General features: G+C 47.7%; 58 protein-coding genes and 1 rRNA gene (1 of these 59 running past the window's edge). 6 read left to right on the plus strand and 53 right to left on the minus strand.

What is annotated here, in order from left to right; all coding sequences use genetic code 11:
• A 16S ribosomal RNA gene (locus FB479_RS04760) occupies positions 1 to 306 on the minus strand; the annotation flags it as partial.
• 202 nt (positions 307 to 508) lie between these two features.
• On the opposite strand from FB479_RS04760, the gene FB479_RS04765 reads away from it, so the two are divergent.
• Positions 509 to 1,189: an endonuclease/exonuclease/phosphatase family protein gene (locus FB479_RS04765; protein ID WP_106654023.1), complete on the plus strand. Its 681-nt coding sequence runs from the start codon at positions 509 to 511 to the stop codon at positions 1,187 to 1,189.
• Here the strand turns inward: FB479_RS04765 and FB479_RS04770 are convergent.
• From FB479_RS04770 to FB479_RS04790, 5 genes are all read right to left on the minus strand, one after another.
• On the minus strand, positions 1,143 to 2,627 hold the full coding sequence (locus tag FB479_RS04770) for an alkaline phosphatase family protein (protein WP_164724492.1): 1,485 nt from the start codon (positions 2,625 to 2,627) through the stop codon (positions 1,143 to 1,145). The two genes, FB479_RS04765 and FB479_RS04770, sit on opposite strands and share 47 nt — an antisense overlap.
• Before the next feature lie 124 nt (positions 2,628 to 2,751).
• Positions 2,752 to 4,248 carry a S41 family peptidase gene (locus tag FB479_RS04775; RefSeq protein WP_142062967.1) on the minus strand — a complete coding sequence of 499 codons (1,497 nt, stop codon included), beginning with the start codon at positions 4,246 to 4,248 and terminating at the stop codon, positions 2,752 to 2,754.
• The gene (locus FB479_RS04780; RefSeq protein WP_142062970.1) at positions 4,245 to 6,245 is read right to left on the minus strand and encodes an S-layer homology domain-containing protein; all 2,001 of its coding nucleotides are present in this window, start codon (positions 6,243 to 6,245) and stop codon (positions 4,245 to 4,247) included. The genes FB479_RS04775 and FB479_RS04780 overlap by 4 nt, the downstream gene beginning before the upstream one ends.
• Before the next feature lie 56 nt (positions 6,246 to 6,301).
• Entirely contained in the window at positions 6,302 to 7,417 is a 1,116-nt protein-coding gene (locus FB479_RS04785; protein ID WP_142062972.1) for a Nif3-like dinuclear metal center hexameric protein, read from the minus strand.
• A complete protein-coding gene (locus FB479_RS04790) occupies positions 7,393 to 8,127 on the minus strand; it encodes a tRNA (adenine(22)-N(1))-methyltransferase (RefSeq protein WP_142062975.1) in 735 nt (244 codons plus the stop codon). Before FB479_RS04790 ends, FB479_RS04785 begins: the two co-directional genes overlap by 25 nt.
• Before the next feature lie 383 nt (positions 8,128 to 8,510).
• Between FB479_RS04790 and FB479_RS04795 the strand changes: the two genes are divergently transcribed.
• Entirely contained in the window at positions 8,511 to 9,797 is a 1,287-nt protein-coding gene (locus FB479_RS04795; protein WP_106654017.1) for a S8 family peptidase, read from the plus strand.
• An 82-nt stretch (positions 9,798 to 9,879) separates the two neighbouring features.
• On the opposite strand, the gene FB479_RS04800 is transcribed toward FB479_RS04795, so the two are convergent.
• The 25 genes from FB479_RS04800 to FB479_RS04915 all read right to left on the minus strand — a co-directional run bounded on the left by FB479_RS04800 (position 9,880) and on the right by FB479_RS04915 (position 31,169).
• The gene (locus FB479_RS04800; RefSeq protein ID WP_142062978.1) at positions 9,880 to 11,019 is read right to left on the minus strand and encodes an acyl-CoA dehydrogenase family protein; all 1,140 of its coding nucleotides are present in this window, start codon (positions 11,017 to 11,019) and stop codon (positions 9,880 to 9,882) included.
• Between the two features lie 139 nt (positions 11,020 to 11,158).
• Complete coding sequence (locus FB479_RS30390; protein ID WP_164724493.1) at positions 11,159 to 11,323, minus strand: hypothetical protein; 165 nt, start codon at positions 11,321 to 11,323, stop codon at positions 11,159 to 11,161.
• 75 nt (positions 11,324 to 11,398) lie between these two features.
• Positions 11,399 to 12,313: a hypothetical protein gene (locus FB479_RS04805; RefSeq protein WP_142062981.1), complete on the minus strand. Its 915-nt coding sequence runs from the start codon at positions 12,311 to 12,313 to the stop codon at positions 11,399 to 11,401.
• 93 nt (positions 12,314 to 12,406) lie between these two features.
• Entirely contained in the window at positions 12,407 to 13,537 is a 1,131-nt protein-coding gene (rpoD, locus tag FB479_RS04810; RefSeq protein ID WP_047072497.1) for an RNA polymerase sigma factor RpoD, read from the minus strand.
• Positions 13,538 to 13,571: 34 nt separating this feature from the next.
• The gene (dnaG, locus tag FB479_RS04815) at positions 13,572 to 15,446 is read right to left on the minus strand and encodes a DNA primase (protein WP_106654014.1); all 1,875 of its coding nucleotides are present in this window, start codon (positions 15,444 to 15,446) and stop codon (positions 13,572 to 13,574) included.
• 203 nt (positions 15,447 to 15,649) lie between these two features.
• Positions 15,650 to 16,486: a pyruvate, water dikinase regulatory protein gene (locus FB479_RS04820; protein ID WP_106654013.1), complete on the minus strand. Its 837-nt coding sequence runs from the start codon at positions 16,484 to 16,486 to the stop codon at positions 15,650 to 15,652.
• 11 nt (positions 16,487 to 16,497) lie between these two features.
• On the minus strand, positions 16,498 to 17,142 hold the full coding sequence (gene ccpN / locus FB479_RS04825) for a transcriptional regulator CcpN (protein WP_012685777.1): 645 nt from the start codon (positions 17,140 to 17,142) through the stop codon (positions 16,498 to 16,500).
• A gap of 122 nt (positions 17,143 to 17,264) precedes the next feature.
• Positions 17,265 to 19,334, minus strand: coding sequence for a glycine--tRNA ligase subunit beta (gene glyS, locus FB479_RS04830; protein WP_142062984.1), 2,070 nt, complete (start codon positions 19,332 to 19,334; stop codon positions 17,265 to 17,267).
• The gene (gene glyQ / locus FB479_RS04835) at positions 19,327 to 20,253 is read right to left on the minus strand and encodes a glycine--tRNA ligase subunit alpha (RefSeq protein WP_012685775.1); all 927 of its coding nucleotides are present in this window, start codon (positions 20,251 to 20,253) and stop codon (positions 19,327 to 19,329) included. The genes glyS and glyQ overlap by 8 nt, the downstream gene beginning before the upstream one ends.
• A gap of 318 nt (positions 20,254 to 20,571) precedes the next feature.
• Complete coding sequence (gene recO / locus FB479_RS04840; RefSeq protein ID WP_106654011.1) at positions 20,572 to 21,345, minus strand: DNA repair protein RecO; 774 nt, start codon at positions 21,343 to 21,345, stop codon at positions 20,572 to 20,574.
• On the minus strand, positions 21,336 to 21,491 hold the full coding sequence (locus tag FB479_RS04845) for a YqzL family protein (protein ID WP_012685773.1): 156 nt from the start codon (positions 21,489 to 21,491) through the stop codon (positions 21,336 to 21,338). Before FB479_RS04845 ends, recO begins: the two co-directional genes overlap by 10 nt.
• Before the next feature lie 104 nt (positions 21,492 to 21,595).
• Positions 21,596 to 22,513 (minus strand): GTPase Era, encoded by a 918-nt coding sequence (gene era / locus FB479_RS04850; RefSeq protein ID WP_047072508.1) that lies wholly within the window; start codon positions 22,511 to 22,513, stop codon positions 21,596 to 21,598.
• Positions 22,506 to 22,904, minus strand: coding sequence for a cytidine deaminase (locus FB479_RS04855; protein WP_047072510.1), 399 nt, complete (start codon positions 22,902 to 22,904; stop codon positions 22,506 to 22,508). Before FB479_RS04855 ends, era begins: the two co-directional genes overlap by 8 nt.
• Before the next feature lie 156 nt (positions 22,905 to 23,060).
• Positions 23,061 to 23,432: a diacylglycerol kinase family protein gene (locus FB479_RS04860; RefSeq protein ID WP_106654009.1), complete on the minus strand. Its 372-nt coding sequence runs from the start codon at positions 23,430 to 23,432 to the stop codon at positions 23,061 to 23,063.
• Between the two features lie 9 nt (positions 23,433 to 23,441).
• Complete coding sequence (ybeY, locus tag FB479_RS04865; RefSeq protein WP_106654008.1) at positions 23,442 to 23,921, minus strand: rRNA maturation RNase YbeY; 480 nt, start codon at positions 23,919 to 23,921, stop codon at positions 23,442 to 23,444.
• 33 nt (positions 23,922 to 23,954) lie between these two features.
• Positions 23,955 to 24,926, minus strand: a complete 972-nt coding sequence (locus FB479_RS04870) for a PhoH family protein (RefSeq protein ID WP_142062985.1) — start codon at positions 24,924 to 24,926, stop codon at positions 23,955 to 23,957.
• A 56-nt stretch (positions 24,927 to 24,982) separates the two neighbouring features.
• Entirely contained in the window at positions 24,983 to 26,167 is a 1,185-nt protein-coding gene (gene yqfD, locus FB479_RS04875; RefSeq protein WP_106654006.1) for a sporulation protein YqfD, read from the minus strand.
• Positions 26,168 to 26,194: 27 nt separating this feature from the next.
• On the minus strand, positions 26,195 to 26,491 hold the full coding sequence (yqfC, locus tag FB479_RS04880; protein WP_106654005.1) for a sporulation protein YqfC: 297 nt from the start codon (positions 26,489 to 26,491) through the stop codon (positions 26,195 to 26,197).
• A gap of 206 nt (positions 26,492 to 26,697) precedes the next feature.
• Positions 26,698 to 26,895: a hypothetical protein gene (locus tag FB479_RS04885; protein ID WP_106654004.1), complete on the minus strand. Its 198-nt coding sequence runs from the start codon at positions 26,893 to 26,895 to the stop codon at positions 26,698 to 26,700.
• Between the two features lie 166 nt (positions 26,896 to 27,061).
• Complete coding sequence (locus FB479_RS04890; RefSeq protein WP_142062988.1) at positions 27,062 to 27,562, minus strand: hypothetical protein; 501 nt, start codon at positions 27,560 to 27,562, stop codon at positions 27,062 to 27,064.
• Between the two features lie 11 nt (positions 27,563 to 27,573).
• Complete coding sequence (gene floA / locus FB479_RS04895) at positions 27,574 to 28,578, minus strand: flotillin-like protein FloA (protein WP_007727625.1); 1,005 nt, start codon at positions 28,576 to 28,578, stop codon at positions 27,574 to 27,576.
• 7 nt (positions 28,579 to 28,585) lie between these two features.
• Entirely contained in the window at positions 28,586 to 29,929 is a 1,344-nt protein-coding gene (locus tag FB479_RS04900; RefSeq protein ID WP_106654002.1) for an NfeD family protein, read from the minus strand.
• Positions 29,930 to 30,094: 165 nt separating this feature from the next.
• Positions 30,095 to 30,541, minus strand: a complete 447-nt coding sequence (locus FB479_RS04905) for a GatB/YqeY domain-containing protein (RefSeq protein ID WP_007727628.1) — start codon at positions 30,539 to 30,541, stop codon at positions 30,095 to 30,097.
• Between the two features lie 17 nt (positions 30,542 to 30,558).
• Positions 30,559 to 30,732 (minus strand): 30S ribosomal protein S21, encoded by a 174-nt coding sequence (gene rpsU, locus FB479_RS04910; RefSeq protein ID WP_007727630.1) that lies wholly within the window; start codon positions 30,730 to 30,732, stop codon positions 30,559 to 30,561.
• Between the two features lie 113 nt (positions 30,733 to 30,845).
• Complete coding sequence (locus FB479_RS04915) at positions 30,846 to 31,169, minus strand: histidine triad nucleotide-binding protein (RefSeq protein WP_048032286.1); 324 nt, start codon at positions 31,167 to 31,169, stop codon at positions 30,846 to 30,848.
• Between the two features lie 237 nt (positions 31,170 to 31,406).
• On the opposite strand from FB479_RS04915, the gene FB479_RS04920 reads away from it, so the two are divergent.
• Positions 31,407 to 32,789: a UDP-N-acetylmuramoyl-tripeptide--D-alanyl-D-alanine ligase gene (locus tag FB479_RS04920; protein ID WP_142062991.1), complete on the plus strand. Its 1,383-nt coding sequence runs from the start codon at positions 31,407 to 31,409 to the stop codon at positions 32,787 to 32,789.
• 49 nt (positions 32,790 to 32,838) lie between these two features.
• Here the strand turns inward: FB479_RS04920 and FB479_RS04925 are convergent, their stop codons facing one another.
• The 9 genes from FB479_RS04925 to FB479_RS04965 form a co-directional block, all read right to left on the minus strand.
• Complete coding sequence (locus FB479_RS04925) at positions 32,839 to 33,417, minus strand: histidine phosphatase family protein (protein WP_142062994.1); 579 nt, start codon at positions 33,415 to 33,417, stop codon at positions 32,839 to 32,841.
• Positions 33,418 to 33,459: 42 nt separating this feature from the next.
• Positions 33,460 to 34,590 carry a TolB family protein gene (locus tag FB479_RS04930; protein WP_142062997.1) on the minus strand — a complete coding sequence of 377 codons (1,131 nt, stop codon included), beginning with the start codon at positions 34,588 to 34,590 and terminating at the stop codon, positions 33,460 to 33,462.
• A gap of 113 nt (positions 34,591 to 34,703) precedes the next feature.
• A complete protein-coding gene (locus FB479_RS04935) occupies positions 34,704 to 35,540 on the minus strand; it encodes a sugar phosphate isomerase/epimerase family protein (RefSeq protein ID WP_142063000.1) in 837 nt (278 codons plus the stop codon).
• 7 nt (positions 35,541 to 35,547) lie between these two features.
• Positions 35,548 to 36,531 (minus strand): DUF6005 family protein, encoded by a 984-nt coding sequence (locus FB479_RS04940; protein WP_142063003.1) that lies wholly within the window; start codon positions 36,529 to 36,531, stop codon positions 35,548 to 35,550.
• A gap of 32 nt (positions 36,532 to 36,563) precedes the next feature.
• Positions 36,564 to 36,830: a petrobactin biosynthesis protein AsbD gene (gene asbD, locus FB479_RS04945; RefSeq protein WP_142063005.1), complete on the minus strand. Its 267-nt coding sequence runs from the start codon at positions 36,828 to 36,830 to the stop codon at positions 36,564 to 36,566.
• On the minus strand, positions 36,827 to 38,071 hold the full coding sequence (locus FB479_RS04950) for an AMP-binding protein (RefSeq protein ID WP_142063008.1): 1,245 nt from the start codon (positions 38,069 to 38,071) through the stop codon (positions 36,827 to 36,829). Before FB479_RS04950 ends, asbD begins: the two co-directional genes overlap by 4 nt.
• A gap of 4 nt (positions 38,072 to 38,075) precedes the next feature.
• Positions 38,076 to 39,941: an IucA/IucC family protein gene (locus tag FB479_RS04955; protein ID WP_142063011.1), complete on the minus strand. Its 1,866-nt coding sequence runs from the start codon at positions 39,939 to 39,941 to the stop codon at positions 38,076 to 38,078.
• A 40-nt stretch (positions 39,942 to 39,981) separates the two neighbouring features.
• Complete coding sequence (locus FB479_RS04960; RefSeq protein ID WP_142063014.1) at positions 39,982 to 41,787, minus strand: IucA/IucC family protein; 1,806 nt, start codon at positions 41,785 to 41,787, stop codon at positions 39,982 to 39,984.
• Between the two features lie 219 nt (positions 41,788 to 42,006).
• Positions 42,007 to 43,134 (minus strand): D-alanine--D-alanine ligase, encoded by a 1,128-nt coding sequence (locus tag FB479_RS04965; protein WP_185746346.1) that lies wholly within the window; start codon positions 43,132 to 43,134, stop codon positions 42,007 to 42,009.
• Positions 43,135 to 43,366: 232 nt separating this feature from the next.
• On the opposite strand from FB479_RS04965, the gene FB479_RS04970 reads away from it, so the two are divergent.
• Complete coding sequence (locus FB479_RS04970; RefSeq protein WP_142063020.1) at positions 43,367 to 43,858, plus strand: hypothetical protein; 492 nt, start codon at positions 43,367 to 43,369, stop codon at positions 43,856 to 43,858.
• A 100-nt stretch (positions 43,859 to 43,958) separates the two neighbouring features.
• Complete coding sequence (locus FB479_RS04975; RefSeq protein WP_007727654.1) at positions 43,959 to 44,147, plus strand: DUF4177 domain-containing protein; 189 nt, start codon at positions 43,959 to 43,961, stop codon at positions 44,145 to 44,147.
• 63 nt (positions 44,148 to 44,210) lie between these two features.
• Here FB479_RS04975 and FB479_RS04980 read toward each other — a convergent pair whose 3' ends face one another.
• Entirely contained in the window at positions 44,211 to 45,506 is a 1,296-nt protein-coding gene (locus FB479_RS04980) for a class I SAM-dependent rRNA methyltransferase (RefSeq protein WP_142063022.1), read from the minus strand.
• Between the two features lie 89 nt (positions 45,507 to 45,595).
• Between FB479_RS04980 and FB479_RS04985 the strand changes: the two genes are divergently transcribed.
• The gene (locus tag FB479_RS04985) at positions 45,596 to 46,579 is read left to right on the plus strand and encodes a Na/Pi cotransporter family protein (protein ID WP_142063025.1); all 984 of its coding nucleotides are present in this window, start codon (positions 45,596 to 45,598) and stop codon (positions 46,577 to 46,579) included.
• Here the strand turns inward: FB479_RS04985 and FB479_RS04990 are convergent.
• The 12 genes from FB479_RS04990 to hemW form a co-directional block, all read right to left on the minus strand.
• A complete protein-coding gene (locus FB479_RS04990; protein ID WP_106653988.1) occupies positions 46,545 to 47,210 on the minus strand; it encodes an LrgB family protein in 666 nt (221 codons plus the stop codon). The genes FB479_RS04985 and FB479_RS04990 overlap by 35 nt on opposite strands.
• Positions 47,203 to 47,598: a CidA/LrgA family protein gene (locus FB479_RS04995; protein ID WP_106653987.1), complete on the minus strand. Its 396-nt coding sequence runs from the start codon at positions 47,596 to 47,598 to the stop codon at positions 47,203 to 47,205. The genes FB479_RS04990 and FB479_RS04995 overlap by 8 nt, the downstream gene beginning before the upstream one ends.
• 100 nt (positions 47,599 to 47,698) lie before the next feature.
• On the minus strand, positions 47,699 to 48,364 hold the full coding sequence (gene deoC / locus FB479_RS05000; RefSeq protein ID WP_056491071.1) for a deoxyribose-phosphate aldolase: 666 nt from the start codon (positions 48,362 to 48,364) through the stop codon (positions 47,699 to 47,701).
• A 4-nt stretch (positions 48,365 to 48,368) separates the two neighbouring features.
• Positions 48,369 to 48,797, minus strand: coding sequence for an NUDIX hydrolase (locus FB479_RS05005; RefSeq protein ID WP_106653986.1), 429 nt, complete (start codon positions 48,795 to 48,797; stop codon positions 48,369 to 48,371).
• On the minus strand, positions 48,794 to 50,152 hold the full coding sequence (mtaB, locus tag FB479_RS05010) for a tRNA (N(6)-L-threonylcarbamoyladenosine(37)-C(2))-methylthiotransferase MtaB (protein ID WP_106653985.1): 1,359 nt from the start codon (positions 50,150 to 50,152) through the stop codon (positions 48,794 to 48,796). The genes FB479_RS05005 and mtaB overlap by 4 nt, the downstream gene beginning before the upstream one ends.
• 101 nt (positions 50,153 to 50,253) lie before the next feature.
• Positions 50,254 to 51,012 (minus strand): 16S rRNA (uracil(1498)-N(3))-methyltransferase, encoded by a 759-nt coding sequence (locus tag FB479_RS05015; RefSeq protein WP_106653984.1) that lies wholly within the window; start codon positions 51,010 to 51,012, stop codon positions 50,254 to 50,256.
• An 18-nt stretch (positions 51,013 to 51,030) separates the two neighbouring features.
• The gene (prmA, locus tag FB479_RS05020) at positions 51,031 to 51,972 is read right to left on the minus strand and encodes a 50S ribosomal protein L11 methyltransferase (RefSeq protein WP_106653983.1); all 942 of its coding nucleotides are present in this window, start codon (positions 51,970 to 51,972) and stop codon (positions 51,031 to 51,033) included.
• Positions 51,973 to 52,071: 99 nt separating this feature from the next.
• The gene (gene dnaJ, locus FB479_RS05025; protein ID WP_106653982.1) at positions 52,072 to 53,199 is read right to left on the minus strand and encodes a molecular chaperone DnaJ; all 1,128 of its coding nucleotides are present in this window, start codon (positions 53,197 to 53,199) and stop codon (positions 52,072 to 52,074) included.
• Between the two features lie 150 nt (positions 53,200 to 53,349).
• The gene (dnaK, locus tag FB479_RS05030; RefSeq protein ID WP_142063029.1) at positions 53,350 to 55,179 is read right to left on the minus strand and encodes a molecular chaperone DnaK; all 1,830 of its coding nucleotides are present in this window, start codon (positions 55,177 to 55,179) and stop codon (positions 53,350 to 53,352) included.
• A gap of 51 nt (positions 55,180 to 55,230) precedes the next feature.
• Positions 55,231 to 55,773: a nucleotide exchange factor GrpE gene (gene grpE, locus FB479_RS05035; protein ID WP_370511676.1), complete on the minus strand. Its 543-nt coding sequence runs from the start codon at positions 55,771 to 55,773 to the stop codon at positions 55,231 to 55,233.
• 58 nt (positions 55,774 to 55,831) lie between these two features.
• Positions 55,832 to 56,857: a heat-inducible transcriptional repressor HrcA gene (hrcA, locus tag FB479_RS05040; RefSeq protein WP_106653980.1), complete on the minus strand. Its 1,026-nt coding sequence runs from the start codon at positions 56,855 to 56,857 to the stop codon at positions 55,832 to 55,834.
• Positions 56,858 to 57,010: 153 nt separating this feature from the next.
• Positions 57,011 to 57,671: the 3' portion of a radical SAM family heme chaperone HemW gene (gene hemW / locus FB479_RS05045; RefSeq protein ID WP_142063032.1), read on the minus strand. It continues 482 nt past the right edge of the window; 661 of the gene's 1,143 nt are visible here — the last part of the coding sequence; the start codon falls outside the window, past its right edge; it ends in the stop codon at positions 57,011 to 57,013.

The following is a 57,671-nucleotide window of genomic DNA, read 5'->3' on the forward strand; positions in this document are numbered from 1 at the left end:
GGCCGGTCACCCTCTCAGGTCGGCTACGCATCGTCGCCTTGGTAGGCCGTTACCCCACCAACTAGCTAATGCGCCGCAGGCCCATCTCCCAGTGACAGCCGAAGCCGCCTTTTCTTTTCGGATCATGCGATCCAAAAACCTATCCGGTATTAGCATAAGTTTCCCTATGTTATCCCAGTCTGAGAGGCAGGTTGCCTACGTGTTACTCACCCGTCCGCCGCTAGCCTCCGAAGAGACTCGCTCGACTTGCATGTATTAGGCACGCCGCCAGCGTTCGTCCTGAGCCAGGATCAAACTCTCCAATAAAGTTTGAAGATGAATCTGACTTCAAGTAAAACACAAGCTTATTTCACAGATTAATTCTATTCCGGTTTTCAAGGAGCATTTTATTCCATTCGCCCCTCAAGTAGAGGCGACGTTTTCTAATATAGCATAGACTAAAACCTAATGCAATAGGGAAAACTAAATAAGTTTAAAAAAGACGTCAAAACAAAGGAAGTGAACGAGAATGCGTGTAGTCAGCTACAACATTCATAGCGGCCGTGACCTCTGGTGGCGAAAACGCCTGAACGAAATGACTCTGACTTTAAAGGACTTGCAACCAGACATCATCGGTCTTCAGGAAGTCCATCAAAACGGGAAGTATGGGTATCAAGCGAGCTACATCGCTGATCAATTACAGTATCACTTGGCCTTCTCCCCTTCAATCGCGATAGGAGACGGATATTACGGCAATGCACTACTATCGAAGTACGCGCTTGAAAATGTCGACACCATCGTTTTGCCAGCCAGAAAAGAGCAGCGAACCTTTCTACATGCATCCTTCCAAGGATACGGCCGTACGATTACGCTTTGCGTTACACACTGCAGCTTAAATCAAGTAAGCAGACTGGCTCAGCTACAGCTCATGTCGACATTGATACAGCAACACGCAAAAGACCCATTACTCCTAATGGGGGATTTCAACGCGAGTAATGTGTCTTTTACTCCACACCTTATGGACTGCGCTCTTGTCGCAGGTCAGAAAAAAAGACCAACGCTTCCTGCCTTCCGCCGACGTATAGACTATATTTTTGCTTCTCATCACTGGAATATTGAGCACTACGAGCTGCTACCTGTCAATTGGTCCGATCATGTCCCGGTCATTGCAGATTTGAGGCTGACGGAATCCCCAGCTCACGGAGAATAAAGTTTTTGACATCTACCAGTCTTGCTGGGAGTGGAAACATCTTCGAAGCACCTGCAATCACTAACGGAATCAGCGAATCTTGCTTATGCAGTGATCCGTGACTTCCTCCACCTAAATGCGTGGGAGCACATTCCGATAAAAATTCATAGCCCTTGGCAGCCGTAACGACTACCACCTCAGCTGTTTGCGAGAACAACGCCCCATATAGTCGAGAAAAAGCATCCGGGTACGTATCAAAAGAAAGACACTCTCCATCATATTGCACATCCAGCACGGAAACATCACCTTCAACGGACCATGTAGAACCGTACGCATCTTGATACTCCCCGTTTCGCCAAAAACACATTTCCTGTTGTGTTCCGCCCCGACGCACCTTTACCTTCTCGCCCTCTTTCCAAGCAATCAAATCAATTCTTTCTTCCACACTAACCGCTTCTATAATAGAAAGTTGATCCGTTCCATTCACTGGATACAGAAAGGTCATACGCTCATTATTGCAAATGACCACTTCCACTTCTGGTGTTACGTTGGTACCAAGCGCATGGATCGAAAAATTCGCAAGGAGATGATCCAGCGAAATATTGTGGTCTTCACTTTCTCCGATGACGGTTTGTCCATGATCGCTAATCAAAATGCATATGTTTCTCTCCAGCATTTGCTCCCATGATGCGAAGCTATCCAACAAACGAGCCAACTGCTTGTCCACATCTGCCAAGTGCTGTACGGCATCCTCCGGGTGATTGTGGAGCTTATGATCATTCTCCGGAAGATAGACCAACGTAAAATGTGGCTGCTGGCCGCTGCGTATCACTTCAATCATAACATCGATTGCATACGTATCATTAATTCCGTATCCTTCCAGAGCAGATTGGGAGAAATCCCACGGGATAGTACGAAATAACGCCGGGCGTACCAGCGTCCCCATACTCATGATCGTTGGACCACTCACCTTTTCTCGCAGGGAAAAAGATGTGATTGCATCAAGCAAACGCGGCATTTTCACCTTATGCTGCTTATGTCCGCGATGAGCAATGACATTGATGGAACCGGATACGAGATTGTTTTCTTCCAGTACCTCATGAATGGTTTTGACATCCTTGCTCAGATGACGTTCATTCAAATCAAAAAGGACGTTTCCACCACAGCTCGAAATGCCTATTTTTTGGATAGAGGCGGCCCCATTAATATAATTCACCATCTTTTTCTGCTCTGCATCATACCAAACTAACCCCGGTACTTTGTGTTGGTCGGGGTAAACTCCCGTTATGAGGGAGCAATCTATCGAAGCCGTCATCGTAGGAAAAACGGTGACACAATCTGGTATATACTGGCTATGCTCCATGAAAAACCGAAGCGCCGGAGCTTTATTGGCAGCAATGCATCGCTCCAGAACATCAGGCATCATGGAGTCGATCAGGAAAAGTATGACCTTTTTCATCCGGCTGCCACCTTTCTCGTCGTAGTAGTTATAGTCGCACCTGATAGTGTTCGATTTTCCAGTACCGAGTATACGCCAGAAAAAGAAAAAGCCCCTGCTCGCTAAAAGCGACAGGGGACCATACTCACGAAGTAAATGTGAGGGTGTTGACATCATTTTTCGTTTGCAGTTTTAGTGCAGGGTACTTCTTCAAATACGGATCAAGTAACACATAATCTTTTTCGCCAATGGAGGTATCACCCAGCAAATGCGAAAGGACAGCAGCTCGGACTTGCAGCCCTTGAGGCGTTTGTTTAAAGAGAGGATCCACTGTCGGGAAAGGAATTCCATTGATGACTGTGTCGCCTTCTGCGTCACTTAGTTCCCACGTATTGACCTTCAAGGAATCGAGAGCTTCTACCACTTGTGCTCCATAATCCTCCACAACCATATCCGGTTGAAGCCCTACGTGATTCACCACGGTATGCTTAGGTGTAAAATATTCATTCAGTGTAAGCTTGAGTGCGTCACCGTCTGACAACGGAATAACTTGTTGGGCACTCCCTTTTCCAAAAGTTTTGGTTCCAACAAGTTTGGCGATGCCATGATCACGCAAGGCACCTGACAACAGTTCAGATGCCGAAGCTGTTCCGCCGTTTACCAAAATTCGCACAGGAATGCCGATATCTTGTCCATTTCTTACCCACGTCTCTACCTCTACCCCATTGCGATTCGTGGTGTACATGAGCAAGCCTTCTTCCATAAAGAGGCTCGCGATGTCACGCGCTGTGGACAAGTATCCCCCACCATTATCCCGCAGGTCTAACACCAATCCGGACAACGGTTTTTGCACACGGGAAAGTTCTGCGAGCTTATCCCTTACCTGGATGGCTCCTTCCGATCCGAATGTCTCCAGACTGATATAGCCAATCGCGCCTTTCGTAAACATCTGTCCTTCCGCTTCCGGCAAGGTCATGGAAGCACGCTTCAGCTTCACCTGATGCTCCCGTTTGTCGGATGGACGATACACAGTAAGAACGGCTTCGGTCCCTTCGTTGCCCTTCAAATAAGCATACGCTTCTTCAAAAGTCTTTCCGACCAACGAGGTCTCATTGACTTTGATCAATTGATCGCCTCGTTGCAAGGAAGATGCTGCTGCTGGAGAATTCGGAACGATTTCACGGATGATAATATGATCATTTTGCAGTCGCAGACGAAAGCCGAATCCAACGAATTGATTTTCAACGTCAGATTGGAACAGACGCAATTCATCTTGGGTAAAAAATACGCTGTGCGGGTCATTGAGCGTGGAGAGCATTCCATCAATCGCCCATGTGTTCATCGTCGGCGTATCAAACCCGCCTTTCTTCTGCCATTCTGCAAGCCTCAATTCCAACTCGTCCCAGGTGTCATCTTCTTCTGAAACTTCGAACTGAAGCTGTTTTTTCGATTTGGCCTGCTCACTGACCACCTCTAGAGCCCCTTTTACCAATTGTTTGGCTGCCGGCTTGCTCAAGTGGCTCTCCATGACGTGCAGGAACACTTCTTCTGTTTCCTCGTAAGGATACTCTGCCGCTTGCACGGGAAGAACAGTTGTGAGTAGCAGGGCAGTTGCTACTGCCCATTGACTAATTCGCTTCATGGTGCCACCCCTTTTCGAACATCATCAGGTATCGAGAATGCAACATTGCTTGTAAAGTCGTAATTGTCGGTACCCGAATAGGCTACATACCCGTCGCCCTCATAAATTTCTTCATAACGCCATGTATGTTTAACAATTTGGTCGCTGGCCCGATCAATATAATACTTGTTCATGAACAACGGAACGTCTTTCACTTTTCCTTGTCCGAGCGTAGCTTTCTTTGAGTTCTCTACCAGCATAGAGCCCGGAATCCACTCCGTAATGACATCGTACTTCCCGTACGATTGCTTGTAGTAGCGAGCATGAAGTTCCTTGGCACGATCGGCTACCTTGACAGCACCAACCCACTCGTGCAAAAAGTCAATTTTGTCCGTTCTATTCTTGTCCCATGTCTGCCGATCCGTATCGTACGAGTACTGCGTGTTTGTTTTCCCATCTGTATAGGAGAGCAGCATGTCTGATATTAGTTTTTGCGGAGATTGATAAAAGCCGGATATTCTGCTTATTTGCTTTTCCTTGTTAATATCCTGCGTGTAGGAGAACGTCAATCCACTCAACACCGCTTCACCCTTCACTTGGTAGGTGTCGGCATTGTCCAACTGGCGCAAAGAGTATCCCAAATCAGAAATAATAGCTGGCTGATCTTTTAAAGATGCAAACTCTTGACGCAACATTTTGTGCAGCTGATTCATTCTGCTGTCTGACGCTTTCGGTTTCATCGCAGCAAGAACCTCTTCTGCTTCCTGCATACGTCCTTCCTGCAAATAATAATAGGAAGTATTCAACAATGCCTCCGGGCTCCTGTCAGCAAATCGCTGGTATCGTGCCAGCGCCAGGTCTACCTGACCACTCCGGATCTCCAGTGCCCCCAAATACACGGCGAGCGATTCCCATTCTTTGGAATCTTGTTTCACTTTTTGTTCATAAGCACTGAGTCGGTCGAGCACTTTTTTGTATTGGCTTTGATCCTTGTTCCCTAGCTGCAAGGAAATATCATACACATTGGCACTCAATAGCCCGAGTGTGTCCGGGAGAATGATTTTGTCTTCGAAGTAAGCGTCGATAGCAAGAAAAGCTTCGTCCAGATTGGTTTCAATCGGTGTTTCAGGATTCCAGCTCAATAAATAGTGAACACCGACTTGATTGGGGAAAGAGGAATCCGCCAGTTTGCGCAACTGTTCAAATGTCTCTTCACTATCATTTCTACTGCGAATAGCGGCAGCCGCATCTACATAAATCTGTTCTTCTGTTGTTTTGAGATCTGTATAGGTTGCGAATAACGGCAATACCTCATCGATATCCGGGACCATCGGGAACTTTTTCCCGTCGTAATCCAACAGAGGCATGATTCCATCCTGAAGGAAATAATTTACCATGCGATCAGCTGCGACTGCAGCATCTCCCCGTTTCACCCGATCCGTTTTTTCTCCCTCTAGCCATCCCCAGGAACGCACTTCTTCCCAAGCATTTTTACTATCTGGAGACATCGTGAACATTTGCAATATCTTGGCAGCTTCTTCGTTGGTGATCGGCTGGTTCGGCTTCATCATCTCACCAGGAAAAATGTACTGAATCGCATTTGGACCGTACAGTCTATCCAAGATCGTGGAGATGCGGAGCGTTGGTTTGTACATCCACGTCAGGCGATCAACATCTTTATAGGGCAAATACGGTTCCTGAAAACCTTCTGCTCGTGCCCACTCCGAATGCTCGGATAAGAAAGTAAGCGGATAGATATGATACTGCCCACCGTAATAAAGCCGATCGATCATGACGAGAAATTCTGCACGCGTCATGTCACGATTTGGGTAAAACTTCGGAACATTTGGACCAGCCTCAAACAAACCGAGCTGCACACCTTGAATAATTGCGCTTCTCGCCCAATGCTTGCTGATGTCATTGTATGGCAATAAGCCCCCAGCCGCTGATACGACGCCGGGGGTGAGTAAGCTTAACGTCAATAATCCACAAGAAATCGTCCGGATTAGTTTTTGCACATAAAATCCTCCTACACTTCATCTGGCAGGCAACATAAGGATGGTCCTGCTACGTCTTAAACAAACTGGAACGGATCTGTGTGCACGCGCGAAGGAATAACCTCTGTTTCGTAGCCATTTGCCTTCAATTGTTCAAGCAAAATGGTCGCCAGCTTTTCCTTCATGATTTTTTCGATATTGTGACCAGCATCTACGATCGACAAGCCTTCTGCCTGAGCATCGTGTGCAGTGTGATAGCCAATGTCTCCTGTCAAATACACATCTGCGCCTTTAAAAATGGCTTTGGAAACAAAAGAGCTGCCGTCTCCACCTACTACTGCTACTTTTTTGACTGTGGCATCCAAGTCACCAACTACGCGAAGACCATGGAGGGAAAAACGCTCTTTTACGAGCAAAGCAAACTCACGCAGCGTAAGTGGTGCGGGCAGAGTACCGATTCGCCCAATTCCGTATGCAGTACCGGACTGCTCCAAAGGAATAATGTCATAGGCGACTTCTTCGTACGGATGGGCAGCAAGCATTGCTTTGATCACAGCCGATTGTTTGGACGCGGGAACAATCATCTCGATGCGAACTTCCTCTGCTTTTTCCAGTTGGCCTGTCGAACCGATATAGGGATTCGTCCCTTCCCCTGGCAAAAAGGTTCCGGTGCCCTCCGTCTGAAAAGAACAGTGGCTATAGTTGCCTACGTGCCCTGCACCCGCTTCAGCAAGTGCGGAAAACACGGCTTCCTTATGGGTAGCGGGTACGAATACGACGAGCTTCTTCCAAGCCTCTCGGGAAAGAACATCCAGTACATCTACGTCAGTGAGTCCAACCGCTTCAGCGAGCCAGTCGTTCATTCCGCCATATGCAACATCCAGATTGGTATGAGCTGTGTATACCGCAATATCGTGCTTGATCAGCTTTTCGAAAACGCGTCCTGCGGCGAGATCCGTCCGGAGGTGCTTGAGTGGTCGATAAATGACGGCATGGTGAGCCACAATCAGGTCAACACCCTCTGCAATGGCTTCATCCACCACAGATTCCAGCACGTCTAATGCGACCATCACTTTTTTCACCTTTTTTTGCAAGGTGCCTACATGAAGGCCAATTTTGTCGCCTTCCATCGCCAACGATTTTGGTGCCAGACGTTCTACATATTGAATTACTGTTTGTCCGTGCGCAAGCATGCGATCACCTCATCGATCCATTTTACTTCTGCTTCGATTTCTTTAATTCGTTCTGCTGCTTCCGGCTTGTCCGAACGTTTTAATTGAACGATGACCTTTTGCCATTTTTCTTGCTCATGCAGCCACTTCTCTTGTAAAGCCTCTGATTTTTCTCCCCAAAGAAACGGACCAATGCGCAGGAGCTCTTCCTGTGTACGATCTTTGCCCTCATAAGGCAAGGTAGGATTGCCTCGTTCTGCGACAAGAATCTCATAGATCACGCCGTCCTCTTGCAAGATGGACTCCGCAATTAACTGCCAACCATTTTCTATCATCCACAGGCGAACCGCTTCTTCCCCTACGTTTGGTTGCAGAATCAGGCGTTGCACGCCTTCCAGTTTGTCTTTTCCTGCTTCCAAAATGGAAACGATCAATTGTCCACCCATCCCAGCAATGCAGATTACATCTGCTTCGCCAGGATGTAATACCGCGAGCCCGTTTCCTTTACGCACCGAAGCGCGATCTTTTACCTGCAATGTATGTATTTGTTTTTGTGCCGCTTGAAAAGGCCCTTCGTTCAATTCGCCTGCGATCACGAAAGACGCAATTCCTTTTACAAGCAAATAAGAAGCCAACAACGCATGATCCGACCCGATGTCGGCGACGCGGGCTCCTTCTGGACAATAGCGGGCAATCGTTTGTAGCCGCTTGGATATTGATACTGATGTCATCTGTATATTCACCTTCCGTTGCCTCTATTCTACCCTATTTGGCAGCAATTGCGAAATGCTAATTCCCTAACAGATGATCAGCAAAGAACGACAAAATCTTCGCTGTTACCCACAACAAGGACAATGCAGCCAATAGGAACTCTTGGGTGGTAGTCGGGAGGCTTGCAGGTGGCCGTTACGTTGGATGTGATGTTCGGAATAACAAGCAAAGTTTTTAAATATGACGATATTTTGTGGTATTTTATGTAATTTTACTTAATTTTTACCAAATTGTGAACTTTATTTTAATAAATAAATATTTACAAATTTTTTACAGATATGTATATTAACGCCATGCACATCATGAACTACATAAACTAAATATCTTTAAGGAGGAGAACAGTATGAAAAAAAGAACCGGCAAGTGGTGGGGAATGGCATTACTCTCTTCGGCGCTAGTAATGAGTGTCTTCACAGGTGTGGGGGCAGCCAGTAATGATTCAACCAGTGAATTCAGTGAATTGGGTACTGCACGGGTATTAATTCAGTCAGATTCGGATGTGAGAACTGGTAATTTTGCTGAACCACTGGAAGTACGCCATGATTTTGGTGAAGAGGGCTTTACCCTTGATGTAAATAGTGATCAACTTAACCAACTGAAAAGCGATCCCAATGTAAAAATTACAGTGTTGAAAAAATTAAAGATCGCTGAGTATATAGAAGAAGACCAGGCAAGCGATCCAGAGTTCTCTCCTTCGGCAGTCGTTCCGTGGGGAATTAAAGCAATCTATAAGAACCAATCCCTCTCCGCTACGACTGGAGGTGCTGATGTTCGTGTTGCAGTCCTGGATACTGGCGTGTACACGCAGCACCCAGACCTAACCGCTAACGCAGAGCAGTGCAACGATTTCACGCAAGCTTCTCCTGTTGTTACCGGTGCTTGCAATGATGCGCATGGTCATGGAACACACGTCGCTGGAACTGTTCTCGCTGACGGCGGGGGTGGCGCAGGTATTTATGGTGTAGCACCAGATGCAAAGCTATGGGCATATAAAGTATTGGATGACTCAGGCTCCGGCTATGAGGATGACATTGCCTATGCCATTCGTTACGCTGCTGACCAGTCCGCTCAATTAGGCGTGAAAGCAATCGTTTCTATGTCCCTTGGCTCAAGCGGTAAGAGTACCCTTATGGAAAGTGCCATCACTTATGCAAACCAAAAAGGTGTATTAGTCGTCGCTGCGGCTGGTAACTCTGGACCGACAGTGAATAGCATTGGCTACCCTGGAGCATTAGTGAATACAGTAGCCGTAGCAGCGTTGGAGAATGTTCAACAAAACGGAACCTACCGTGTGGCTGACTTCTCTTCTCGTGGCAGGAGCGGTCAAGCGGGAGACTACGTAATTCAAGAGCGCGATGTGGAAGTATCAGCACCAGGACGCGCTATTCAGTCTACATGGAACAACGGAGGCTATAATTCCATCAGCGGAACCTCCATGGCAACACCGCACGTTTCAGGTTTGGCTGCAAAAATCTGGGCATCCAATCCATCTTGGAGCTATCAAGATGTTCGCGTAGAATTGCAAAAACGTGCGAGAGGAAATGACATCAAAGGTGGCTCAAACGCTGCTGTAGGTGACGATATCGCTAGTGGCTTTGGATTCCCAACTGTTCAACCTGGCGATCAATAAAAAAAAATAAGAAACAAAAAAAGAGCCATGGCTGTCAGTTTTCGCTGGCAGTCATGCTCTTTCGTTATCAAACATGGAAAGGCTAGCACCCGATTTCTCTTGCGATGACATTACGTAAAATCTCTGAAGTCCCCTCGCCGATCTCTAACAGCCGGGCATCGCGGAAAAATCGTTCCACCTGATACTCCCGCATATAACCATAGCCACCATGAATCTGAATAGCCTGGTGAGTAGCAGACATGGCAATCTCCGAAGCATACAATTTTGCCATTGCCGCTTCTTTCGTAAATTTGCGTCCATGATCCTTCAGCCACGCTGCTTTATACACCATCGTTCTCGCCAGCTCTATTTGCATCGCCATATCCGCCAGCTTGTGCTGGATCGCTTGAAAATGGCTCAAGGAATTACCAAAAGCTGTTCGCTGCTTGGAGTATTGCAGTGCCTTATCGTAGGCAGCCTGTGCAATTCCTACTGCCATAGCTCCGATCCCGATTCGCCCACCATCAAGTGTAATGAGGAACTGCTTGAAGCCTTCGCCCCGCTTCCCAAGGACGTTTTCTTCTGGCACCCGGACGTTTTCAAGAACGAGCTCGGTCGTATTGGAGCTATGCAAGCCGAGCTTTTCATAGTTCGCCAGCACTTGAAAACCAGGTGAATCTGTCGGAACGATAAAAGCAGTGATACCTCGTGAGCCCTGCTCTTTGTCAGTCACAGCTGTCAAGGCAAGAAACGAAGCATAGGAGGCGTTTGTAATGAAGCATTTGGAGCCGTTAATCGTCCACTCCCCGTCAGCCAAGACCGCATTCGTCCTCGTGCCACCTGCGTCAGACCCTGCATTCGGTTCCGTCAAGCCAAACGCACCAAAGCTTTCGCCGGAACAGATTTTGCTTAAATAGTTCAGCTTTTGCTCTTCTGTCCCAAACAAAGCCAGTGGAGCGCCACCTAACGAGATATGAGCCGAATACGTGATTCCTGTAGAACCGCATGCACGACTAAGCTCTTCTACAACAATCGCAAAACTCGTGGAATCAGCTCCCGCACCCCCGTATTTCTCAGAGAAGGGAAGACCCATCAAGTTCAGCTCGCTCATCTGCTTGAATATTTCGACAGGAAATTGTTTGGTTTGATCGCGTTCATCTGCTCCTGGAGCCACTACCTCATCAGCAAATTCGCATATCATTTTTTTCAACATTTGTTGTTCTGAAGTCAAATCGAAGTTCACAATCGCTGCCCCCTTGAAAACGCTTTAGTAAAGAACTATCAAGAAACACACAATTTTGACTGAGCGTTTGTTCAGAATACTCTTACCATTATACACCACGATTTTGGATTCATGTGGTAATTTCTCAAAAAAAACACGCCTATGATCGGCGTGCTCCTAATAAAATCGCTCCCAAAAAAGATACAGCGGCTGCTATGAATCCGATGCTGTATGTATTTACACCCATAAGCTTGGCTACTGTTTCTCCACCCAGAAAAATAGCCGCCAGTAAAATACCGATTAATACTTTCCACTTGTTGTTCATTTATTCACCCCGTTTGCTCTCTTCTGAAATTGTAACAGATAAGCAGCGAGAGGAAAACGAGAAGTAGGCAGAGTCCTACAGCCTCAACCACGCATACCAATATCCACGCGTGAAGAAGAACAAAGTTGACGCGATGAACACCTTAATGAACAACAGCAATTGAATCATATCCCGCTTCGCTGCGGGAATATACAGAGCCTGTATCTCTGCACCAAAGAAAAAGGCAAGTCCACATACAGCAAATACTCCCGCCCATTTCGTATTGGCCTTATTCATCAAGAAGCCCATACCTGTAAGTAAGCACGCAAGCGGTACCCAGTACAACTCCGATGTCCACCATGTATAGTCCATCCCTACCCGATGAACGGTCGTAATGCCATACAAGATGGCCAACCCCAGTAACCCTGCATAGAGCAAATAAGCATAGCCGAAAATAATTGCGCTAATGCACAGTAGCATGCAAACGAAGCCTAAATAAAACAGGATAAACGGCAAGCTACCATCCAATTTTTGGATACAATAAACGCCTCCCGCGATCAAGATCACAAAAGATAAACCCAGGAATAAATGCGTCAATGGCGGGGCTGATCTTCGATAAACGAGTCCCAGAATATAGAAAACCAGAGCAAAACAGGCAAAGATGGTAATTTGCATTGGGGTTTGAAAACGGTTAAAATGAAAAGCAAGTAAGATCAAACCAGCAATGACAAAGGCACCAAGGAGCCATGCCACTACCATTTTCCCCGTTACTGGAGAGACAGTTCTAGGTGCATATGTATTTGTGACAGATGATGTTGAATTGACTTTTCCTGACAGCACACCCGGTGCCGTTCCCATACGCTCATTCCCGCCTGCGGACGCCGGTGTATTTGGCCGATCCCCTTCTGTATACAGATTTAACAAGAAGATGCAGTAATGTTCAGGCAGTAAATGGTTGCGCCGCCAGTTTTCTATTTCGGCGATGATCGTGCGCTTGCGCTGGTCTTCCAACGCGGCCCCTCCTAACTACGACAAAAAGTGTTTACTTTCATGAATAAGAAAAGCCTACGTCGGCTAACGTAGGCCACATACTTCTTATATCGGTTATTCCAAGAAATCTTTTAAGCGTTTACTTCTACTCGGATGACGCAATTTGCGAAGAGCTTTTGCTTCGATCTGACGAATCCGTTCACGGGTTACACCAAACACTTTGCCTACTTCTTCTAACGTCCGTGTACGTCCGTCATCCAATCCAAAACGCAGACGCAGTACATTTTCTTCCCGGTCTGTTAATGTATCCAAAACGTCTTCCAACTGTTCTTTCAAAAGTTCATAGGCAGCTGCATCAGATGGCTCCAATGCATCCTGATCCTCAATGAAATCACCTAAGTGGGAATCGTCTTCTTCCCCAATTGGAGTCTCCAGGGATACTGGTTCTTGAGCAATCTTCATGATTTCCCGAACTTTTTCCGGAGTGAGATCCATTTTTTCAGCGATTTCTTCTGGCATAGGTTCACGACCTAGCTCTTGCAGAAGCTGACGGGAAACGCGGATTAATTTATTGATCGTTTCCACCATATGAACCGGAATCCGGATCGTTCTAGCCTGGTCTGCAATGGCACGGGTAATCGCTTGGCGAATCCACCAGGTTGCATACGTACTGAACTTGTAGCCCTTGCGATAGTCAAACTTTTCCACCGCTTTAATCAGACCCATGTTCCCTTCTTGAATCAAGTCGAGGAATAGCATGCCACGTCCTACATAACGCTTCGCAATCGATACAACCAATCGCAAGTTCGCCTCAGCCAGACGTCTTTTGGCTTCCTCATCACCTTGTTCAATTCGCTGCGCCAGTTTAATCTCCTCTTCTGCGGAGAGCAGAGGAACTCGACCAATTTCCTTCAGATACATCCGTACAGGGTCATTGATCTTGATTCCAGGCGGAACGGAGAGATCGTCAAAATCGAATTCTTCGTTGTCCTCGTCCTTGATGATCATTTGATCGACTTCATCGTCGTCATCTTCATTCTCATTGTTGTTAATCTCAATTCCTTGATCACCAAGATATTCAAAAAACTCATCCATTTGATCAGAATCCTGCTCAAAACCTGCCAGGCGATCCGTAATTTCCTTATACGACAAAACGCCGCGTTTCTTGCCTAATTCGACCAACTGTTCCTTCACTTGTTCGATGGACATTGCTTCCATGTCGGAAGTGATATTTTGCTTGTTCATCTACTTTCCCTCCTTCCCCGGGAATGATCTGAAGCTACCCTTCTTTTAAAGCATTTTCCAATTCAAGAATCTTCATCCCTGTAACGGCTGCTTGAAGTTCAAGTTGTTTGCGCGCATCCTCGCTGTCCGCTGCGGCCGCTTGGAGGTGTAAGCTCCGCTGCTCATCGCGCAATCGTTCCAACTCGGCACGCTTCGGGTAGTTATTCACTTGTTTGATGTAGTCACCGATCTCTAATTCAGATACGTCGTTGTTGCACTCCATCATGGCCAATCCCGAGGCTAATTGCTTTAACAAATCGTCTTGCACATAATGTATAAACTTTCCAGGGTCTTCCGGGTTTCCCTCTGCATAGTAGGCGTACAGGTAGGCAGCCAGCGCATCGTGTTCATCCACCTGAAAGTGGGCACTGCATTCCTGTTGGACGCGGGCCGCTATTTCTTCGTTCCGCATCATGTAGTAAAGCAGCATGCGCTCAGCCGTGTGATAAGCGGGTGGCAGTGTTTTCGCGAGCGTAACTTTGCCATTATTTATACTATTATTCCATGCTGGCGTCACTTTATCCCTTTGGCGCTCACTTTTTTGCTGATTGTAGGCGCGTTTGGACTCCCATTTGAGATCACCGAGAGTAAGGGAGTATTCTTCTGCCAATTGCCGTTGGTACATGTCCCGTTCCACCGGGCTGCTGAGCTCGTTGATGATCTCGACCGCCTTCGCGATTAAGCGGGCTTTGTCCGTCTCATCTTTTATTACGAACTGACTGCGTAAATGTTTCAGACGGAAAGCCGTAACTGGCATCGCCTGTAACAATACCTGCTGGGAAAATGCTTCAGCCCCATGCTGGCGGATGTAATCATCCGGGTCCACTCCTTGTGGAAGTGGAGCAACTCGAACGATCAAACCGGCTTGCTGCAAAACGTGAATCGCTTTGCTCGTTGCTTCTTGTCCTGCAGCATCTCCGTCATAACAGAGTACGACTGACTCTGTATTGCGACGAAGAATTCTGGCCTGCTGCTCCGTCAAGGCTGTTCCCAAAGTGGCAATTCCTTGCATAAAACCCGCCTGCCATGCCGATATGACATCGACATATCCTTCAAACAACAGCGCCTCTTTTCTCTTTCTAATAATGGGGCGCGCACGATGAAGATTAAACAGCGTAGCGCTTTTGTTGAACAAAAGGCTTTCCGGGCTATTCAGATACTTGGGTTGAGACTTTTGGTTGGAATTGGGCTTCGATCCTTGCAGTAAGCGCCCACCAAATCCGATGACGTTACCTTGGGAATCCTGGATCGGAAACATGATACGACCTCGAAAGCGATCAAAGATTTTTCCTGCATCACTCCTGGCCAAAAGCCCTGCTTCCACCATCAATTCCTGTGAAAATCCCCGCTTTGTCAACTGCTGCGTCACGAAATCCCATGAATCCGGGGCGAATCCGATTTGGTATTCGGCTATTGTCGCCTCAGACATGCCGCGCTTTGCGAGATATTTCATCGCTTCTGCGCCATAGGGTGTTTTCGTAAGCACGTAGTGGTAGAGGCGTGAAACGAACGTATGCGCTTCCTGCATCGCATGCTTCATCCGTTTTTCAGGTGAATCCTCTACTTGCTGCGGCTGGGGCACAGCTATCCCGGCACGCTCCGCCAATTTGTGCAGTGCCTCTGGAAAAGTCAATTGCTCCAGTTTCATTAAAAAGGAAAAGATATCCCCACCTGCTCCACAGCCAAAGCAATGAAAAAACTGTCGCTCTGCATTTACGTTGAAGGAAGGGCTCTTTTCAGAGTGAAACGGACATAGACCGAGAAAGGCACGACCGCTTTTTCTCAGTTGAACGTACTCTCCTACAACGTCTACGATGTCGACAGCGGCACGCACTTGATTTACAAATTCATCTGAAGTGGGACCAGTCATGTCTTTCCACCTTTATAAGGAGAATCGCACGTGAGAATATTTAGTTCGTCAAAATTCGTCAATTTCCTTCTTTGCATCAAACTTCTTTTCTTCTTTTCTACTTTTCCACATTTCTAAGGGCAATAAACGCTGAGAAACTCACCTATAATAAGTACCTCGGCTAATTGATTTTCTACAAAAAACGCCAAAATCCTTCTTTCGGCCTATTTCCTTTCATTACGGAGATTGTTTTTTCGAATCATCTCCAAAATGATGTTTGCCGTTTCTTCCACTGCCTTGTTGGATACATCGATCACCGTACATCCGAGACGCTCAATAATGCGCTTGGAATAAGCCAGTTCTTCGGCAATCCGTTCGAGATTGGCGTAATTTGCTTGTGCAGTCAATCCCAGTGCCTTCAGACGCTCTGTCCGAATGCCGTTCAGTTGCTCCGGATTGATGGTAAGCCCTATACACCGTTCTATTGGCAGTTGGAACAGTTCTTCTGGTGGCTCTACCTCCGGGACAAGCGGAACATTGGCAACCTTAAGTCGCTTGTTAGCCAAATACATGGAAAGAGGCGTCTTGGAAGTACGCGAAACGCCGATCAAAACCACATCTGCGCGCAATAGGCCGCGTGGGTCCCGTCCATCGTCATATTTGACGGCAAACTCGATAGCGTCTACTTTGCGGAAATACTCTTCATCCAGTCGGCGTACCAAGCCCGGTTTTCCTGTTGGCGGCTCTTTCAACATGCCCTGCAATGTATTCATCAAAGGCCCCATAACATCAAGAGCCGGAATTCCGTGAAGAGCAGCTTGTTGTGTAATATACGCATTCAGCTCCGGAATGACCAGAGTGAACACGATCATTGCCCGCGATTCTTTTGCCGAAGCAATGATTTCGTCAATCGATTCCTTGTCTTCTATATACGGATATTTTTGTACATCAAACAAAAAACGATCAAACTGACTAGCTCCTGCGCGAACGACAAGTTCGGCCGTTTCGCCGATGGAGTCTGAGACTACATAGATGAGCTGTCCTCGCTGATTACCTTGCATCGCTTCTCCTCCTACACTTTCGGTTCGCTACCCAATTCTACAAATGCTTTCGCGATCGTCGTCTTGGTGACGCGCCCCAACAGCTCCATTTGCTTCGGATCTTCCTCGCTGGGCCTTACGACAGGCAGAGAATCGATCTGAAAATCAATCAGCTTTTTGGCGGCTGCGTACAAGGTCTCATCAGGTGCACAGGTAATGATATTCGGCATCCTAGACATGATAATGCTGACCGGAACATCCTCAAGCGTCTTGTTGCCTAAAGAAGCCCGCAGGAGGTCTTTTCGTGAGATCACGCCAGCCAAATATCCTTTTTGATTGACGACGAATAACGTGCCAACATCCTCCAAAAAGAGGGTAACGATGGCGTCGTAAGCCGAGGCGGATTCGGATACCACGATCGGTACCGCCTTGTAGTCATTGACGAGAAGCTTGTGAAGCCGTTCACTTATGACTGAGCTTGCGGGTCTGCCGGCATAAAAATACCCGACCCGAGGTCTGGCTTCTAGATATCCTGACATTGTGAGGATGGATAAATCAGGGCGCAGCGTCGCGCGAGTCAAATTCAGTCGCTCCGCAATATGCTCTCCTGTTATCGGTCCGTCATCCTTCACTATCTGTAAGATGTGCTCTTGTCGTTTGGTAAGCTCGATGACCAATCACCCCGGTTCTGTCTTTACCTCTTCCTAGTATTACTCTATTCGACGGGATATTCCTTCTTTCACGCGGAAAAAAGGTGCCCCCGCCTGATTTTCAGACGAAGGCACCAGTTTTATTTTGTTTACGCGAATACAACTTTGGAAAAATCTGCGTAGCGATAAAGCACACGAGAAAGCTGCAAGAGAAGCCCCAGACGATTCGCACGAACGGCCTGGTCTTCTGCCATGACCATTACTTTATCAAAGAATGCGTTGATCGGTTGACGCAGGGTTGACAAGGTTGCGAGCACCTTCTCTTGATCCTTCAGACCTTCTACATCCTTCTGAACAGCTTGGAATGCCTGATACAAGGCACGTTCCACATCTTCCGCGAACAAAGCTTCGCTGACTTGGTCTGCTTCCGCTTTTTGCGCCAGATTGTTCACCCGGTTAAACTGCTCCACAATCAGCTTGAATTCTTCTGTTTGTACGGCTCCCATCAGTGCTTTTGCTTTTGCCAGCACCTCTGGAACCAGTGTCAGATCGGCAGCAAGAACGGCGTCGATGACATCGTAGCGAACACCATGATCCTGCAAGACATTTTTCAGACGGAGTGCGAAGAAATCTACCAAGTCTTTTTTCACGTCTTCTGCCGCTCTCTTGTTTACGCCTTGCGCTACATAGCCTTCCATCGCTGCATTCCACAGATCAGCAAGAGAAATTTGCCAGTCGCGCTCCACCAAAATCGAAACGATCCCCGCTGCCATACGGCGCAGACCATACGGGTCCTGTGAGCCAGTAGGCACAATGCCGATCGAGAAGCAGCCTACAATCGTGTCCATCTTGTCAGCCAGGCTGACGATAGCACCTTGGGCGGAAGAAGGCATTTTGTCCCCTGCAAAACGCGGGAGGTAATGCTCGAATACGCCGCTTGCCACGAGGTCGGACTCACCCGCTTTGCGCGCGTAATCTTCCCCCATAATCCCTTGCAGTTCAGGGAATTCGCCTACCATGTTGGTAACGAGGTCAAATTTTGCGATTTCTGCAATGCGGTCTACTTGTTTGGTCTCTTCCGCGCTCACACCCAGCTTGCTTGCAATTTGGGCAGCTGTTTTACGTACACGGCGAACTTTATCTCCGATTGTTCCCAGTTCTTCATGGTAAACGATTGTCTCCAAACGTTTCAGGCAGCTTTCAATGGACAGCTTTTGGTCCTCTACATAGAAGAAACGAGCATCAGACAAGCGTGCGCGAAGAACTTTTTCATTCCCTTTCGCTACGTTTTCGAGAGCTCGGCTGTCTCCGTTACGCACTGTCACAAAATGATTCAGCAATTGACCCTGAGCGTTTTCGACAGGGAAATAACGCTGGTGCTCACGCATGGAGGTAACCAAAACCTCACGTGGAATAGAAAGGAATTCTTGCTCAAACGTACCATAAAGGGCGGTAGGATATTCCACAAGATGGACTACCTCATCCAAGAGTCCCTCGTCCATTGGAATCGTCCAGCCATTTTCCTTCTCCAAGCGATGAATTTGTTCTACAATGGCTGCTCTGCGTTCGTCGGGATTCACCATGACATATTGCTCAGCCAGCTTGCCTACGTATTCGCTTGGGTGATTCAACGTAACCTCGGTTCCCAAGAAGCGGTGTCCACGAGAAACGCGTCCGCTTTTTACGCCTGCAATCTCCAGATCGATCAATTCATCGCCGAACAAAGCAACCAGCCAACGAATCGGACGAACGTATTTCAAATCGCGCGCGCCCCAGCGCATATTTTTCGGGAAGCTCATGCCGGTGATTACTTCAGCCAGTTGCGGCAAAAGCTCGGTAGTCGGTTTTCCCGCTTCCGATTTGCGAGCATGAACATACTCGATCCCGTTTACTTCTTTATAATACAGTTGGTCAGGCTCAACATTGTTGCTTCTAGCAAAGCCCAGTGCTGCCTTGGACCAGTTGCCCACTTCATCTTGTGCGATTTTGCGTGCAGGGCCTTTCGCTTCATCATTGCGGTCAGGCTGCTTTTCTGCCAATCCATTGATCAACAGGGCAAAACGACGAGGTGTCTCCAATGCCGTAATTTGATCAAACGGCACGCGCTCAGCAGTCAGCCACTTTTCTACTTTTTCCTTGAATTGTGCCGCTGCCTGTGCGACAAAACGAGCAGGCATTTCTTCCAAACCAACCTCTACAAGTAGATCGCGCTTACTCATTTGTATCCTCTCCCTTCACCTGATTCACTTGATCTGCAGCGTCTGCGTTGCCTTTTTGCAAAAGCGGGAAACCGAGGCGCTCACGCTCTTTATAGTAGGTTTGTGCGACTTCACGAGACAGATTGCGTACACGAGCGATGTAGCCTGTACGCTCCGTCACACTGATAGCTCCACGCGCATCCAGCAAGTTGAAGGTGTGGGAGCATTTCAGCACGTAGTCATAAGCTGGGTAAACCAGTCGCTCCGCCATCAGTCTCTTTGCTTCTGCCTCATACGTATTGTAGAGAGAGAACAGCATATCGACATCAGACAGCTCGAATGTGTATTTGGAATGCTCGTATTCTGGTTGCAGGAATACATCTCCGTACGTATACCCGTTGCACCATTCCAGATCGAACACATTTTCTTTTTCCTGAATATAGGAAGCCAAACGCTCCAGTCCGTAAGTCAGCTCAACTGCCACTGGTTTACATTCCAGACCGCCCACTTGCTGGAAGTACGTAAACTGTGTAATCTCCATTCCGTCCAGCCAAACTTCCCAGCCTAAGCCCCATGCGCCGAGACCAGGGTGCTCCCAGTTGTCCTCTACAAATCGGATATCATGCTCCAGTGGCTCGATTCCGAGTTCGCGCAAGCTCTCGAGGTACAACTCTTGAATGTTGTCCGGCGATGGCTTCATGATCACTTGGAACTGGTGATGCTGATACAGACGGTTCGGGTTTTCCCCATAACGTCCGTCTGCCGGGCGACGGGAAGGCTCTACATATGCCACATTCCACGGCTCAGGTCCAATGGAACGAAGGAAGGTCATCGGGTTAAGCGTACCTGCCCCTTTTTCAACGTCATACGGCTGGACAATGAGACAGTTTTGCTTTGCCCAAAAGTTTTGCAGCGTCAAAATGATGTCTTGAAATGTCATTTTCATGCTTTTTCCTCCTCTAAACTTATTAGAACTTGGCTTTAAGTCGAAACTAAAAAAACCTCCCGCCTCTACACTGCCTGATGCGACAGTGTAGGGACGAGAGGATTCTCGCGGTTCCACCCTACTTGGCGAATGACTTCTTCGCCCACCTTACAATCAAATTGCTCCAGAACGCCCTTCATCAGCATGGTGACCGGGCTCCCACTATCCCCGATTCGCTATTCACAGCCAGTAGCCGACTACTCTTTTCCTTCATGGCAACATACGTTATACAAGTTTGGTTCTTATCATAACGAAAACAAATTCGTATGTCAATTAGTCCTGATCGGATTGCGTCATTCTTTCCATACGCTCCAGTTGTTCCAGAAATGCTCGACTTTTCAGCCTGAGATCCAAATACTCATCCATGAAGCTCCGCAGCACATGCTTGAGCTGGTTGCGGGTAGCCGGTTTCACTTCAATGTCACCAAGCCGCTCCAAATCAAATACCTGGAACAGCCGTAACAGCTTCCAGGTTGAGGGTGTAACTGCCATAGCATATGGATCGGAAGGCTGGCAAACTGGGCACAACAGGCCACCCTGTCCCACACTGATCGCATAGGGCTCGCGCTGTTCGCCACAGTTTACACATGCCGTGAGCTGCGGGGAGATCCCCGCTACAATTAGCATCTTGGTCTCAAAAATACGACATAGGATCTCAGCATCTCGTCCTTCATCCAAATAGCGAAATGTATGAAGGAGTAGCTGAAACAAGTAGGGATTTGGTTCCCTTTCCTGCGTCAGCCGATCCAAAAGTTCTGCTATGTATGCGGCATAAGCCGTAGCAGTCAGGCTTTGCCGCATATCCCGGAACGAATCCAGCATATCTCCCTGAGAGAGATCGGGCATTCCCGTACCGGGTCCCGCCTTGCATAGGTAATAACTATGCGAAAACAGCTGGGAGACGGCGGCAAGACGGCTTTTGGTCTTTTTAGCACCACGGGCCATCACGCCTAATTTGCCGTTCTCCCGGGTAAACAATGTCACCACTTTACTGGACTCACCATAGTCCACACTGCGAATGACAATCCCTTCCCACTTTACAAGCATGCCTGCGTGTCACCCAATTCTTCCTGGGCGAGATCAAACGAGGTTTCCTCGCTGGAAACATCCGTTTGATGGTGATCACGGTAGAGAAGGTAAGCATGGATGTCACCGGTTGAAGCGAAAACTCTCCAAGAAAAGTCACGAAGCATGGAGCATCATCCTTTCCTATATCGGGTCTATCCACTTCCTTCTTAGAATCACCTTTGCCCGTTATTCTATGCCTTGGAAAAATTAACACATCGCGATGGGAATATTATTGCTCGTCATAGAAACCGAAGTTACGCAGCATCCGCTCTTGGTTGCGCCAATCCTTTTTCACTTTGATCCAGAGCTCCAAAAATACTTGGTCACCCATCAGCCGCTCGATATCCTTACGCGCCCGTTGACCGATTTCTTTGAGCATCTGGCCTTTTTGCCCGATCAAAATTCCGCGCTGAGAATCCCGCTCTACGTAAATGGCCGCGTAAATGTAAAGCGTTTTGCCATTTTCGCCCCGTTTCATCTCTTCAATTACAACAGCAATGGAGTGAGGTACTTCTTCTCTCGTCAAATGCAGAACTTTTTCCCGAATCAACTCGGCTGCTACAAAGCGTTCCGGATGGTCTGTCACCTGATCTGCAGGGTAATACATCGGGCCTTCTTCCATTTCACCCAAAATAGCCTGCTGCAATGATCCTGTATTGTTACCTTCCAGTGCAGAGATTGGAACAATTTGCTTGAAATCATATAATTTGCGGTAATCGTCAATAATCGGCAGCAGTGCTTCCGGGTGCACTTTGTCAATTTTGTTGATGACCAAAAATACTGGCGTTTTGACCTGCTTCAACCGCTCGATGATGTAGTCGTCCCCGGCTCCGCGTTTTTCTGTTGCATCGACAACAAACAAAACGAGGTCTACTTCGTTCAACGTATTTTCGGCAACGGAAACCATGTAGTTTCCGAGTTTGGATTGAGGCTTGTGAATCCCCGGTGTATCCAAGAAAATAATTTGTCCCTCTTCTGTCGTATGCACAGCCGTAATTTTGTTGCGTGTGGTCTGCGGCTTATTGGACATGATGGCGATTTTATGTCCCACAATATGATTCAACAGTGTTGATTTTCCAACATTTGGGCGTCCCACAATGGAGACAAATCCCGATTTAAACGATTGCTTGGTCTTGCGATTATCCACGTAAATCCTCCTTGGTGAATGCGCCTGGAAGCAGGGCAGATACTGTCGTTTCCCAAATGTCGCCTTTGAGATTCGTCAAAAATACAGGCATGTCCGGCGGGCACAGCTCCGCGATGACTTGTCGGCAAGCCCCGCACGGTGATACAGCTTGCGGTGTATCGGCAGCAACGGCTAACGCCTTGTAAGTCCGATCACCTTCCGAATACGCTTTAAAGAGAGCCGTACGCTCTGCGCAGTTGCACAGCGAGTACGCTGCATTTTCAATATTGCCCCCCAAATAAACCTTGCCGCTTTCAGCTAAAAGAGCTGCTCCTACCTGAAACTTGGAGTACGGTACATAAGCGAGCTTTCTGGCTTCGATTGCTTGTGCTAATAATGCTTGTTTATCCATTCTCATCATTCCTCATATGATTGGTCTTTAACGTCATTTCAAAACAGGATGTGTCCAATGGGACACGAAGAAACCCGACTGAAAGGTCAACTAGAATGACCCGTCCGGTACCTCATTTGGCTTATGGAAAAATTTCTTCCTTCTCTCTAGTAAAAACTATCCCCATACTTTTTGCAACAGTGGCTGTCCAAATACGAGGACTCCGATGATGAGAGACAGGATTGCCGCCACAAGCACAGCTCCTGCCCCCACATCTTTGGCAATCTTCGCCTTGGCGTGCCATTCCGGGGAAGCTAAATCCACGACTGCTTCAATCGCGGTATTTACCAGCTCAAGGGAGAAGACCAGACCGATAGAAAAAAGGACCAGCAAAACATCGCTGCGGGGTATCTGCAGCCACCACGCTGCCGCCAGCACCAAAATGGCTGCGGCTACATGGATTTGCATGTTTCGCTGTGTCCGTACGGTATAGGAAATTCCTTGCAGAGCGTAGGCGAAGCTGCGAGTCAATCGTCGCCATTCCTTCAACGTAATCTCCTACCTCGTCAAGCCGATTTGTTCCAGAACCTTTTCTTGACGTGAAAACATTTCCTTCTCTTCTTCTGGCGTCCCATGATCATAGCCCAGAAGGTGAAGAAAACCATGAACCGTGAGAAATCCGAGTTCGCGTTCGAATGAATGACCATAGTCTTCGGCCTGCTCATGTGCTTTTGGCACCGAGATAATGATATCTCCCAGCATATTCGGAAACTCGCTGGCCTCATCCTCATCGATGAAGATTTCCATTTCCCCTTCACCCGGTTCGTTCATCGCAAAGGACAGAACATCCGTTGGCCGATCAACGCCACGATAGTCGCGATTCAGCTCGTGTATGCGCTCGTTGTTCACCAGCGTGACAACTACTTCTCCTTGTACGTCTTCCAGCTTTGCCGCTGCTTCCAGGCAACGTACAAGCAGGTTTTGCAAATTCTCATCGATCGGTTCGATTTCTTCATGAAGGATTTCTACAGATAACACAGGTAAACGATCTCCTTTTTGTGACGCCATTTATTAATAGCCGTGTTCTACTTCTTCCTTGGCATAGGCAGCGATGATTTTTTGTACCAGACTGTGACGAACGACGTCTCCCTCTTGGAAATGAATAAAGGCTACATCGGAAATCGGACTTAAGATGCGCTGTGCTTCGCGCAATCCGGATTTCTTGCCCTTTGGCAAATCCACCTGGGTCACATCACCCGTAATGACCATTTTGGAACCAAAACCAAGCCTGGTCAAAAACATTTTCATTTGCTCGGGAGTCGTGTTCTGGGCTTCATCCAAAATGACAAAGGAATCTTCGAGCGTACGACCACGCATGTACGCCAAAGGTGCAACCTCAATGAGTCCGCGTTCCATCATTTTGGCGACTTGTTCATTGCCCAGCATGTCGTACAAGGCATCATAGAGCGGACGCAGGTAAGGGTCTACTTTTTCCTGCAAATCTCCTGGCAAAAATCCAAGGCTCTCCCCCGCTTCTACGGCCGGTCTAGTAAGAACGATCCGTTTGACGCGCCCATTTTTCAACGCATTTACTGCTGTGACAACAGCCAAATACGTTTTTCCGGTACCAGCTGGTCCAATTCCAAACACAATGTCATGCCTCTTGATCGCAGACAAGTAGTGACGCTGGCCCAAAGTCTTTGCCCTGATTACTTTGCCACGTTGGGTACGAGCGACTTCTTCATCATACACATCGAGCAGTTGGGCACCTTCTCCCCGTTCAATCAACGACATCGCATAAGAGATGTCTCGTTCGGACAGGGCAATCCCTCTGCGAATCAACTGTAGCAGAATTTCAATCAACTCTGTCAGTTTGTCCACTTCCGGCTTATCCCCGCTAATAACCAGTTCGCCTTCTCGGGTCATAATTTTGGCGGAACTTCTTTGCTCGATCAGTGTTAGGTACGCGTCATGTGGTCCGAACAACAGCAAGGCCTCAGATGCGTCTGAAAACGGGATTCTTACCTCATCTTGTACGTGCAACAGGCTTCCATCTCCTTGCAACGGTAATCAGCAATGCGTCATTTGCTTGCCATCCCTCACTGCCCAACGAGAGGCTGTTCAATGGCAATATCTTCAATGACGGAAAAATGAATGCTTACGTAAACTTTACCATTCTCTGTTGTGACGTGCAAAACTTTTTCGTCCTGAATGAACGCATCTTTTCCAGCTTTTTGCAAGATATCCTCCCTGGCGAATTTTTTAGCCAGTTCCGTCGCTTCCTCCACGCTCATTTCTGTTTGGACGGATTCTGTTTGCGCGTACGTTACTGTCTTCCAGCCAAGTGGTGAGGTATATCCCGCGTACGAGGGCAAAAACCGTCGTTCCGCCATTTCGGCTTGTGCAAAGGACTGTTTTTCAAATGGCCACACGTATATCGCATAGGGGCCTAGGAGCAGGTATTGATGCTCCAGCTTTTCTCCCGTCAGACGGTGCATGGTTTGTTTTAGCGGAACCGATGTGTTGCTCATATACCACACTTCCCCTTGCACCTTACCTCGTGCTGATACGGCTTGTTGACGGGCGTCATTGCCAATAATCCCGGAAATAAGCACTTGGCCTTTTTCTACCAATTGATTGCTCACAACCTGACTGCGACCAACCTCTGGGAGAATTTTATGGACGACAGCCCTCTTTTTCGCTACAAGATGACGGGGACCTGTTGCAAGCGGCTTAACGGGAGCCTCTTTTTCCACCACTTGAAGCATAACCTTGGTTCCTTGAATCTCGATTCCAACCCAGGACGCTTCAGGCAGCAGACTCAACAGCTCTTTTTGCAAAACCAACGGTTCTTTTAGTTTGACCTTCCATGCCCCTTCTTTAATCCCCACTTGTTCGGCAGCTTGAATCACTCGTCGCGGATCAACCATTTTTGTCCCACTCACTTCGACACTCCAAACAAAAGAGGAGAGCATGTACAATCCGATAAAAAAAAGAGCAGCCCCAATTGCCAATCCAGATCGTCTGCGTATACGCAGCAGCCAGAAAGGCAGCCCGTCTCTTGCCTCGACGTGACTACGACAGCCTGTCTCTTTTAAAAGCGGCCGCAAACGAAAATAATCACGAATCAAAATATCGCAGCGAGTCACCTCTTCCCCTACCCTGCGAATATTCCATATTCGAATTCCATCCCGTACGGCCATATTCAGCATCCGCTCAAACCGTTTTCCCCGAACAGTAATGGTTACATGTCCATCCACCCACTCCTTAATTCCATACCGCATACGTGCCGCCCCCTCCTCTAACAAAGATTACGTGCTCTGTGGTCCCGTCTCCAAAAATTTCACGCCACCGATTCTGCCTTCTAACAGAACCTCCTCAGGCAAAATCGCTCGGATGACAAGCTGTTCACCTGAAACAATCATTTGACCGTTCGTCAGCAACAGGCGAAGCTCTTTTTCGCTAAAATGCAAGACTCCTCGATGATTCTCTATATACATTTGCAAATGACCGATCATCGTAATGCGCGGGACTTCCAGGACGACATCTTGCGGCAGATCCAACACCCCTCCGGCCAGCTGGCGCAGACGGCGGCTCCAACGCTTCATGGATTAGCCCCCCTTCTCGTTCTATATATTGGCGAATATGACGATCTCATCTGTTTGCAGGTGCAAAACCATTCTTATCTATGCGTATGCGCGAGCATAAAGAGGCATTCATCAAAAACAGCCACAAAAAAAGAGCCCTCGTCGCTTGCGATTTAGCAAGCAGTTGAGAACTCAGTCTTTGAAATACATTCTACAAAACCCATTGATTATTTGCTTTCTTTTGCAGCAGAAACCAGCTCTTTTTCCTTTGTAAGCGCCTTCCATTTTTTTATGACTCGTTTTACTTTCTCAGCTGAACAACCGCATGCGATCGCCGTTTCATATACTGATTTGTTTTCGAAGATGGCAAGCCGAATCACTTTTTGACGAAACCGCCCCATTTGTTCAAAAATTTGTTGATTCATCGCTTGACCTCTACCCTTTCTTCTATTAGAAGAATTTTCTTTACATTCAGGATAGTCAACTAGGATACGAGAAACAAGACAAGTTATTCGATATATTTCGACATAAATACACTGCGTATCAATAAAAAACAGGCGAACCGAGGTTCACCTGTTTGACTAGCTGCTATTATAAAATCTTTCTTTGCCGAACCTGCTGGGCGTACGGAGTTTTTGAGCGCGGCTCTCCAAAAATGAGCGCCCATTTCATCCCATCACGCGGATTGCCGTGTTTCGATGTGAGTGTTCTCACCCGTTCCGAATCAGCGACCTTCATCGTTTCCGATTGCTTCACTGTGATGGTTGGACCTGTTGAAGCACGGGCCGGACTGGAGAATGCCCATTCCTGCTCGACTCCAATACCTTCCATCGATTCACGCTGAAGTGGCTCATATTTGGTGGATGCCCGCACTGTCTCTCTGCCGTAATCCTCAGTGTCCATAGGGATATCCGACGTACTTGCCGGGGTAAGCGGAGGCATTTTTTTGCCTTGCGACATCTTCTTTCCGGCTTTGCCAAGAGCTTTATATCCTAAGTAACCCAGGATGACAAACCAGAACTTGCCGATGAGCGGGATGATCCACTCGACTAAACCCAGTAAATCTACGACGAGATCCATGAGATCTTCCATGGCAATCGCCCTTATTCTTTCTCGTCTGGCATAGCAGGATCTTGTTTGTCACCTGCATGCCCGAAGGATTGACGCATTTGTGTATCCGCAGCAATGTTTTGCATGTTGTAATAATCCATTACGCCCATTTTGCCGCTTTTCAATGCTTCGGACAAAGCGAGTGGTACTTGTGCTTCGGCTTCTACTACTTTTGCCTTCATTTCTTGTACGCGCGCGATCATTTCCTGCTCTTGGGCTACCGCCATGGCGCGACGCTCTTCCGCTTTCGCTTGGGCAATACGCTTATCTGCTTCCGCTTGGTCGGTTTGCAATTGTGCCCCGATGTTCTTCCCTACATCCACGTCCGCAATATCAATTGAGAGAATTTCAAAAGCAGTTCCGGCATCCAAACCTTTGTTCAATACCGTTTTGGAGATCAGGTCCGGATTTTCCAATACGTCCTTATGTCCTTTTGACGAACCAATTGTCGATACGATCCCCTCACCTACGCGGGCGATAATTGTTTCTTCACCAGCACCACCGACCAATCGATCGATGTTGGCACGAACCGTTACTTTTGCACGAGTCCGCAGCTCGATACCGTCCTTTGCCATTGCTGCTACCACAGGTGTTTCAATTACTTTTGGGTTAACGCTCATTTGTACCGCTTCCAATACATCACGACCAGCCAGATCAATTGCTGCTGCTCGTTCGAAGCCAAGTGGAATATCTGCGCGTTGTGCTGCTACGAGCGCATCTACTACACGGTCTACGTTACCGCCTGCGAGATAATGGCTCTCCAATTGGTTGGTATCCAGCTGCAAGCCCGCTTTGCGTGCTTTAATCAACGGATTCACGATACGAGATGGTACGACGCGACGCAAGCGCATAGCGACGAGGGTAATAATCCCGATATTCACACCGGAAGCCAGCGCAGAAATCCAGAGCATGACTGGTACGAACGAGAAGAAAACGGAAAGTACGACGATGGCTACTGCCACCATAAAAATAAGGGGAATCAAACCGCCTTCAAACATATAGAGCTCACTCCTTTTGTTCTAGTTCAGCAACGACGATACGCGTGCCTTCTACTTGCACAACGGTGATGGCGGTACCCGCTTCGATGAAACCACCAACCGATACTGCATCCACACGTTTTCCTTCCACCTTGACGACCCCTGCCGGGCGCAATGGTGTTACGGCGATGCCTGCTTTTCCTTCCAGCTCACGCTGATCGCGCGGAGCTACGTAACCTTCTTCATTGCGCTGTGTGTCACCCAAGACAAACTTGTTGAATAGACCTTTGACCCCGTATTTCTTCACTAACAGGAACGTTACAATTGCCGTGATCAAAGCGGCCACACCCAGAGATGCGAGCCCTTGCTGCGTGTCGTAGGCTGCCATCACGAGGCCTGTCACAATGCTCACGAAGCCAATCGCTCCAACAATGCCACCCGGAAGAAAAATTTCCAGAAGCATCAGTAAGATTCCGATGGCAAACAGTCCGATGTGCAACCAGTTGGCAAATCCCGCTACATAATGCCCGAAGAAATACAGACTGAACGCAACAAACGAAATCGTCCCTGCGACACCAAAGCCAGGGGCAAACAGTTCTACTACAATCCCTCCCAATCCAATGATGAGCAGAAGACTCATCACAATGGGACTCGTCACCCATCTAGCTACCAGCTCTCCACCTGTTGGCTCAATCGCCTGAAGGGAATCTGGCTGAATACCAAGCTTTTTGAGCAGTTCTTCCTTATTGGACACCACATCATCCGCATAGCCTAACTGCTTCGCTTGTTGGGCATCGAGAGAAAGCACCGTGCCTTTTGGCTTTAATCCCGGGAATTCTGTATCGATTTCCACCATCGCGCGAGCAACGTCAGGATTGCGATTGTTCAGCTCAGCTGCCGCCTTCATTTTATTGCTCCAGCCGGAAATGAACTTGATGTCTGCTGCATTCCCTGCCAAGTCAATCGGTGCGGCTGCCCCCATGCTACTGCCAGGAGTCATAATAATTTCATTGGCATTCAAGGCAATGTAAGTACCCGCTGAAAAAGCCTGGTTATCAATGTAGGCTATCACATGCATGGGAGCCTGACGGATCAACTGCCCAATCTGGTCGGCAGCGTTTACTTCTCCACCTGGCGTATTGATATGCAAGATAACAAGGTCTGCCTGCTGTTCCTGTGCGTCAGCAAATGCTCTGTGTAAAAAGCTCTCCAGCCCTCGCTCGATCGTGCTATCTACTGGAATCCAGACAGCTTTTTGATAGGTCTGGGCTGTTGTGGATGCGGGAGCAAGAAGCATCGTCATTCCCATGATCAGGCAAAGAAGTGAAAAAAGCAATCGCACGCGGCTTTTTACTAGCCTTGTTGCACTCATTGCATGTACCTCCTTTCCTTCTATCAGCTTCAACGTATGTGCAATAAGGTATACGAAAGAGCGTGGCAATCGTTTCATATTTATTTCACATTTGGAAAAAAAGAAAAACCCAACCTTTGCAGGTTGAGTTTTTCTGTTCGTATCTATATGAGGTGTTACTCTCGTCTACGATGGTAGTTCCTCAGATACAATCTTTTGCACGAGGTTTCCGTCTGCTCTGCCTTTCACTTTCGGCATGATCGCACCCATCACTTTGCCCATCTCCTTTTTGGAGGAGGCATTGGTAGCTGCGATACCTTCCCGAACGATATCACGAATTTCGTCTTCGCTAAGCTGAGCGGGTAAGTAAGCGGAGAGCACGTCGATCTCTTCGCGCGTTTTCGAGGCAAGTTCCACGCGGCCTGCCTTCTCAAATTCGTGGAGGGATTCACGGCGTTGTTTTAACTCACGAGTCAAGATGGTCAGCACTTCGTCTTCAGACAAAAGTCTGCCCTTGTTAATCTCTTCGTTCTTTAATGCGGCTTTCACCATGCGAATAACAGAGAGTTTTAGAGCAGCTCTGTCCTTCATTGCTTGCTTCATATCTTGATCGAGTCGCTCCATTACACTCATGATGAGCCCTCCGTCAATTAAAACTTGCGCTTGCGAGCTGCTTCGGATTTCTTCTTGCGCTTAATGCTAGGCTTCTCAAAGTGGCGACGTTTACGCAGTTCCGCCATCACCCCGGATTTTGCGCTTTCACGCTTGAAGCGGCGAAGTGCGCTATCCAAAGACTCGTTTTTCTTGACTCGAATTTCTGCCATTTGTCTTCCCTCCCTCCGCTAAAACCGTGGGACGCCTGAGTCGAACGTACGAACAGACTGTCACACTTCATTATAGGATAATTGACTAAAGAAGGTCAACCTTTAGTTCAATTTTATTCGTAAAAACCGGACAACAGGTGATAATGGATGTGGAAAACCTCTTGTCCACCCTCTTTGCCGCAGTTGTTAATCAGACGAAAGCCTGGCAGTTCCAGCTTTTTCGCCAAGAGTTGTGCTACGTGGTGGATATGCCCGATCAGCGGCAGATCCTCGGCGCTTACATCCATAAGCGTGGGAATTGGCTTACGTGGGATAATCAACAAGTGAACGCGTGCTTTTGGTGCAATATCGTGGATGACAATGACCTGTTCGTCCTCATACTCGATACGAGCAGGAATTTCACCGTCCATGATTTTGGTAAAAATACTTTTTTCCATGGGAGACTCCTTTCTTCCTATGTATGTGCCTAGTTATGTATGTAAGAATTGATCGTATCACATTCCCTCACTTTTGTCTTGCGGCGCTACCTAACGCATGGTAGCATGACTTCGAGGTTACTACTGGATCATTAGAAAACTTGGCTTCGCCAAGCTTTTTGGAGAAGCCTTAGTTGTACTTATGTCGATATGAATTTCTATAAATTCATATCAACCAAGAAAAAGGAGTTCGTGCAGATGAAACCAATTGCACTGGATCAGGCAGCAATCAACGCAGAAGGGATTTTGCTCGCTGGTTCCCCAGGGCTTGCCTTGTCATCCGTTCACTTTGATACCCGCGAGCTGACTGCGGAATCATTGTTTGTAGCGCTGACAGGCGGCGCACGGGATGGACATGATTTTTTGTTACAAGCAGCTGAACAAGGAGCTGTAGCTGCTCTCGTTTCAAATCAGGCTAAGATTCCTGCGAACTTGCCAAACGATTTTGGGTTAATTCTCGTCAATGATACACTGCGTGGCTTTCAAAAGCTGGCTGCCGCTTATCGGAAAAGCTTTTTGTTCCCATGCATCGCCGTTACAGGAAGTATCGGGAAAACAACCGTGAAGGACATCGTCGCACACGTACTAGCTAGCCGTTCGCCCGTATACAAGACGTATAAAAACTTCAACAACCACATCGGTGTACCTTTGTCGTTATTACAGATGGAGGAAAAACATCAAGCTGCTGTACTGGAGCTCGGGATGAACCACGCCGGGGAAATCGATCTGCTCGCTTCGCTGGTCCAGCCTGATATTAGCGTGATTACATTTATCGGTGAATCCCATATTGAGTATTTTGGCACGCGTGAAAAAATCGCTCTAGCGAAGGCGGAACTGCTTCCTCATACTGCTCTTGACGGGCTCGTGCTGCTCAATAAAGATTCCGAATATCTACAGTTGGTCGCCCATCTGTATCCGGGTGAAATCATGTACTACTCTGTTAATGAGAAGGCGGATATTTGGGCGGACCAAATCGAAACGATTGAAGGTGGAACCCGCTTCAAAGTGTGCTTTGCCTCCGGGGAGCATTTCGAGGCATTCCTTCCGCTGCACGGCCGCCACAGTGTCTTGAATGCACTGCCTGCTGTCGCGATTGCCAAAAGGCTCGGGATGGATACAGAGCAAATCGCTCACGCCTTGTCCACCGTTCAGCTCTCCGCCATGCGGTTTGAGCAAATTAACTCCAAGCACGGTACTGTGTATATCAGTGATGCGTACAATGCCAGTCCCGTCTCCATGGAGGCTGCCGTACGGACATTTGCTGAGCTCTACCCTGGGCGCGCAAGAGTCGTCGTGTTAGGTGATATGTATGAGCTTGGCCCAGAAAGTGCGGCTATGCACGCGGGCGTCGGAGCCTCGCTTCAAGACATCGCTGAGTGCTTCGAGCTGCTCGTGACAGTCGGTCAGGATTCACGCTATCTCCATGATGCTTACACGGGGAACAAGCTGCATTTCGCTACCAAAGCAGAGGCAATGGCTGCTCTACTGCCACTGCGGGATGAAAAGCATGCATTTTTGTTCAAGGCTTCCAAAGGTATGTCATTATGGACGCTTATCACTGATCTGGAAGGTCACGAATAATAGAAAAAGAACAGCCGCCTCACGTTTGAAACGGGAGACGGCTTCTTTTTTAGCCCTTGTCCTTGTCATTCCACAGACGTTCTACCTGGATCAATTGATCTTCCTCAAAGCTTAGTTTATAAATATCGGGCATCGAGGTCTTTTTCCAAAACGAGAAATCGTACAATGAGTCGTAGTGATTCATGATGATCGTCATGATGTTTCCATGAATGCCAACCGCGACTTTTTTGCCTCGATGGTGATCCAAAACTTCCTGAAAGGCGGTGAGTCCTCTTTCCCCCGCTACTACATTGGATTCTCCCCCTGCGAAAGCAAACTCACGGTTTGCAAACACATGCTCTATAGCTTGCACAAAATGTTCAAACGGCTCTCCCCAAGCGCCTAATTCCCACTCGCGAAGACCCGGTTCCAGCTTAATTTCCTGATTCGCTTGCTTCGCTGCCGCTTCAATCGTCTTAATAGCCCTCGCATATGGGCTGGAGACAAACACGTCAATCTGTTCATCTTTCAGGATTCCTGCTACACGCTGCGCATCTTGCAATCCCTTCTCTGACAATCCACGCGTTTCCTCCTGGTCCTGAATGTACGGCGATTCTGCGTGGCGGACCATATATACATGTGTGCGCATCCTTACACCTCCCTTTCGTTTGGGATCATTTCGATTGGGAAATCATCGCTGTTCAATGACATTGTTGAAAGGATTCAACTTTTCAGGCGAAAAAACGCTATAGTGGATCGATGCGAGATCAGCTACATAGTACGACTTCCCATCCTTCGCCCAGCCGATGATGCGATGATTGTCACTTAAACGATAATAACCAGGCATTCCCTTTTCAGGAGAGCCAAATGGATAGCCGCATTTCGTGACTTGTTTGCATGATTGAATGTACATATACGAATCTTGAGAATTGGAAGTACGAGCGTGCTGTTCTACTGCCATCTGATTTCCTGATGGCGACCAAACAATCTTGTCCAAGTAGCTCTCAGTGAACACGGAATCCTTCAAATTGACCTTTTTCCCTGTCTGCAAATCCAGCATGTATTCTTCTGTAGTAGTTCGCAAGTAACGGTACTTCATATCGTTGGAGTAAGAAGGAAATGCCGTCATTTTGTGGTCGTATTTCAGGCCAGTCGGTAAGTCTAACTCCTTGTATGCGGTTTGCGTTTTGTAAAACAGCTTTTTCGAATTTGGGACCCAGTAATACATTTCTTCGTCTGTTCCACTCCGCCACTCATACTGGTCATTCTTTTTCATTTTGAGTGTAGGCAGGTGCTGCAAGTACAAGTGACCACTTACTTTGGTATTGGAAGAGAGCATGTCCATCCGTGTGAACGCCATGTACTGTTCATCCGGTGAAACGGAAAAATCTAGGACGGGATATTGAGCTGCTGCCGGGACAAGTACCGTTTTTTTGCCGTCTGGCAGACTGAGCTTCACGATACCGCCATTTTCACGAACGTAGAGCGCGTCCTGCTTCGGCGACCATTTGCCATAGCCGGATAGCTGCGTCATCTTTTTTGTTTGCATATCGTACAAGTACGGTATAGTTCGGTCTGCCTTCCCGTATCCGATCCGCTCACCGTATACAAACCTGCCCGATGGCGACACGCTCGCTCGGTGAATCAAGGGCATGTTCGTCACGGTTTTTGTTACTTTTCCATCTATCGTCACTTTATAGATGACGACCGGATCTGGCTTGCGAGGGTCTGCCTGCGCAGGAGCAGAGGCATTGATTTGTTCAGGGACAAGGATGCCCAGCAAGGAAATCAGTAAGCATGAGAGCAATAAGCGTTTTTTCATCAAGGGTCCTCCCGAATATGTAATCAATACCTAGACGTTCGCTGGAAGCACTTGGTTTCCCTTTGCACGAAAAAAAGATCGGAAGCACCCCTGCGCCTCCGACCTTTTTTCACTTACGCACTAACCATCATTGCCTTCCGCAACCACTCTACCTCTTCAGCTAATACACGCTGCGGACTCTGACCAAACCATTCAATAGATGCAAAATAATCCGTATCCGCAATCTTTTCTAAAATAGGCCCATAATCTACAACGCCTTCACCGAGCAGTACCATTCCCTCACGATCGCCGTTAGGGGCATATACATTATGCGGAGCGAATACCGGCAGATGATTCGATGAAGAAATATTTTTCAAATGATAATGCGCTACCCACGGTCTCAATTGCTCGTACGCATTGATCGGATCAGCACCTGATTCCCAGACATGAAGAAAATCAAGATTAACTTTTAGAGCAGGATGATTGACCTCCTGCAACAAAGCAAGTGTAGAACTCATAGAATCTGTGAGCGTGTTCGGATGTGTTTCAACCAAGAGCTGAATTCCGTGCTCTTGACACATCTTACATAAGATTTGCAGATGATGCACATAGCGTGCCCGCTCTTCTGGCCCAACTTCACTACTCGCCTTCTGTCCAGCAAACGTCCTGATTTGTTTTACATGTAGCCAATTCGCCAGTGAAATGAGTCTTTTTGCTTTTTCCAGTGTACGCTGAAATCCAGATGAAGCAGCAATATCCAGATAATCGCTAAGCATGGAGATACTCATGCCTTGATCCCTGACCAACCTTACCTGCTCCTCCATCTCTAATCGATCATGATCGTACAGATGTTGAGCGTGGGTTCCCCATAACTCGATTCCATCAAAATGATGACGATGAGCAAACCGAACAATCTGTGCAAACGAAATCAACTGGTGGCGAAAAGTGATTGTGCACAATGAGAGTTTCATTTGACCTCTACCTCCACCCTTGTTCGTCTACAGTGACGAGACTTTTATCCATTTGGGTCCACAGAACAAACTGACGTTCCAACTCTTTTTTCACTTCAAGTTCAATCAAATCAATCTCTTCTAACGCCTCGATAATCGGAGGTAACAACGCCATATTCTTGGTCATCGCCATTTTGACAGACAAGTACTGAGCTGTCGTAAACCCTTGGTAGATGTCCTCCACTTTATATGCGATGCGCAAAAACTCATCACGATGGTATTGCAGGTAATCTTGCAGATAGAGAAATGCATACTCGTAGCTGTATTTACGGATCGCAATCACCTTCACCTGAGTCACTGCCGGGAGCAACATGTCCAAGTTGTATCCATTGCGCCCTTCTGCCATGTCTGTAATCAATTGCTTCAACTCAAGGGTAAACGGATTATGATCACGTTTGAGTGCTGCGTAGAAATAGTCGTGGATCATTTCATAGGTTGGTTCCTTAATTTCACTCGCATCCACCATAAAGCCGCCACCGAACGGATTTTCCAAGAAGGATTTGATCACCGTCTCCTTCTTCACATTGCCCTCCCAACGAAAATCCGGGTCAAACATAAACCACTCATCTTCGTTCTCCGTCTTTGAAATCATCAAAAAATGCGGGAATGGCTTCAACGCAAATTTATTATCTCGTTCTGGAACAAGCGACATGTCTATCTGAACTAGGACAAACTGATCCTCGGTACGCTTATCAATGAGTTCTAAGAACATGTCCAGATTGGAGGCTTTATCTTTGGAATGATCGTACCATTCCGTTACTTTCGCTCGGAAAAGTCGCTCATATCCCTTGATAATCTCCTCATGGTTATCAATGTAATACGTGACGACACCTTGATCCGTTATGGAGTACTCGGCATCCCATATACCAAAATAATAGGGACGATAATCAATTTTTGTGCGGCGCTTAATCACTTCGCATAGGCATGAAATCATGCAATGAACCTTAACCATTCTGTATCCCCCACTCGATGTTTGGATAGACGCTAATTCGATACATGCTGCGGTTCCAGCTGTTCAACAAAAGTAAGGAGTGATCCAACCGTTTGGAAGATTCGTGGATCTAACTCATGAGCAGGAACTACCAAGTGCAAATCTTCCTCGATATAAACAATCAGTTGCAATAACATAATCGAATCGATATGTAGATCCTCATTCAATCGCATGGACTCCTCTAACGTGAGGATATGCGATAATTTTAATTTTTCGGTCATGATCGTATGGATTTGCTCGATTCTTTCATTTCGTGTCATTTGCTGATCGTCTCCATTTCTAATAATCGACGGCTGATTTTTCCTGTGGCTGTCTTAGGAATGCTCGTCACACATTGGATTTCGAATGGGACTTTATAGCCTGGCAAACGATCTTGGCACCATTCCCTGATTTGTTCAGGAGTAGTTCCTCCCTCTGTAATCACCTGCGCTTTCACAATCTCTCCCATAACCGGATGACGTCCACGATACACGACCACTTCTTTTGTCCCACTCATTTTCAAAATGACGTCCTCGACCTCTAAAGGAAACACCTTTAAGCCCGAAACGTTTATCACATCATCCATCCTTGATACAAATTGAATATGTCCTTCTCCTGTCCAGAAACCTAAATCCTGCGTCGCTATTTCGTTCAGTCCAATCCGAATCATTATTTCACCGGGTTGTTCTTCATTTTCACCTGCTGTCATTGTGACATGGGAAAGGGGAATTCCCAGATCTGTATGCGTCCGCATTTGTTTACTCATACTGACGCACCCCGCCTCAGAGCATCCATATTGTTGCATCAGGACGTCGCTCATACCTTGCAGCTTTAGAAACAATCCTTCTGGCATGGGAGCACCAGATGTCATTAAGCGGTGAAAGCGTACCTGCTCCCGCGTAAAGCTTGATAAGATGTGATAAAAGACTGGCAGACCATAAACAATGTGCTGGGGAGCAGCTTGAATCACTTGCAACGCAAACTTCGGATTTTTGTGGGTCACAATCGAAGGCTTACTTCCCCGTTCCAGAGCTGCCAAAACGCCACATATCAAGCCATACGAGTGTGTCACCGATGCCAGCACGATCGGAGTTAGCGCTTCCTCTCCCTGAAACAACTGGTTGTAGGCATGAATTTCTGTTTGAATATCATCCCAACTTCTCCCGATGAGCTTCGCGTCCCCCGTAGTACCTGAGCTATATTGGTAGAGGGATGGTTTTTCGCTCTGTTGTTTATCCGTGATAGACAAGAAGTGCTTCGTCTCCTGATAAACAAGCCCATAACACCTTGCCTTCACTGCCATTTGATAGGCTGTTTCCATTGGGGTTTCCCCATGAATTAATAACACCGAGCCATTATGCTCACGTAAATATTGAACAAGACTAATCACGTCTAGTGGGTCAGCTATGCAGACTGCGTACCTCTTTCCTTCTGGCTGTCGAAAATGCTCCATGCTTTCGAACCCTTGCCTATGTCGCTCCATTTCATGTACAGAAATCTCATTTTGATTGACAATGATCATGCGATTAACCTCCCACAGCCATGGAATGAAGCCTTTTCCTTGCCTCGAACAAAGGATTGGGAACTTCATGTAAATGATAGTTCTCGTTCGTTGTATATAGCTTTTTCTTGGTCAATTTCTCTACCTGCACGCTTGGAACAAACAGATCAAATCGCTTAAATCGCTCCGCCAATTCCGGGAATTGTTTTTGGTGACCCTCCAATACCTGAACGGCCATCTCCCAGAATTGCACTTCGGCATATCCGTAATGCTCTTCTAATAGCCGTGCGAGTTGCCCCAGATTGATCAAAAATAATGTCTCTAACGTCAAATCTCTGACGGTTGATGTTTCTTTCATGTGGAACATCACATTATCTGGTTTCGTTGCGTAATATTCGTGCACTTCCGCGAAGTTCGGGCATTTGTCTGGCTCACTCAAGAACGGTTGGCAAAAAATCAAATCTTCATGAAAATCCTTCAATGCTACCCGAGTAGGGACACCCTCCCGATGCACCAGGATCATATTCTGCCCGTGGGATTCCATCGCAATCCCGTGTTTCACAAGAATATGAACAACTGGCAATACACTGCTTTCCATTAATCGTGCAAGCCAATTCTCTAGCCCTTGCTCACGAATCCAACGATCAATGAACGGCACCCCATCCACCTCTACAGCCGCTAATGCGTTATAAGGAACCGCATCTTCTCCCGCTTCGAGATGAGGGATGAGACTTTCTCTCCACATGCACCCAATTACCCCGAATGTAACCATTTCCACCAGGTCAGAAGCAGGTGGAGGATCGTATGCCACTGCTGCAAACTCTTGGAGCATGATCACCTTTTGCACATCTCGTAAATACGAATCTGCGTCCGTTATCCCCTTGAGCCACCTCGAAACGATGGGTGCACTTGCCAGTGAATGGGGGGTGAGATGACGTGCCGCTGAAGTATTCACCACGTTGATCGAGAGTTTCAGATACGGTTTATGCGGATTACTTTTGTTAGCAAATGTGCGAATGGATTGTTGTGGACGATGACCATCAGCGCCTACGCCTAGCACAATGATCTCTTTGCGATGGATATCGTCCAGAAATCCAGGCACGATATGATTCCGCCACTGCCAAGGATGGACAGGCACGAGGGCATACTGCTCAGGATCGCATCCATGATTGACGATGATTTGCTGAAAGACTTCTTTTTGTTCTCGACCTATTTCATCCAAAAGAAGGTCATCGAAATTTCTTCCTTGATCAATGGATACTTGAGCATATTGTTTTTTTATCGCTAACCAAAGAAAATGAACTTCCTGCTTAAATTCAGGACCATAGGCAAAATGATCTGCGTAAGTAAATCCAACACGTGATTTATAGCTTGGGTGGTAAGGGTGACCGTCCATCAGATCACCTTCCAGCTCATCGTACGATTTGCCCTGCATCCGTATATCATTTTGTACCCGATAGTATTGGGATAAAGTATCCTTTAACAACGTTTGTTCCAGATCATTGGCAAAAAGCTTCAGCCTTTGTTCATCTACCGTTTTCATTCGGAATATTTCCACTAAAAAACGAGTGAGGGATATCGCTTCTGATTCTTGCTGGGCAGCTCCGCTTTGATCGTAAGCAACACGAGTAACGGGGTCCTTCCCAAGACGAACAAGTCCAAAACTAGCACTCCTCCTCCCTCGGCAACGATAGCGAATAGGCAGATTCCCCTCATCAAGCCCATGTAGGGTGTAAATCGTCTCTTCACCCTCTTGCAAGGTCTCAGGAATCAAAATTCCCTCATATAACAAAGACTCGATGCATTGTCGAAACACCCTTCTTCTCACCTGAACGTACTGTGTCGAGTGAAGTGCCTCTTCAATCGAGAAATCTTGTATTGTGAACTCCATACCTTATCCTCCAAGTCTCTTCAAGCTGGATGCTCGTAAGCTATCCAAAAGCATGCAGCTCTGCCTTTTCGGTCTGCTTTACTTTTGCTAAAGGATTATCTATGTAAACAAAAACAGATGATCTCTCTTCCGGTTGGGTTAATTCATCAAGATCATAGAAGCGCGTGAGCAGATTCGCCTTACAAGGAAGCTGTTCGCGCGTAAGTAGATTCTCCAGAAACTTCGATGCCTCTCGATTCATAGGTAAAAACTCTGTCAAAACCTCATGCATCTCTGCCAATAAGATTTGTTCATCAATTAATCCTTCTGTTCCAAATCCATTAATGAGTCCAAACATATGGTTAAAAATCATATAATAGGTGATTCGCTCATCTACAAGATGGTCTTTGTAAATGTTCCTACTCGCCTTGCCAATCCCAGGCAATTCTGCCTCTAATACTTCTTGCATCGATTCTGAGAAATAGTAGCCTTGATTATCACGATAATAGAACTGATCCGGGTATCCGTCTTTAAGAGTGACCACACTATTCTGTTGATGGGCTTCCAAGCCGATTCCGTACTTTAGATAGAGCCATACCATTGGTTTCAATGAAATATCTACATACCGCTTAAACCATTCCAAACTAACTACTTCCAGTGTCTTACCTTCCTTTTGTGCCAAATGGTGAATGATCGTTGCCAACCTACTTTTGTAACCAGGAAGTGGATCTTGCACGAGCGCAGCGATTTGTGTGACTTGCCGAGCATTACTCCCCATAAAGGGATTATCACGCAGGATCACTTCAAATCCCGTTTCTTTCGCCTGATCAAACGTGACCGTGATATAAGCCGGATCAGAGATAAAGCCAAAGCCTGGATACTTGCGACTCACTTCACCGATCCCTGTTTCAAAAAGTTGCTTCGCCTCTAAACCAATCTCCATTTCACTTAACTTGTTGATCCGTAAAGAATTCGTAACTTTGATTGGGACGGACAGCTTGAGCATGTATTTCTTTTCAGGATGATAAACCGTTCGAAGAGAGGATGTTGCCATATACTCCTCACCCGCTGGGCCCAGGTATAGAAGCAACCCTTTCTCGATCAAGGATTGAACGGCTACCTGTTCAAGCAACCATTCTGCTTGAAGCGGATGAATCGGGACGATTGAAAATGATGGATCGACATCAGATATCGAAGGAAACTCGCCCTTCAGTAATTGCGAAGCGGATTCTGTTAACCCAGATTTTTCGTGAACAATCGACGGATGGGCAGCAAACAAATGGAGTTGAAACTTCCCGCAACACTCCGGTGCATACAAAGCTTGCTTGGCCTCAGGAATTCCTTGCTGACTCTTCGGTGTTGGATGGAACAAATGACCGAACAAAAGTGCCTGCTCAGCTTCGATGAAGCTTTGATCCACCCCATATAAAATCTCCGCGTTGCTTTTGCGAGTCCTAACAAATTTCTCAATGCTTTGGCAACTTTGAATCATACGCAAGACTAATTCATCTGGAACTGCATTTTCCCCATGCTGAAGCGTTAACTCTTTTATCAAAAGAACCGCTAATGTCAAATAGTCCGCCTGAACGAAACGAGAACAGTCACCACTTCGGTAGCAAGCTGGATAATGAAACAAATGCCTGCCTGTCACCGAATGATATTTGACACCGACATAGAGGGATATCCCCTGATGCGGGAGTTCGCAATGAAGGTACGTACCTGTTGTACTCGGCTGTATGATTTTCGTTAGATGCTTCGTAATCTCGTCTTTCCGATTGATCCACTCGCCCCTACCTGTTTCTCGGAGATAACAATTGAGAAAGCTCTGCATCGTTGCATGCTCTGCGATATGCTTGACTACAAACATGTTACCTCTCCTCTTGCTTGATCCAATTTTTTTATCCAAGCATAGTGACTTACATAACTGGTAAAACGTCCCATAAATAATGTAAACGATTATCATTCTCATTTCAAGCAATAATATTCATCTTATACAGTTAGGAGAGATCGGCTGACCGAAATTAGTTCCTCCCTCCTACACAAAAAGAAAAAAGATGCCGATTCATCAGCATCTTTTTTCTCATAGTTATTCCAACTCTTCCGCATCTACAACGTTGCGACCTTTATCCGCATGTCGCTCGATAGCAAGTTGCACCAGGCGATCGATCAGCTCGCTGTAGCTCACACCCGCAGCTTGGAAAAGCATTGGATACATGCTAAACGGCGTAAAGCCTGGCATCGTATTCACTTCGTTGATATAGAGCTTGTCGTTTTTCTCATCCCAGAAAAAGTCTATGCGGGAAAGGCCAGAGCCATCGAGTGCCTGGAATGCTTGCTTGGCTATTTCCGCGATTTGTCCGGATACATGCTCGGGAACGATGGCAGGAATGGAGAGTTCTGTTCCCGCCCCTTTGTACTTTGCTTCATAATCGTAAAATTCTTTCGCGGCAATGACTTCCCCAACGACAGATGTCATCAGCTCTTCATTCCCCAAAACGCCAATCTCCAACTCACGTGCTTGAACGAACTCTTCCACAATCAATCTGCGGTCGAATTTGGCAGCTACATCTAATGCGTGTTTGAGCTCCTCACGATTTTTCGCTTTGTTAATCCCTACGCTGGAGCCCATATTCGCCGGTTTGACGAAACACGGATAGCCGAGTTCACGCTCGATCCGATCCATGACATCATCCTGGCCTTTTTCCCATTGCGAGCGCAGAAAGCCTACATATTTCACTTGTGGAAGTCCAGCCTGTGCAAAGACGGTCTTCATCATCCATTTATCCATTCCGACAGCGGAAGCCATAACTCCGGTTCCCACATACGGGATATTCGCCAATTCCAACAGTCCCTGGATCGTCCCATCTTCGCCAAATGGTCCGTGGATCACAGGGAAAACAACATCCATTTGCTCATTCATGGCAAACAGCGATCCTGGCTTGCTTGCGATCGCCAGTTCTTGCCCTGTCTCTGTTGCCTCGGTAATAGCTGGTGTTTTTGCCGACAAGCGCAACGCTTCGATCTTATCCGGCAGTTGACCAGCCAGTGTTTCCCCAGTCACCCAAGAGCCATCCAATTGAACGTACACAGGGGTTACCTCATATTTATTTGCATCTACAGCCTGAATAATGGACATGGCCGTACGCAATGAAACTTCATGCTCTGAGGATTTTCCTCCATAAATAATGCCCAGTCGAATCTTTTGATTACCCATCTGTGTCATGCTCCTTTCCCCTCCGCACAAAAACGGAGAGTCTACCCAGTTTCTACTCTCTCCTATGCTATGCAAAAGCCCAACATCTGCTCTATTTACCGGGCCGAGCCCGTCATTTAGCATACACAAACCAAACGCCAAAAACAAGAGAAGCAAGTATCACCTGCTTACGTTTTTTCTCATACCATATAAATAAAATTCCTGTCATGGAGCTATTTTTGGAGGGATTTCCATGAGAGATTATTTACTGTACTGCACGTACTGCTCTTCTTACACATTATTGCACAGCTACGATAAGGACAGCGGTTCTTTCTTGGGGGAATATTCGCTGCTGCATAACAACTACACCCGTGACCCAATCGTCTTGAACAAATTTCTCCTCGCCCATCTCGGTCACACCATCCGTACCATTCCCTCTAAGACGGATGACTACCGCCATATCATCTGCAATGCGTCACGTTTTTTGGAGGATGATATTGACAAGTACGTAGAGGAAAGTCAACTGCGGGCTAAGTTCAAGGAGCGTGATCGGAAAAGTGAACGGGAAATTGGTCAGGTACAGCTATATCTGGTCGAGCATCTCTTGACCCACGAGCTTCAGAACTTAAGCCAGGCCCGCGCTTCTACCCCCGCCGAAGGACAAGTCTTTTTAGGCAAGGAACTAGGGTTCAAGCAGGCTCTCGAGCTCGTCAGGCGTGTAAAAAATGACAGGCAATTGTCATGAGCACTTATTTCTTGATTCGAAATGATTCACATTCTTTTTGCAACTCTTTCCGCTCCTCGCGCGTATAAAAAGAGAGACGATACAAGCGGGGGGAAAGAACATGTTTGAATACAAATTCGTCCGAGTTGAGCTGTCCTCTTTTCGACGCCAACCAAAAGAAGATTATCAGACCGTTGTCCACGAGCACGCCAAGGAAGGCTGGCGTTTGGTGCAAATCTTTGCTCCAAGCATCGGGGGCGACGGTATGGCCAAATACTTCGAATTGATTTTTGAAAAACCAAAGTCTTAACTCAGTCTGAAACCGAAAAGAAAAACAGCGCCGTTCTTAAGCGGACGCTGTTTTTCTTTTTCTCTATCGACGATCTCTTACTTCAAAGATGGCAAATTTCAAGTAATGAGCTTCGTCAGCCCCACTGATTTGTGGATGATCCTTGCCCGCGCCTCGCCATTCAATCAGGCGCAATATCTTTTTCGCATCGACCGCTGCTTCTTGAATCGTTTGCAGGAACAGCTCAGGTGACATATGGTACGAGCAAGACGCTGTAACGAGAAATCCGCCTGGACGAACGAGCTTCATCCCGTTTAAGTTAATATCTTTGTAACCGCGGCAAGCGCCTTTCACTGCTCCACGCGATTTCGCGAACGCTGGCGGGTCAAGAATGACCACATCCCAGCTCTTACCCGCCTCTACATTTTCGCGCAAGTAATCAAACGCATTGGCCACCACAAAATCAACGCGATGCAAAAAGCCATTGAGTGTAATGTTACGCTTCGCTGTTTCGATGGCGTGCTCGGAAATATCGAGAGCTGTCACTTTTTTCGCACCGTGCTTGCAAGCATTCAGGGTAAAGGAACCTGTGTGTGTAAAGCATTCCAATACCTCAGCGCCATCCCAAAACGGATTTTTGACCACTTTACCGCGCTTGTCTACTGGCACCTGCTTTGTCTCGCCGTCTACTTCCATGCTCGTCAGGGTAATGCCGTGCTTTTCGCCCCAGCCTTTCATCAATGGCGCGATGGAAGCGCGATTTTCCCGCTGATCATAGAAAAAGCCGGTCTTTTGCCCCTCTATGATATCGACATAGTATTTCAATCCGTTTTCTTCGATCAATACCTCACGCGGACACTCTCCGTACAGGACTTCTTTGCCTTGAGTCAGCCCTTCCAGTTCACGGACAGGTACATCATTGCGCAAATAAATACCTGCCGGTGCAAATACCTCTACGAGTGCATCCCGAATCCAATCGATGCGCTTCTCCATCCCCAACGAGAGAACTTGGACAACCAATGTGTCTTCGTAGCGATCGACGATGAGTCCTGGCAAAAAGTCTGCTTCCCCGTAAATGACACGGCAAGCACGCGGGTTGTCCACAAATCTCGTCCGGAATTCTGCCGCCTGCTTGATTTTGCGCAAGAAAAAGTCGTAGTTGATCTCTTCCTTTTGGTCGTAGCTCAAAATGCGCACGATCATTTGTGAAGCTGGGTTGATGTAGCCCTTTGCCAAAAAATGTCCTTTGTGATTGGTGACCTCGACGATTTCACCTGGTTCTACATCCCCTTGAATTTCCAATACCTCTGATTGAAAAATCCACGGATGTCCTACTTCTAGCCGCTTTTTCCGATGTTGATTCAATAGCACACGTGCCATACAGCAATTCCTCCTCTTGTCATGCTTGCCCTTGTACAGGCATAGCGTTATAGTAACTTGCTAAAAATGGACAGGGAGGAACGTATCTTGTGATAGTCTCCATCCTCGCCCCTTTTACCTTTGGGCTCACTTTTTTTCTTATCGGTATGTACGCCATGCGCTCCGGCTTTCAAAACCTCGCCGGCAAAAAAATGGAAGAATGGATGGGGCGATTTACACGTACCCCACTCCATAGCTTCTGGATTGGTCTCTTCGCTACTTTTGTCTTGCAAAGCTCCAGTGCGGTAACCGTCCTGACGATTGGGCTGACGAACGCAGGCATCATCCAGTTCACACAAACCGTCGGCATCATATTGGGAACCAATCTGGGCACGACAGTGACAACGGAGCTGGTTGCGCTCAAGCTCGAGTCGTTTGCCATCCCCATGCTTCTCATCGGAGTGGCTCTATGGCTGATGCCGCGCCGAAACATTCGTTGCATTGGTCTCGTCGTCGCCGGCTTCGGACTGATCTTCCTCGGTATTGATACGTTGAAAGTCATGGCAAAGCCTTTGGAGCAGTCTGAGACGTTTCGTTCGCTTTTTCTGGAGAGCAGGCATTCCATTTGGATCGGTTTGATGACCGGGATCATTTTCACCGCTCTCATTCATAGCGGTTCCGCTACGACCGTAATCACGATGGGCCTGCTCAGCCATCAAATTCTTTCGATGGAAACGGCACTCGCCATCGTATTGGGAGCGAACGTCGGAACTTGCTTTACCGCTGTCATCGCTGCGATTGGCACGAATACGGCATCCAAGCAGGTCGCATGGTGCCATACGCTCTTCAACGTTGCAGGTGCGATTGTTTTTTTACCGTTTCTTTCCCAGCTTGCCCTCGTCAGTGCATTTTTAACGGATAGTCCTTCTATGCAGATCGCCCATTCACAGACGATCTTCAATCTCGTCTGCTCGTTGGTCGCGCTGCCATTCGTCCCGCAGATTGCCCGGTTTATTCAATGGCTGATCCCTGATAAGCATCGTCCTACTGACTTCACCTTCAGAAAGAAAATGGTATCAAGTAGATGGAAGTAATGACGCCTGCCACGATCATTGCGACACTTGACGCTGCCGTTTGAACAGGAGAAACGCGATTCAAGCTGGCCGTACCAATGGCGTGTGCACTCGTACCGATAGCGATCCCGATTGCCCAATCGTCAGTGATTTTTCCCCATTTGAGAACAGGACGGGCAATCATCACACCGACCATCCCTGTCAACGCGGTAAAAAAGGCCGCAAGCGCAGGTTCCCCACCTATGGAACGACTCAGCTCTAACGCGATCGGGGTGGTCACGGATTTGCTAAGCATGCTTTTGTATACGAGCTCATCTGAACCCAGACACCAATGAACCGCGATAACGACGATGATTGCAACTGCACAGCCTGCACATACACCAAGCAAAACACCGCGCCAAATATGCGCAAACTCCTTGATCTGTTTCGCAAGCGGAATAGCGAGTGCCACGGTTGCAGGGCCGAGCCAAAAGGAAATCCACTGGCCTCCTGCAGCAAATGCCTCCCAATCGCCGCTAAACGCCCACCACAAGGTCCAGACCAAGATCACAGCCACCAGTAGAGGCTGCAATCGTTGGAATCGAGCGTTGATCATTGTTGCCCCTTTGTACCCTGCTATCGATACCAAAATGGCGAAAAATTGACTAAGCATCCAGAGTCCTCCCCTCTTGCTGCAAGGACGAATCTGATTTTTGTTTATGATGCTTCAAATACCATTGCACAACCACACCAGTCACAAGCATGACTAGCAATGGACCGAGAACCATCGATAGTATGATTGGCAATGGATTTTGCGTGAATACGTTTAAATAGGATGCGACCCCGACGATAATCGGTACGAAAAAGAGCAGCATGTGTCGGATTAGAAAAGTACCCGCTTGCTCCACCCAATCCATTCGTATCCATCCCATACACAGTCCCAGTGTTAACAGCAGCATTCCCACCAGGTTACCGGGCAGGGGAATATGCAGCCATTTGCTCGCCGCTACGCCTACTCCATAAAAAGCCAACAGGATGACGATTCCTTTAACAAATTTCATTTTGCTAATCTCCTCCCCGCTCCCTATCCTCTCTCTATAGGAACATCAGCATGCAGGACGGAAAAAGCCCGGCCTTACCTCGGCCAGGCTTTCTTTCGTATTAGTATCCGCTGCCTGTTGTTTTTGCTCCAGTTACAATGGAAACACCGGAGCTCGTACCGATACGGCTCGCTCCTGCTTCGATCATCGCAACCGCTGTTTCACCGTCACGAACACCACCAGACGCTTTTACGCCTACATTTGGTCCTACGGTTTTACGCATCAGGGCGATATCTTCAACCGTTGCTCCACCTGTTGAAAACCCTGTGGAGGTTTTAACGTAATCAGCACCAGCCTCTACGGAGAGCTTGCACGCTACTACTTTTTCTTCTTCGGTCAAGAGGCAAGTCTCCAGAATCACTTTCAAGAGAATATCGCCAGCAGCTTGCTTCACAGCAGCGATGTCATTTTTGACAGTTTCCAGGTCGCCGGATTTCAGGGCACCTACGTTCAGCACCATATCTACCTCAGTCGCTCCGTTTGCAATCGCATCGCGGGTTTCGGCTGCTTTGGACTCGATCGTGCTTGCTCCCAGAGGGAACCCGATAACCGTACACACTTTCACATCAGAGCCTGCCAGGAGTTCAGCAGAGCGTTTTACCCAATAAGGGTTTACGCATACAGACATGAAGTCGTGCTCTCTTGCTTCTTGGCAAAGCTTGTCAATCATCTCTTGTGTAGCATCAGGCTTCAACAGCGTGTGGTCGATATATTTGTTCATGTTCATAGAACTACACCTCTATCCCTAATTGTTCGAATGCAAGGCGAAGAATGCTGTCATTGTTACGGTATCCTCGTTGCAGTTGCAAATCCCAAGCTTCCTTTGCTGGATGCCAATGAACATCATTGATTTCTTCCAACTGTACGGTGATCTCTGTGTTGTAAGCTTCCACCAAATAATAATGGACTTCTTTGTCGATGGATTCGCCCGTTACCGGATGCGTATACTCGTAGGTGATCATGTCGAGCTTGGACCCCAGTCGTCCGGCTACGCCTGTTTCTTCCAAAACTTCGCGCAGAGCCGTTTCTTCGATGGTCTCACCCATCTCCTGCTTCCCTTTTGCGAGTGTTACTTTGCCATAGCGGTCTTCAATCAATAGGAGCATGTACTCTGTGTCTTGCTTCTGGTATACAACGCCTCCTGCCGATATCTCCCTCATATAGCTCGCTCCTTTAGAAAAGGCAGCGCCTCTGTTTCCACTACGCGGACAAAAGTTCCTTTGCAGTATTCCGAGCCTGGTTCGTCCAGTCTGACCTTGCAAATCTTGCCGATCATGCTCTCATCGCCAGGGAATACAACGTTCAGGTAGTTATCGGAGTAGCCCATGAGAAGACCGCTGTCAGGTGCTTCTTTAAACGGACGCTCCGGAATGACTTCCAGTACATCTCCTACGAATTTCTTCGAGTATGCCAAGGTCAATTCCTGATTGAGTTCCAGAAGCTTCGCTACGCGCTCGTTCTTTTCTTCTTCAGGAATTTGATCCGTCATACGGGCTGCTGGTGTACCTGTACGCATGGAGTACGGGAATACGTGCATCTCGGCAAAACCGATTTTCTTCATAAACTCGTATCCGTTCCAGAATTGCTCTTCGGTCTCACCCGGGAAGCCTACGATGACGTCTGTTGTAATCGCTGCTCCTGGCAATGCTTCGCGTACTTTGACCATTCTTTCGTAAAACTCAGCAGTCGTATACTTGCGGCGCATGCGTTTCAACACTTCGTCATCGCCCGCTTGCAGCGGTACATGCAGATGGCGAACGACACGATCGGAGTTGTTGATGACCTCAATCACTTCATCGGTGATTTGGCTCGCCTCGATGGAACTGATGCGGATGCGCTTGAGGCCTTCCACTTGGTGAAGGTCAATCAACAGCTTGGCCAAATTGTAGTCTTCCAAATCCTCACCGTATCCACCTGTATGAATCCCAGTCAAAACGATTTCCAGATAGCCCGCTTCCACCAGCTTTTGTGCCTGTTCGACGACGCTTTCCGGTTTGCGGGAACGCATCAGACCGCGCGCCCAAGGAATAATACAAAACGTACAAAAGTTGTTGCAGCCCTCTTGAATCTTGAGGGAAGCACGTGTGCGATCCGTGAAGTTAGGAACATCCAGCTCTTCGAATTCGCGAGCTTTCATAATGTTGCCTACTGCGTTGATCGGCTTGCGTTCTGCACGAATTTGATCCACGTACTCGATCAGCTTCTCGCGCCCTTGTGTACCAACTACGATATCTACACCGGGAATTTGCGCAATCTCACTTGGAGAGGTTTGCGCATAGCAGCCAGTTACTGCTACGATCGCCTCAGGATTCCGGCGAATCGCACGACGAATCACCTGGCGGCTCTTCTTATCTCCCGTGTTCGTAACCGTACAAGTATTAATGACGTAAACATCTGCATCATCTTGTTCAAAGTCGACTCTCTCGTAGCCGTCTGCCTTGAACAATTGCCAGATGGCCTCTGTTTCATAGCTGTTTACTTTACAGCCCAATGTATGAAAAGCAACGGTAGACATTGCCATTCCTCCTTTTCCGTGAAAAACGTCTCGACGTTTTTCATAAAAGTGGATGTGACCGCTTGCGGTCAACGAAACGGTCATGACTGTTTCGTTCCTGCTCATCCTTTGCGAAGTGATGAAGCCTTTCGTTCAAACTGATAGGAAGCGCAGGCCAAAACGTACTGGCTTGCCGTTTCCGTGCGCAAAATGCGCGGGCCTAAGGAAACCGTCCGAAACCCTTTGCTCTCTGCTTGCGCCACTTCCTCAGGAGAGAAGCCTCCCTCCGGTCCAACGAGGACGAGAAGTGAATCGCCCGCAGTCATCTCTTCCAGCACTTGATGAATTGTGGTACTGCCTTCTTTTTCATAGGCAATTGCGCAATGCGTATACGACTGGCCAGCATGAAGTATCTCACGAAAAGAAACAGGAGATAAAAGCTCTGGCAAAACAGCACGATGAGACTGTTCAGCAGCCTCCTTAACAATTTTGCGCCAACGCTCCAGTTTTTTCGCTTCTTTTTTGGCGTCCAGCTTTACAATGGTTCGCTCAGAAGAAAACGGAAAAAAAGAGTACGCCCCAAGTTCCGTCCCCTTTTGCAAAATCCACTCCAGCTTCTCGCCTTTTGGAAGCCCCTGACCAATTGTGACCCGGATCGGCAGTTCTCGTTCTTCTTGAAGCATTTCGATTACTTCTGCTCGTACTTCCTTGGCAGAAAGATAGACAAGCTTGGCCCGTGCCGACCTGCCCGCTCCATCAGAAACGATGATTTCTTCGCCTTCCCGAGCACGCATTACATTTACGATATGGTGTACATCGTCCCCGACAATCGTTAGCTCATTCTCAGTAAAGGAATGTGGCTCGACAAAATATCGTTGCATCTCGCCAACCCCACTATTCTATCGTTTTTTTGCTACAATTGCTACCCAGTCATCGATGAAAATGGTTTCCACGACCTCAAGACCTGAAGCCGCCAACGCCGCTTTCACATCCGCTTCACGTGCAGCAATAATACCTGACGAGATAAAGGTGCCACCTGGCTTCAACACGCGGAATACATCGTCGGTGAAACGCACGATGACTTCAGCCAAAATGTTAGCCACGACCACTTCCACCTGCTCCTCGATGCCGTCGAGCAAGTTGTTTTGTCTCACGTTGATATGCTCATGCACACCATTTAATTCTGTATTGGCCTGTGCAGAGCGTACAGCTACTTCATCCAAGTCCATCGCCAGCACATCTTTTGCTCCGAGCTTGATAGCTGCAATACTCAAAATAGCTGTGCCTGTCCCAACATCATACACCTGATCGCCTTTCGCCAGATACTTCTCAAGTGCTCGCAGACAAAGAATGGTCGTCGGATGTGTACCTGTTCCAAATGCCATGCCTGGGTCCATCTCGATAATGATCTCATCCGGATGCTTCGGCACGTACTCTTCCCATACTGGCTTGATCGTCATGCGATCAGACACGTGAACCGGTTTGTAATATTTTTTCCAGGCGTGGGCCCATTCATCTTCGTGAACATCGTTTACAGCAATCGATGCCTTGCCGATGTCCAAACCGTACTCGATCAACTGCGCCAATTGCTCTTTCAGCTCTTCTACAACGTCTAGCAGTTCGCTGCTGTCAACCGGCAGGTATGCTTTAACGAATACGCCCTCGGCCGGAAAATCATCAGGAGAAAGCTGGTAGATTTCGCCAAAGGGGGTATCCCACTCACGATAAAGCACCTCCGGGTCTTCAATTACGACACCATTGGCACCCAATTCATACAAGAGGCTTGACACCGCCTCCGTAGCCTCCGCTGTAGTATGGATACTGATTTCTGACCATTTCACGAATCTACCACTCCCCACATAAGCTCCCAATTGGGCTTTTCATTTAATCGGCTTCGCTACACGAAACATTAGGCAAAAAGCGGACAAAACCGCGACGGATTACTCGCCGCGGAATGCCCGTTTCATTTTTTCGAAAAAGCTTTCGTCTTCTCCCCCATGCTGTCCTGGCTTTTCACCAGACAGTTCGGCGAGCTCACGCAACAATTCCTTTTGTTTATCGCTCAGCTTGGTCGGCGTAATGACGCGCACTTTCACATGCTGATCTCCGCGGCCGTTTCCACGCAAATGCGGAACACCTTTTCCACGCAAGCGGAAGAATGTCTCTGTTTGGGTACCCGCCGGGATCTTCAACTTCACGCGACCATCAACAGTCGGCACTTCGATCTCATCTCCAAGTGCTGCCTGTGCGTAAGTAAGCGGAACCTCACAGTAAATATCATTTCCTTCACGCTCGAAAAACTCATGACTTTTGACACGCAATACGACGTACAAATCGCCAGGAGGTCCACCGTTTGCGCCCGGTTCTCCCTCGCCTGTTACGCGCAATTGTGCTCCATCGTCCACACCTGCTGGGATGTTGAGATGAATTTTGCGGCGTACCTTGACACGTCCACTACCACGGCAAGTTGAACATTTTTCTTTGACAACTTTCCCTTTGCCTTCGCAAGTCTGGCAAACACGGCGATTGACGATTCGGCCGAATGGCGTGTTCGCCACCACTTCTTGCTGTCCTGTACCGCTACAAGTCTTACATGTATCTACACCGGAACCAGGCTTCGCACCAGAACCAAGGCACGTATCGCATTCTGCTTCTTTTGGAATTTCCACGTCGGTTTCTTTTCCAAAAATCGCGTCGATAAATTCAATGCTGAGGCCAAATTGCAGATCAGATCCTTTGCGCGGTGCATTTGGATTCGAACGTCTGCCGCCACCACCGAAGAACATATCAAAAATATCTCCGAAGCCGCCCATGCCTGATCCATCAAAACCTCCGCCACCGAAGCCCTGATTCGGGTCTTGGTGACCAAAACGGTCATACTGCGCACGCTTTTGTGGCTCGGACAGGATGTCGTACGCATCCTTAACTTCTTTGAACTTTTCTTCCGCGTCAGCCTCTTTATTTACATCCGGATGGTACTGACGTGCCAGCTTGCGATACGCTTTTTTGATTTCATCAGCGTCCGCGTCCTTTGCTACGCCCAGAACCTCGTATAAATCACGTTTCATCTCCTACATCACTCCCATGACAGTCAACTGTTATCATAGCATGTGACAGACTTGAAAAAAAGTCAAAGTCAGCATTCCGTGACTTTGACTTTCATGGGTCACATCGTGGGAAGTGAGGGAAGAAATCTCTCCCCTCACAGTTCCAGCGTGTTACTTTTTATCGTCTACCACTTCGTAGTCAGCATCAACGACATTGTCTTTCTTCGGCTCTTGACCTTCAGCGTCGCCACCTTGTGCCGCTTGTGCTTGTGCAGCCTGCTCATAGAGCTTCACCGAAATTTGTTGGATGATCTCGGACAGTTCATCTTTCGCTGTCTTGATCTCTTCGATGTTGCCGCCTTCCAGAGCAGCTTTCACTTTATCTTTCGCAGCGTTAGCGCGGTCGATTTCAGCTTGGTCGATCTTGCCTTCTACTTCTTTCAGTGTTTTCTCAGTCGTGAAGACGAGTTGGTCAGCTTCGTTGCGAACTTCTACTTGCTCTTTGCGTTGTTTGTCCGCTTCTGCATTCAACTCAGCATCTTTTACCATGCGATCGATCTCATCGTCGGACAGACCGGAGTTAGAAGTGATCGTGATACGTTGCTCTTTACCTGTACCCAGGTCTTTTGCACGCACGTTTACGATACCGTTCGCGTCAATATCGAAGGATACTTCGATTTGCGGGATACCGCGTGGCGCTGGCGGGATATCGGACAAGTTGAAGCGTCCGAGCGATTTGTTGTCGCCTGCCATTTGACGCTCCCCTTGGAGAACGTGAATTTCTACAGATGTTTGGTTGTCCGCAGCTGTAGAGAACACTTGGGACTTGCTTGTTGGGATCGTCGTGTTGCGATCGATCAGCTTGGTGAATACGCCACCCAATGTTTCGATACCGAGGGACAGTGGAGTTACGTCGAGAAGAACGACGTCTTTCACGTCACCAGTCAGTACGCCCGCTTGAACAGCCGCTCCCAGTGCTACTACTTCGTCTGGGTTCACACCTTTATGTGGTTCTTTCCCTGTAAATTTCTTGATTGCTTCTTGTACCGCTGGGATACGAGTAGAACCACCCACCAGGATAACGCGATCCAGTTCGCTTGGAGTCAGACCAGCGTCTTTCAGCGCTTGACGAGTTGGGCCCATGGTACGCTCAACCAGTTCAGCAGACAGCTCTTCGAACTTCGCACGAGTCAGGTTCATCTCCAAGTGCTTTGGACCTGTTGCATCTGCTGTAATGAACGGCAGGGAAATGGTCGTAGTCAATACGCCGGAGAGGTCTTTCTTCGCTTTTTCCGCAGCGTCTTTCAAACGTTGTTGAGCCATGCGATCCTTGGACAGGTCGATGCCATGCTCTTTTTTGAATTCGCTCACCAGGTAGTTCATGACAACATCGTCGAAGTCGTCTCCGCCCAGCTTGTTGTCACCGGAAGTCGCTTTTACTTCGAAGAAGCCATCGGACAATTCGAGAATGGATACGTCAAAGGTACCGCCGCCCAAGTCGAATACGAGAACGGTTTGATCTTCTGTTTTCTCCATACCGTATGCTAGTGCAGCTGCGGTTGGTTCGTTCACGATACGCAGTACTTCCAAGCCAGCAATTTTACCAGCATCTTTTGTTGCTTGGCGTTGGCTGTCATTGAAGTAAGCTGGAACCGTAATCACTGCCTGCGTCACAGATTGACCGAGGTAGGCTTCAGCGTCTGCTTTCAGCTTTTGCAGGATCATAGCAGAGATTTGCTCAGGTGTGTACTGGTTGCCTTCCAGCGTTTCTTTATGGGTGCTACCCATGTGGCGCTTGATGGAGATTACGGTATTGTCTGGATTGGTGATCGCTTGGCGTTTTGCCGCTTCCCCAACGATGCGCTCGCCGTTTTTGAATGCTACCACGGATGGTGTGGTGCGGTTTCCTTCCGCATTGGCAATAACGACTGGCTCGCCGCCTTCCATAACTGCTACACAAGAGTTGGTTGTTCCCAAGTCAATTCCGATTACGCGACTCATACAAAATGTCCTCCTAACACTATACGTCTAGTGAATTTAGCTTATTTGAGATTACTCGTTCACTTGAACCATCGCCGGACGAACGACGCGGTCTTTGAACATATATCCTTTTTGCAGCTCGGCTACCACAACGCCTGGGTCAAACTCAGGGTCTTGTGTTTGCATAACCGCCTGATGGATGTGAGGGTCAAATGGTTTTCCTTTTGCCTCGATTGCAGCCAAGCCTTCTTTATCGAAAACTTGGACCATCTGACGATATACCATGTTTACACCCTCCAAGAGGGAGTCTACTGTCATGGATTCCTTGTCAGCGGCAAGTGCTCGCTCGAAGTTATCGAGAACTGGCAGAAGCTCTTCCACGATTTTAAGAGAAGCGTATTTAGCCAGATCTTCCTGCTCTTTGCGAACACGGCGGCGAAGGTTATCCATATCGGCCATGGCGCGCAGCATGCGGTTTTGGTGATCCTCAGCCTGAGCCTTCCAGTGAGCAGCCTCTTGCTCCCAGTTCATCTCGGTTGCTTCCGCTTGGTCTGCATCCTTTGCTACTTGTTCTTCTTCGAGAGTCGGGTCTTGCGTTACTTTTTCCTCGCTCAACGTCACTACCTCCTGGCGGCTTTTCTCAGTCAAAAGACTTTTTAGCCATTCACTCCATTTATTTCTCAAACTGCGAAGTCAGCATACGCGATAGGCCTTCCGCCAAATGGTTGAGCACAGTAATGACCTTGCCATATTCCATTCGCGTCGGACCAAGTATCCCCACCATTCCGACCGGCTTGCCTCCAAGCGAATAAGAAGTGGTAATAATACTGCATTGCTTAATCGCGTCTAGCTGGTTTTCCTGTCCGATGCGTACCGTGAGACCATCACCCTGCATGCCGATCACATTCATCAATTGATCGTGCTGCTCCAATAGCTCGAGAATATCCTTGACTTTATCCACGTCTCGGAATTCTGGCTGATTCATGATCTTGGTCGCACCGCGTAAGTATACTCGTTCTTCTTCTTGTGTCAGCGAGTTGTTGAGGAGCTGAAGAATTTCTTCATACTGCTCCGTATGACGTTGCATTTCACCGGAAATCTCTTGATAAAGACGCTGCCGAAGCTGCCATAGTGGCACGTCGCTCAGCTTTGCATTCAACAGATTGACGAGTCTCTCGATTTCCCCGGCACCAATGCCTTCTGGAAGATCGATCAGCTTGTTCTCCACTCGTCCGGTATGTGTCACCACAATCGCGACAGCCTGTTCAGGATTGAGAGGAACGATTTGAATATGTTTTAACCGATGCTCAAAAATCTCTGGACCCAAGACAATCGCCGTGTAGTTTGTCAACTGAGAGAGAATTTGGGCAGTGTACTCTACCACTTGTTCTGCGTGAAGAATACGTTCGGCAAACAACTGTTTTAGTTTACCCAACTCAGCTTCCTCCAAAAGATGGGGCTGAATCAGGTTATCGACGTAGAAGCGGTATCCTTTTGTAGAAGGAACACGTCCCGCCGATGTGTGGGGCTGTTCTAAGTATCCCAGCTCCTCCAAATCAGACATCTCGTTACGTATCGTTGCCGAAGAGAATCCGATGTCGTCCCGTTTGGAAATGGTTCGGGAGCCAACAGGTTCGGCAGAATGAATGTAATTATCGACAATCGCGTTCAAAATCATTTGTTGACGGTCTGATAACATGGATGTCGCTCGCCTCCTGTTGGATTGTTAGCACTCATGCTTATCGAGTGCTAAATCTATATACTAAGGTATCAATAGTAGAAGGATTTGTCAACGAGCTTGCGCTAGTTCCAGAGACAAAAAATCTCATTTTTCGCGAGTTTCGCTTTGTCCTTAACGGAGAAAGCGCGCAAATACCTCATTTCCGAGCGGAAGCCCCTGTTTCGTCAGCTTCAAAAACCCGCTCTGTTCTTCCAGCATTCCTTTGGCAATCTCTTCTTCTATTATTGTCCCAAAAACATCATGAACAGTTGCGCCAAAACGGGAGGCAAACGCTGAAAGGTCAACTCCTTCTCTCAAGCGTAGTCCCAAAATCATCTGTTCCTCCATGGCATCCTCACGCAGTACCTCGAATTGTTCTACACGCGGCAGCCCTTCCTTGCACTTCTGCATGTAGATTGCAAGTGGTCCAGCATTCACGTGTCGATGGCCGCACACATAGCCGTGGGCACCTGCACCCACCCCATAGTATTCACGATTGAGCCAATAGGTTTTATTATGTTTGCTCTCGAAGCCTGGTTTTGCAAAATTGCTGATTTCATATTGCTTGTACCCATGCCGCTCCATCTCTTCTATTAATACCATGTACATCTCAAGCTCTGTTTCTTCAGATGGCAGTGGCAGCTGATCCTTCTGATAGAGCGTGTGGAACAGCGTGTTCTCCTCCACCTTGAGACTGTACGCGGAGAAATGGGTGGTTTCTAACCCAAACGCCTTGTCCAACGTCTGACGGAAAATGTCCATTGTCTGATCCGGCAATCCAAACATCAGGTCG

This window comes from Brevibacillus sp. AG162 (assembly GCF_006715575.1).
Lineage (GTDB): Bacteria > Bacillota > Bacilli > Brevibacillales > Brevibacillaceae > Brevibacillus > Brevibacillus brevis.

Excerpts from the sequence above, each read along its gene's own strand:
- FB479_RS04765 (WP_106654023.1), top strand. The coding sequence starts at position 509 with ATGCGTGTAGTCAGCTACAACATTCATAGCGGCCGTGACCTCTGGTGG.
- FB479_RS04770 (WP_164724492.1), bottom strand. The coding sequence starts at position 2,627 with ATGAAAAAGGTCATACTTTTCCTGATCGACTCCATGATGCCTGATGTT.
- FB479_RS04775 (WP_142062967.1), bottom strand. The coding sequence starts at position 4,248 with ATGAAGCGAATTAGTCAATGGGCAGTAGCAACTGCCCTGCTACTCACA.
- FB479_RS04785 (WP_142062972.1), bottom strand. The coding sequence starts at position 7,417 with ATGCTTGCGCACGGACAAACAGTAATTCAATATGTAGAACGTCTGGCA.
- FB479_RS04790 (WP_142062975.1), bottom strand. The coding sequence starts at position 8,127 with ATGACATCAGTATCAATATCCAAGCGGCTACAAACGATTGCCCGCTAT.
- FB479_RS04795 (WP_106654017.1), top strand. The coding sequence starts at position 8,511 with ATGAAAAAAAGAACCGGCAAGTGGTGGGGAATGGCATTACTCTCTTCG.
- FB479_RS30390 (WP_164724493.1), bottom strand. The coding sequence starts at position 11,323 with ATGAACAACAAGTGGAAAGTATTAATCGGTATTTTACTGGCGGCTATT.
- rpoD (WP_047072497.1), bottom strand. The coding sequence starts at position 13,537 with ATGAACAAGCAAAATATCACTTCCGACATGGAAGCAATGTCCATCGAA.
- dnaG (WP_106654014.1), bottom strand. The coding sequence starts at position 15,446 with ATGACTGGTCCCACTTCAGATGAATTTGTAAATCAAGTGCGTGCCGCT.
- FB479_RS04820 (WP_106654013.1), bottom strand. The coding sequence starts at position 16,486 with ATGCAAGGTAATCAGCGAGGACAGCTCATCTATGTAGTCTCAGACTCC.
- glyS (WP_142062984.1), bottom strand. The coding sequence starts at position 19,334 with ATGAGTAAGCGCGATCTACTTGTAGAGGTTGGTTTGGAAGAAATGCCT.
- glyQ (WP_012685775.1), bottom strand. The coding sequence starts at position 20,253 with ATGACATTTCAAGACATCATTTTGACGCTGCAAAACTTTTGGGCAAAG.
- recO (WP_106654011.1), bottom strand. The coding sequence starts at position 21,345 with ATGCTTGTAAAGTGGGAAGGGATTGTCATTCGCAGTGTGGACTATGGT.
- FB479_RS04845 (WP_012685773.1), bottom strand. The coding sequence starts at position 21,491 with ATGCTTCGTGACTTTTCTTGGAGAGTTTTCGCTTCAACCGGTGACATC.
- FB479_RS04855 (WP_047072510.1), bottom strand. The coding sequence starts at position 22,904 with ATGGATAAACAAGCATTATTAGCACAAGCAATCGAAGCCAGAAAGCTC.
- yqfD (WP_106654006.1), bottom strand. The coding sequence starts at position 26,167 with ATGCGGTATGGAATTAAGGAGTGGGTGGATGGACATGTAACCATTACT.
- yqfC (WP_106654005.1), bottom strand. The coding sequence starts at position 26,491 with ATGAAGCGTTGGAGCCGCCGTCTGCGCCAGCTGGCCGGAGGGGTGTTG.
- FB479_RS04885 (WP_106654004.1), bottom strand. The coding sequence starts at position 26,895 with ATGAATCAACAAATTTTTGAACAAATGGGGCGGTTTCGTCAAAAAGTG.
- FB479_RS04890 (WP_142062988.1), bottom strand. The coding sequence starts at position 27,562 with ATGGAAGATCTCATGGATCTCGTCGTAGATTTACTGGGTTTAGTCGAG.
- floA (WP_007727625.1), bottom strand. The coding sequence starts at position 28,578 with ATGTTTGAAGGCGGTTTGATTCCCCTTATTTTTATGGTGGCAGTAGCC.
- FB479_RS04900 (WP_106654002.1), bottom strand. The coding sequence starts at position 29,929 with ATGAGTGCAACAAGGCTAGTAAAAAGCCGCGTGCGATTGCTTTTTTCA.
- FB479_RS04905 (WP_007727628.1), bottom strand. The coding sequence starts at position 30,541 with ATGAGTGTAATGGAGCGACTCGATCAAGATATGAAGCAAGCAATGAAG.
- rpsU (WP_007727630.1), bottom strand. The coding sequence starts at position 30,732 with ATGGCAGAAATTCGAGTCAAGAAAAACGAGTCTTTGGATAGCGCACTT.
- FB479_RS04915 (WP_048032286.1), bottom strand. The coding sequence starts at position 31,169 with ATGGAAAAAAGTATTTTTACCAAAATCATGGACGGTGAAATTCCTGCT.
- FB479_RS04920 (WP_142062991.1), top strand. The coding sequence starts at position 31,407 with ATGAAACCAATTGCACTGGATCAGGCAGCAATCAACGCAGAAGGGATT.
- FB479_RS04925 (WP_142062994.1), bottom strand. The coding sequence starts at position 33,417 with ATGCGCACACATGTATATATGGTCCGCCACGCAGAATCGCCGTACATT.
- FB479_RS04930 (WP_142062997.1), bottom strand. The coding sequence starts at position 34,590 with ATGAAAAAACGCTTATTGCTCTCATGCTTACTGATTTCCTTGCTGGGC.
- FB479_RS04935 (WP_142063000.1), bottom strand. The coding sequence starts at position 35,540 with ATGAAACTCTCATTGTGCACAATCACTTTTCGCCACCAGTTGATTTCG.
- FB479_RS04940 (WP_142063003.1), bottom strand. The coding sequence starts at position 36,531 with ATGGTTAAGGTTCATTGCATGATTTCATGCCTATGCGAAGTGATTAAG.
- asbD (WP_142063005.1), bottom strand. The coding sequence starts at position 36,830 with ATGACACGAAATGAAAGAATCGAGCAAATCCATACGATCATGACCGAA.
- FB479_RS04950 (WP_142063008.1), bottom strand. The coding sequence starts at position 38,071 with ATGATCATTGTCAATCAAAATGAGATTTCTGTACATGAAATGGAGCGA.
- FB479_RS04955 (WP_142063011.1), bottom strand. The coding sequence starts at position 39,941 with ATGGAGTTCACAATACAAGATTTCTCGATTGAAGAGGCACTTCACTCG.
- FB479_RS04960 (WP_142063014.1), bottom strand. The coding sequence starts at position 41,787 with ATGTTTGTAGTCAAGCATATCGCAGAGCATGCAACGATGCAGAGCTTT.
- FB479_RS04965 (WP_185746346.1), bottom strand. The coding sequence starts at position 43,134 with ATGGGTAATCAAAAGATTCGACTGGGCATTATTTATGGAGGAAAATCC.
- FB479_RS04970 (WP_142063020.1), top strand. The coding sequence starts at position 43,367 with ATGAGAGATTATTTACTGTACTGCACGTACTGCTCTTCTTACACATTA.
- FB479_RS04975 (WP_007727654.1), top strand. The coding sequence starts at position 43,959 with ATGTTTGAATACAAATTCGTCCGAGTTGAGCTGTCCTCTTTTCGACGC.
- FB479_RS04980 (WP_142063022.1), bottom strand. The coding sequence starts at position 45,506 with ATGGCACGTGTGCTATTGAATCAACATCGGAAAAAGCGGCTAGAAGTA.
- FB479_RS04990 (WP_106653988.1), bottom strand. The coding sequence starts at position 47,210 with ATGCTTAGTCAATTTTTCGCCATTTTGGTATCGATAGCAGGGTACAAA.
- FB479_RS04995 (WP_106653987.1), bottom strand. The coding sequence starts at position 47,598 with ATGAAATTTGTTAAAGGAATCGTCATCCTGTTGGCTTTTTATGGAGTA.
- deoC (WP_056491071.1), bottom strand. The coding sequence starts at position 48,364 with ATGAACATGAACAAATATATCGACCACACGCTGTTGAAGCCTGATGCT.
- FB479_RS05005 (WP_106653986.1), bottom strand. The coding sequence starts at position 48,797 with ATGAGGGAGATATCGGCAGGAGGCGTTGTATACCAGAAGCAAGACACA.
- mtaB (WP_106653985.1), bottom strand. The coding sequence starts at position 50,152 with ATGTCTACCGTTGCTTTTCATACATTGGGCTGTAAAGTAAACAGCTAT.
- FB479_RS05015 (WP_106653984.1), bottom strand. The coding sequence starts at position 51,012 with ATGCAACGATATTTTGTCGAGCCACATTCCTTTACTGAGAATGAGCTA.
- dnaJ (WP_106653982.1), bottom strand. The coding sequence starts at position 53,199 with ATGAAACGTGATTTATACGAGGTTCTGGGCGTAGCAAAGGACGCGGAC.
- dnaK (WP_142063029.1), bottom strand. The coding sequence starts at position 55,179 with ATGAGTCGCGTAATCGGAATTGACTTGGGAACAACCAACTCTTGTGTA.
- hrcA (WP_106653980.1), bottom strand. The coding sequence starts at position 56,857 with ATGTTATCAGACCGTCAACAAATGATTTTGAACGCGATTGTCGATAAT.